Source organism: Bacteroides xylanisolvens XB1A (assembly GCF_000210075.1).
Lineage (GTDB): Bacteria > Bacteroidota > Bacteroidia > Bacteroidales > Bacteroidaceae > Bacteroides > Bacteroides xylanisolvens.
This window is the reverse complement of record NC_021017.1, coordinates 2,284,074-2,341,744: the sequence shown is the minus strand read 5'-3', so window position 1 is coordinate 2,341,744 and position 57,671 is coordinate 2,284,074. Positions and strand designations below refer to the sequence as shown.

The following is a 57,671-nucleotide window of genomic DNA, read 5'->3' as shown; positions in this document are numbered from 1 at the left end:
TGCCGCTTTGCTGGCGTATATGAATTCTTCAGATTTTAAACCGTCCACTTCATTGTCGGTAGAATCGTTTAAGAATCTGTTTGAGACAGGTGTTCGGAAAGAGGGAATAAAAGTGCTGGATAATATCTCTTACGAATAAGTGAAGAGTAAGGAGAAAATCGTATCAATAAAGGCAAAAAAATGACAGAAGTGCTTGAATGCTATACGGAAAGAAATAGAAAAAAAGCAGACTTTACGATATTATTGTCCTTTTGTACGCAATTCGCCAATGTGAATCTGACCAGCGGCTATCTTTGCGATAGAAAGTAAAACGTATGGAGGATATTAACATTTAAATCAATACAGATAAACTCTTATAATAAAATGATGAAAAGACTAATTACATATTCGTGTATGGCGATTTTCGCTATGGGAAGCATGGCGCAGAATCAAAAGGATGAGGCTCAAATGAATCGTTTCATATCCGGTCTGATGAAAAAGATGACACTGGAAGAAAAAGTGGGGCAGTTAAGCCAATGTTCCGGTGGATTTGCCACAGGTCCTGATAATACACGTATCAGTCGGACAGAAGATATAAGTAAGGGATTGATCGGTTCTTTGCTGAATGTATCCGGTGCTGCCAATACTCGTAAATATCAGGAGGCAGCTATGAAATCACGTTTACAGATTCCTTTGCTTTTCGGATTGGATGTTATTCATGGATATAGAACAGGTTTTCCGTTGCCATTGGCAGAGGCTGCGAGTTTTGATCTGGATGCTATAGAAAGAGGATCGAGATGTGCGGCAAAGGAAGCTGCAGCAGCCGGGTTGCATTGGACGTTTGCTCCAATGGTGGATATTAGCTGGGATGCCCGGTGGGGGCGTGTGATGGAAGGGGCCGGTGAAGATCCTTATTATGGCTCGTTGGTTGCTAAGGCGCGTGTACATGGTTTACAGGGAGATGATTTATCGAAAGAGAATACTATTTTATCCTGTATTAAGCACTTTGCCGGATATGGTGCAGCTATTGCCGGAAAAGATTATAATAGTGTGGATATGTCGATGGGACAGTTTGTCAATTTCTATATGCCTCCTTACAAGGCTGGTGCAGAGGCCGGTGCTGCTACTTTCATGAGTGCGTTCAATGACTTTAATAACGAACCGTCTACCGGAAGTACTTTTCTGTTGAGGGAGCTCCTGAAGAATCAATGGGGATTTAAAGGATTTGTGGTATCCGACTGGGGATCAGTGGGAGAAATGATGAACCACCGTTATGCGAAAGATGAAAAAGAAGCTGCTTATAAAGGAATCAAGGCCGGACTGGATATGGAGATGGTAAGTGAATGCTATTCCAAGAATCTGGTGTCTCTGGTAAAAGAGGGTAAGGTATCTATCAAGCTGGTGGATGATGCTGTCAGACGTATTTTGGAACAGAAATATAAACTGGGATTATTTGATGATCCGTTCAGATACTGTGATGAAGAAAGGGAACGTACAGTGATTGGTTCACAGGAATCCCGCAAGGAAGCATGCTACGTTTCCGAACGTTCTATTGTTCTTTTGAAAAATGAAAACTCGGTGTTACCGCTTTCTTCTTCTATCAAGAAAGTTGCTTTGATTGGTGCGCTTTCCAAATCGCAGAAAGATATGTGCGGTGCATGGTCCTGTGCAGAGGTTGGTAAAGTAGTAACCTTGTATGAGGCAATGGAGAAACGAGGAGTGGACATCAACTATAACGATGGCTACGACTTGAAAACGAATAAAATTGTAAATCTGGATCAGACTTTAGCTGCTGCCCGCCAATCGGATGTGGTTATCGTTGCAATGGGAGAACAAGCTTGGGAAAGCGGTGAGATGCGTTCGAAAGGAGATATTTCTATTGCTGCCGAACAACAGCGTTTGGTTTCCGAATTGGTGAAGACTGGCAAACCGGTAGTTGTACTAATGATGTGTGGTCGTCCTGTTATTTTCAATGAAGTTCGTCGGGAGGCTCCCGCTATCTTATGTACTTGGTGGCTGGGGAGTGAAGCGGGTAATGCTATCTGTAATGTACTTTGGGGAGATTATAATCCTTCGGGTAAGCTGCCAATGACTTTTCCGCAGCATAACGGACAGATACCATTGTATTATCAATATAAGAGCACAGGACGCCCCACTGCATTGGGCGGATGGTGTGCGAAGTACATTGATATTCCTACGGAGCCTGCTTATCCGTTCGGCTACGGTTTGTCATACACTACTTTCAATTATTCGGATGTGAAACTGCTTCCGGGTGATGGAAAAGGTACTTATACACGTGTTGCTGTAACGGTTACCAATACTGGAAAATGCGAGGGCGAGGAAGTTGTTCAGTTGTATGTGCGTGATGAGGTGGCTTCTATCACTCGCCCTATCAAAGAATTGAAAGGCTTTGAAAAGATTAAGCTGAGTCCAGGTGAAAGCAAAACGGTCACCTTCGACGTAAAAGATGAACAACTAGGATTCTACAATAATCAAATGAAGTTCATTGTGGAGAAAGGAGACTTCACTTTGATGGTCGGTGGAAATAGTCGTGATTTACAAGAAATAAAATACATTCTTAACTAAGAACTAATATGAAAAACAACTGGAAAAGATGGCTCATATTTCCCGCTCTATTGCCTTTCTTCTCTTGGATGGAGGCAAAGACATTGGAGGAAAATCAGATTCGACAATCTTTGGACACCATTGAATACCGGGTATTTGTGGCTGTCGATAAGGCCGGAGTGGAGCATTGGGGAGGTAAAGAAGCTTATCAAGCGAAGCTGAATGCTTTTTTCGACCAAGTGAACGACTTCTGGAACAAAGCCGGCAATGGACGTTTCAACTACTATTTCCGTTATATACCTGATCTGCAGGTGATTTACGACTGCTCCTCCCGCCAATTGGAGAAAATCTATCAGAAGAGTGCCGGTTTTCCCAATCACGATGTACTGCTGATTATAGATTCTATTCTTGATTTTGACGATGAAGAATCGGCTAAAGGATGGTATTGCGGCGGTGGGGCGGACGATCTGAATATGGTAATTTGCCGTAGCCGTAGCAAGACGGAACATGAAGATCTGTTTGGTATCGACTATTTTCATAGAGGAGTGGCACATGAGTTCGGACATTATCGTGGGGTAACCGACTTGTATGCTGATAGAATCCGGGCAAAGAACAATCCGGTGAACCATATCGAATATGAACCTGACTCTTGTGTGATGAACAGTCATTATAAAACATATAAATGGAGCTCGTATGCAGTTCATATAATCAATCACACCGCCAAATCCAAACGTCCGAGACGTGATTTCGACGGATTCTTCAAACAAATGTTCCCCGAAAACATACAGGTATCTGTAAAAGTGAAAGGTAAAAAGCAAAAAGGGGTAAAGCTGAATCTGTATGGTTCACGTGCAAAATTCAATGACCTGATCGCTACTCCTTACCGTACTTATGAGACGGATAAGAAAGGAGAATATCTGATAACTGGTGTCCCCAACTTATATGATAGCCCCGCACCTCCTTTGCATACCGACGAATTGCCTTATAACCGCTGGTTCACTTTCTTGCTCGAAGCCGAATATAAAGGGGAAAAAAAATACGTATGGCTTCCCGAATATGAGGTGCAACAGACCTTCTTTGAGAATAAGGATACCTATCAGGTGACAATTGATTTCTAAAAAATGGTAGCGCGAATGAGATAAGAAAGGTGCTATTTAGCACTTGTTCAATGCTTTATTAGCAGGAAATTCTTCCTGTTAAGCTTCCTCCTTTATCTCTGCCAAGCGGTACTCTTATGATAAATATGTAAATAAAAAACTGTGTGAAATACAAAAAGTATTAGTTTATGAAACGTATGATGAAAAGACTTTTGCCGGTTCTAATGGCTATCGCACCTTTAACCATTTGTGCACAGAAAGTGTACGAGCTGAAAGACATTTCCGGTAAAGTGCAGGTGAATGTGATTGTGAATGATAAGAATGTGGAATACTCCGTTCTTCACGACAACGATGTGATGGTGGCTCCATCTCCTATTTTCATGAAACTAACTGATGGTACAGCTTTCGGACTCAATCCGAAAGTAAAGAAGAACAGCCGCCGTTCTGTAAATGAGACTATCTATCCTCCCATCTATAAGAAGAAATCAATCAAGGACCAGTTCAATGAACTAACCATTGACTTTAAAGGAGGATATAGCTTGGTGTTCAGAGCTTATGAAGATGGTGCAGCCTATCGTTTTGTCTCTGAACTGAAGAAGCCGTTTATGGTGGAAAGCGAGCAGGCTTCTTTCTGTTTTCCGAATGATCCGAAAGTTTTTGTAGCTTCACCGAAAGGCCGAATGAACGAGGGCAAGAAAGATCCTTTCTACAGTTCTTTCCAAAATACGTATCTGGAAACTGCCTTGTCTGCATGGGATAAGGAACAGATTGCCTTTTTACCGGTTTTGGTCGAGGGAAAGAACGGAAAAAAAATCTGTATCACTGAAGCCGATTTGATGAACTATCCGGGTATGTATGTGAAACATGGTGAGCATGGATATTCTCTGGATGGAATCTTTGCAGCTTATCCGAAAACGATAGTAGACGAAGTTCGCGGACTGAAAGGGGTAGTAAAATCTCGTGAACCTTATATTGCTAGAGTGGAGGGAAACACAGCATTTCCCTGGCGTGTCATGGTCATTGCCAAGGATGATGCAGAACTGCTTTGTAATGATATGGTATATAAACTGGCTACTCCGGCACAATTTACAGATTTTTCTTGGATTAAACCGGGTAAAGTGGCTTGGGACTGGTGGAACGACTGGAATCTCTACAACGTGGATTTCCGCGCAGGTATCAACAATGAGACTTATAAATACTATATTGACTTTGCCTCGAAATTCGGTATCGAATATGTGATATTGGATGAGGGATGGGCAGTGCCGGGTAAAGCGGATTTGTTTGAGGTGATTCCTGAAATCGATTTGAAAGAGTTGATTAGCTATGCAAAAAGCAAAAATGTAGATTTGATACTTTGGGCGGGCTATCGTGCTTTTGAAAAAGACATGGATCGTGTATGTAAGCATTATGCCGCAATGGGAATCAAAGGTTTCAAGATTGATTTTATGGACCGTGACGACCAACAAGTAGTTGAGTTTAACCGTAAAGCGGCTGAAACCGGAGCAAAATACAAATTGCTGATAGATCTCCATGGAACGTTCAAACCGACTGGTTTGCAACGTACTTATCCGAATACGATCAATTTCGAGGGTGTCCATGGACTGGAAGAAATGAAGTGGGCAGAACCGGGAACAGATCAAGTGATATATGATGTGACAGCTCCTTTTATCCGCATGGTTGCCGGACCACTTGATTATACACAGGGAGCGATGAATAACGTAATCATGAAGAACTTTCATGCTGTCTATACAGAACCGATGAGTCAGGGTACACGTTGCCGTCAGTTAGCATTGTATACTATTTTTGATTCTCCTATTAATATGCTGTGTGATGCACCTACTAATTATCTGAAAGAGGAAGAATGTACGAAGTTTATCGCTGCCATTCCTACTGTATGGAATCAGACACTTCCAATAAGCGGAAAAGTAGGCGAACATATTGTAATGGCACGTGAGAAAGACGGTATCTGGTATGTGGGTGGATTGACCGACTGGAAAGAGCGTGATGTTGAAGTCGATCTGTCTTTCTTGGGTGATGGTGAGTTCAATGCAGAAATATTTAGAGATGGTATCAATGCCGATCGTGTTGGGAAAGACTATAAGCGTGAAGTGATCCGCGTATCAGACAATAAGAAGTTGAATTTACACATGGCTCCTGGTGGTGGGTTTGTTGTGAGGATAACAAAATAATAATTGAAGATTAAGTTTTTGGTTTGAAAGAGGACATCATCCCTATGGGAGATGCCCTCTTTTTTATGAGATGAGTGTCTCGTGTTATAACTGTTACTGTGATTTATTGATAAACTTTAGAACCGGAAACTCAATCCTCCTAAGAAATTGAATCCTTCCGTAGGATAACCTAAATAATATTGATATTTCTTGTTCAGCAGGTTATGTACTTGAGCATAAACGGATACTCCTTTGAATACATTATAGCTGGCTCCGATATGCAAATCATTAATTGCGGTCATTTTTGCATATTCTTTCACTTCTTTCCGGCTGATGTAATCATAACCTAGATTTATGTTAAGAGCAGAGATCGGATGAATACGTACATTGAAAGACATTTCACTGACTGGTTTCACAGCCAACAGATATTCCTCTGTTTTGCTGTCCCAATTACGGTAAGTATATTTAGCTGATATTCCGAGGATATCTTTGTAATCGTAACTGATTTCACCGCCAAGGTAGAGATTTTCTGTATTATCTTGAGCAAAAGAAAGATAAGAACCTGAATGAATATTACTTGGGTCAAAACCTAAATAAGATAAGTCGTTCTTTAGATTCTGATAACCACCGAACACGTTGAACCAAAGTCCCGGATAAGGGCTTGCTTTGAATCCGATACTACCGTTGATTTGCTCGTAAGTATCATAAGGACGTTGTACGTATCCCAAAGTGGCAGTGGTATTTGCCTCCGGCAGTTCACCGTAAGGACAGATACTTTCTAATCTGCGGAAATCATTCAATTGCTTACCGCCGGTTGCTTTTGCATAAACAATGTAGCTATCAGAAAAAATATACTGTGCAGTGATATCGGGTGAAATACGGAAAGACTTATCAAATCCGAAAGATAAATCTACATTGGCTCCGATATGCAATTTCCAGTCATCATTATCCAGTTCGTAATATGGATTTAAAAGAAGCGTTGTGTAGTTTTTGAAGTATTCATCTCCGGTGGAAACATTCTTTGTATATCCGTTGTAGAGAAGATTGTTCATTTCCAAAGCGATAGTTATTAATTGTTGGTCGCCGATAGCTCCCGTGACATCGCCTTTAGTGCGTATGATTGTTTCCTTGATACCTGTATTGGCTTCAGATTCATTGAACATGTTGTGCTGACGTTCATACATCAACAGATTTGTTTCTGCGTTGAAACGTAGTGGTGCAGTCTCATCAGTGAAATGAATGCCCGCATGGAAGTCACCGGATGTGAATTTCTGCTTGCTGTTTACGCTTTCCGGTTGGAAGTTGAAGTTGCTCAATCTGAAATTTCCGGCAATATTTAAATCCAACTTATCAAATTGATGCGTGTAATCCACATTAGCGCGTGTGCGATAATAAAATGCATTCCATTTTTCGGAGTCTGTGAAAGGAAGCGTTAGTTTACCATCCATTCCATCCATTTGGAAACGTACATTCAATTTGTCTTTCTGCGACAGACGGAATAGATAATTGGCAAGAATATCCAAATTGCCATAATTACCATATCCGGCACGTACATATCCCGGGGTAGTGCCGGGTTGAACTTCTTTTCCGGTATAGGGGCGCATCAGGCCTGCCGGAACGGAAGTGGCCGGAAAGAATGTTGTAGCATACTCTACTTCTTTCTTGCTCACTGTCGGTTCTTCTACTTTAGGCAGGACGTTTACTTTCGAGGCGTCCATAATGTCCGGGTTATATTCTTGTTCCACAACGACTGTGCGGGTCATTGTTGTATCTTTCGGTTGGGTGGTTTGGGCTTGAAGGCAGGATGGTATTGATATAGCCAATGCGAGTCCCCCTATTATATAATGAAATCGTTTCATATTTTTCTATTTTTTTATTCTCAATTCTCAACTTTCAATTTACTAAGTCTGCTTTCAATCATGCTTTCAATATCGTCATTCCCTTGATAATTCTGTTGCAGACTTAGCAGATATTGGCGTGCGTCCAGATCTTTACCCGTAGCATGATAAACGTCGGATAGAAGGATAAAACTGCGCGCTAGCCAATAAGCATGTGGCGTACTCTGTTCTATATAGTTGAGCAACTCTTTCTCTGCAGCGGCATATTCTTTTGCGTCGTAGAGGGATTGTGCAACCTGATATTTAGCTTCGGCACCGTAAGAGTTACGTGTGTCTTTGGCCAGTTCACGATAGTCTTCCATTGCTTTCTTGTCAGCCTTTTGCTTGGTATAGGCTTTAGCACGGTAATAAAGAGCTTCATTTCTTAGCTCCGGACTAAGTTTGGCCTCTGCAAGCAAGTCGGTAGCTGCATGGATGGTTTCTATGTCATCTCGCAATAGGAAGGCGCAACGCAGAATACCCGTTTCAGCAAGTTGGCGGCGCTCTACGTTGGTTGCTTTTTCTTTCAGCATTTTGTAGCTAGCCAATGCTTCAGCCATATTTTGCTGGTTGAATTGCACTTCAGCACGCAAGATCAGTGCTTCTTCTGCAAACGGATTGTTTGGATATTCCAACAACTTACCGGAATGGAGAAGAATCATATCATAATTCTTCTGCTCGTTTCCGATCAGGCAGAGATAATAATGTGCGTTCAGGCTGAAGGCTCCTTCCGGGAAAGTTTGCAGGTATTTGTTGAGGCTTGTTTTGGCTTCTTCCATTCTGCCTCGTGCATAAATCTTTTCTGCGGCGGCATACGTAAGCGAGTCTTGTTCGTTAGCATCGAAACGGATGTGTCCTGGCATAGCATTTGCTAAAGCAGCAAATTCGTCGATGCGGTTGAGGTCTACATAAATAGATTTCAAATCACGCATGGCAAGACGTGCTTCTTCACTGCCCGGATATTTTTCAATAACCTGTTTGTAGGCTTCGATTGCTTGGTTGTAATCTCCTTTTTGGTAATATAATAATCCGATTTCGGCGGCAGCTTTCCGGCTGACCGGACTTTCAGGATATTTAGTAAGCAATTCTTTGAAAGAAGTAATGGCTTGGTTGTTGTTGTCCATCAAAACATAGGAACGCCCTTTCTCGTAAATAGCGTTTACGGCATAAGGAGAAGCAGGGTACTTTCCTACCAGACGGTTCAGCAAGGTGATCTTACCGGTATAGTCTTTCTGCAGACCGGATACAAGAGCCAGCTGATAGAAAGAATAGTCTCCGGAAGAAGTATTCATCTGTTCGGCTTGCGAATAATACTGTTTGGCTTCTTCAAAGTTACGTACATGCAGGTGGCAGTCACCAATACGATTGTATGCATCGGCAAGTGCAGTTGCATTTTCACCTTTCTCCAGTTGAATGTATTTTTGGAAGTAATTGCTTGCTTGCGTATAGTCTTTCCGGTGGAAAGCGATATATCCTAAGTTATAATTGGCAAGCGCATACATTTCGTTATTGGGTTGGGTGGTGAGTTGCAGATAAGCATTAAAATCACGTGCGGCTTCTACCATTCGGTTTAGACGGTAATAGGATTCTCCGCACCAATAGTAAGCGTCTGCCTTGGTCTGACGATTGTATTGTCCGATGGCAATGGATTGGTTCAGATATTTCAGAGCTTGTTCGAAGTCGGCGTTAGCGAAAGATTGAGTTCCCAATTGGAACAGTATCTTCTGTTTGGCTTCCAATATTTGCGCGCTTGGTTTGGCAATCCGGTCGATTGATTTCAAAGCTGCATCGTAGCTACGTGTATTCATGTAAACTTCTACCAGGTAGCTGCTGACTTTTTCAGCGTATGGAGAAGTCGGAAATTCATTCAGGAATTTCTCGAAGGCAGTAACTGATTCACCGAAAGCGGAGAAAGAAGTCTCGTGCAGGCAAAGAGCGTAATTGTAAGCTGCCTGTTCCTTGATTTGCATATTGGTATTGGAGGCGGCTGCCTGTTCAAAAGCCATGCGTGCTTTGTTTTTCTCTGCCAGTTGCAGATAAGAGAGTCCCATGTGGAGATATGCATTTTGGGTAAGGGCATCGTTGTCAGTTGTCACCTTACCTAATGTTTCGGCTGCTTTGGAGTATACTTTTGTTTGGTAGTAGGAGAGTCCCAGCATATAAAGGGCATCCCGGCGGGGAGCCGAGTGATCCTTATTCAAGTAATTGTTGAATGCTTCTACGGCTTGGTGATATTGTCCGAAATGGTAATAGGCATCTCCCAGAATACGGTACATCTCTGCAGCGTGCTCGTTGTTCGGGTAGGCTGACAGGTAGTTTTGTGCTACAATTTGTGCCTTATCATAGTTTTTGAGCTGCGTATAAATTTCGGCTATATAATAAGGGACGAGTGCTTTGTACTTCGAGTCGTCCTGTAAGGGAAGGAAACCTTTCAATGCTTCACTATAACGTTTTTGTGTATAGCGGATGTAGGAAAGATAGTAATCACAATCTTTGGCGTATTTGGGGCTGTTGGCACGCAAAGTTTCAAACCAGATGGCTGCTTCTCGTAGATTATCGGTTTTCAGATAACAGGTAGCCAGTTGGTAGGTGCAGTCGTCCCGCTCTTCATTACCTAGCAAATCAAGGTCGGCAGAGTTGAAGAGTGCCAGTGCTTCATCATATTTTCCTTCGTAGAAATAGCAGGAGGCTAACAGCGCATAAATGCGGTTAGCGTATGGAGTATCAGGATAACGGTCGAGATATTTGCGGAGGAGTTCGATGCGGTTTTTGTCTTTCAGTTCGTAAGCCGAACTGACCAGCATATACTCTGCGTCCTGAAGAAGGCTGGCTGCAGGTTTTTGTTTTACAAATGCTTTCAATGCCGGCAGAGCAGCTGCATAATTTCTTTCCTGGAAAAGTTCTTTCCCTTCTTTATAAAGGTTGTCAGTCGAAGTGAACTTATCACCTGTCTGGGCAAATCCTATAATGGGCGTGCAGCAGATGGCGGCACAAATGAGTCTAGTAATTTCTTTTTTCATAATCGGGTGTTTATGCAAAAGTACTATATATCTTTCAAAGACAATCCTTTGAAAGTTATTTTATAATCATTTAATTCTTTATGTAAAGTTTCGCTCTTCTTTTCGAGCAAAAAGATACTGGCTCGGATTTCATATCAATGCTAACTTAATGGTCATTAAATAATAATCACCACAAATATACGACGATGATTTGATAAGGCTTCTTATTTTTGGAGTGATATATTGTGGTATTTGTTTGTTGCGTGATAAGCCTATTGTTGTTTAATGGCATATAAAAGAGTCGATAATAAAACTTTTCCTTTTTTTGTAACGGTTTCTGATTTTACTAATCCGACATTTTTAGCATACCAATCTATCGAATACTCTGATTCGGAAACAAACATTATTTTTCCTTTGCTTTCTGTGTATATTTTAATGCAATCATAATTTCCTGAAGGGGTATGTATGTTATCCCTTCCCAAATACTTCCCTTTTAGAGAAGCTTTCATGTTTATGATGCCTGTTTTTTGAGAATAACTGCATGGAGGTATCTTTTCTCCTATATTGGCATTTTCTTTCAAAGGGATGCTAATTCGTCCTTCACAATGGCTGAATTTTGAATATTGTTGATATTCATGTTCCGCTTCTTTTAGTTGATTCTGGGAATACTTTGAATATATATATTTTTTCATTGATTCATTTTCAGATTTACTATCCAAAATAATATATTCAGTAATTCCTTGATTCTTATAGTAAATACGAAATTGAATGTTAGTACCATCTTTTACAGCTTGAGAATCATACAGGTCACCATGAAATACTTCTTTTATGATTAATCTATCCCCTTTATCGACTACATCCGCAATATAAGATGTGTCTTTTAACGTCTTGTTTTTCTTTAAATCTTGAGTTATATAATAAGCAGTCATTCCTTTCTGAATACGGCAATATTGTGCATGAGCGGAAAAAACGCATAAAATGAAATAAAAAAGGACTAAATATTTTCCCATAATGTTATTTTTTTATATATTTATAGCAAATTTAATAAAAAACGCAATATTATGAAAAACTTTATCTTCTTTTTTGCCATAGTCGCAATATTTTTTATGTATTCTTGTGCAAATAGTGAGATTGATAGACTGGAATCAGAAAGCGTTGAAGAAGTTCAAATGAAAGAACTTATTCAATACGTTCGTGATATTAAACCTGATATTTCTATTCCTTTAAATCCGCAAACACGCGGCTTCTGGGCTACCCTAGGTGGTTGGTTTAAGCGGATTGGAAGTGCTGATGGAGGTGGCTATAGATGGGGAAGAGATAATGGACTCAGTTTTAGTCAGAGTTTACTTGTTTCTGTATCAGCTTCATTAGTAACAGGAATTAGTGGAGGTGATGGACGAATTCAATGGAAAATAAATGGAGAATGGCAAGTTTATTCATCTTCAATAAGAGATTATCAAGAATTAGGAAATGCACATAACAAGGCTATATATGAATTGTGCCGCGATAATCCTACACTAAAATCAGGTAGTAGTATTTCTAATACGTCATTATTATCTTTAGTAGAGGCGAAAACTAAAGCTATGGGTTATAAAGATAATTTGTCTTTATTGCAGCGAGCGGAAATTATGCAAATGTTGAATAGTCTGAGCAGTACTTCAACTATGTCAGATGTTACAACTATTTTTATGAATAGATTTTCAAATTCAAGATTGGATTATCAATTTTTAGAAGAGTATATGGATGCTGTCGTTTTGTTAGAAGATAAAGATTCCGCTATTTCTTTCACCGAACAAATAATTGTAAAAATAGATTCGATGTCTGGTGTTCAGAAAAGTACATTGAAATGTATGGTTTCTACTGCATTATGCAGTATCAATCTTTGGCAACCTAAGATTTGATTTGTGAAAGAATCTATAGTTTGACTGAGGCCCACATACAAATAGTTATATTTTTAGCTATTTATATGTGGGATAGATATATTGCCGAAAGATGACTCTTTGACAGACTCTAAGAGTAGAGCTGTTTTTCCGATTCGTCGGCGTCCGGTCATTACAGTAAAGCAAGCGCTCGTTTGTGATTGCTCTTTAGCTGCATACAGTATCGCCATTTCTTTCTTTCGGTCGTAGAACTTCATATTATTGCTATCTTAATGGCGGTTAATTTAATGGCCATTAAATTAATGGTGGTTACAAAGATAACACAATATGTTGTATTTTGTTCATTTATAGTAATATAATATGATTGTTTAAGATTATGTGATAAATTACTTTGATCTATTTGGTTGAGATGAACTTCTATTTTACAAATACATCAATTGGCTACTGAAAAATGGCCCATCTTAAGAAAAGGAATATTTAAACGAGAATAAAAGGCGTAATTACTGGGAGGGATTGAGAAATATAAAAAAACGCAGAGATTTGTAGGTGCGAAATTCTTTCTTTTTGTTATAGGAGATGTTTGTCGATTAAATTGTAATGCTTTTCTTCTTTTTCACTTGTTGTGTAAACTGAAATGTGGTTAGAAACTGGCATTTTGTTGTTTGTTGCCTTTTCGATATTTGTGATGAAATAGAAGAAAAACGGTCTTAATTTTCCCTTATTTGTCTTCCTCACCGAGCAAAAGCTGCTTCGTCGGTGAGAAAGGAAGCGTCCCTCGGTGGGGAAGAACTCCTTGGTTTTAAACCAACGAATCTTTTCTTGATAGAAAAAGATGCATATTCGACTTGAATTTATACGGTATTAGCCTGTGATTTTGCATACAGTTGCATGTTTTTATGCATTTTATTCTCCAGATCATTATTTTTTTATCTGATGTTTTGGAGGAATATCTTAAAAATGGGACATAACTATAGATGAAATACTCTCAATCTATCAGGCTGATGAGATTATCTTAGCGGCATTGAGCTAGAAACAAGCTAAGTCCGCGACGGATAGAATCCAACCCAAAATCTTCCGGATGAATCTCGGAGAGAGGTAGGAAGAAAGAATCTGCTACATCATCCATGGCGGAGAAATGGCTCATGTCTTCTACGGTGCAGAGAAAAAACATATCAAGTGTGTGTACAGGAAAACCTGAATAGACATAAATATTGGGAAGTGAAAACTGGTAAATAGCTTTTTTTACCTTCAATCCGGTTTCTTCCAGCACTTCACGGGCTACGCCTTCTTCACCTGTCTCGTTCATATCGATAAATCCTCCGGGAAGGTCGAGAGTTCCCTTTGCCGGCTCTTTAGCACGCCGGCAGACAAGCAGTTCATTTTTCTCATTCAAGATGAGTGCTACTGTGGCGGCAGAAGGATTGAAATAATAGACAAAGCCGCAATCTGCACATTTTTTAGATTTCTCGTTGTTAATCTCAAAATGAGAGGAACCACATTTAGGGCAATATAAGAATTGGTCAAGAGGATGTTCCATAATCGTATATATTTTCCAGTTTTTTTGTTTATGCATGCAAAGGTATAAAATGCTTTTATTAATTTCATCTATCACCGCATAGAAATATTCGATTGGGCTTTTTTTGCAAAGGCGGGGTTTCTGCCTTTATCTTTGCATCAGAAACAAAAAACAAAACGTTGTTTCTGATGTTATAAGTCAAATCAATTAATAACAATAAAAGCAATAAAGATTATGGAACCAATTTTAAATTCTCAACTTCCTGAATTCAGCGTTCAGGCTTTTCACAACGGAGCTTTCAAGACTGTAACCAACAATGACCTGAAAGGTAAATGGGCGATTCTTTTCTTCTATCCTGCTGACTTTACTTTCGTATGTCCTACTGAATTGGTGGATATGGCTGAAAAGTACGATCAGTTCAAGGCGATGGGTGTAGAGATCTATTCGGTAAGTACTGACTCTCATTTCGTGCACAAAGCTTGGCATGATGCTTCTGAAAGTATTCGCAAGATTCAATATCCGATGTTGGCAGACCCGACTGGCGCTTTGAGCCGTGCACTGGGTGTATATATCGAAGAAGAGGGTATGGCTTATCGCGGTACATTCGTTGTCAATCCGGAAGGAAAGATTAAAGTGGTGGAACTGAATGATAACAATATTGGCCGTGATGCAAGTGAATTGCTTCGTAAGGTGGAAGCTGCACAGTTTGTAGCCAGCCATGACGGAGAAGTTTGCCCGGCTAAATGGAAGAAGGGTGAGTCTACCCTGAAACCAAGCATTGACCTGGTAGGTAAGATTTGATAGATCTTGATAATGGTGATTATGGGAGGCCGGTAACGAGAGACGCTGCCGGCCTTTCTTTTAAAAAAAATGAAAGGAAAAAGATATGTTAGAATCTGCATTAAAAGAACAACTAAAGGGTATTTTTGCTGGGCTGGAGGCAAACTTTACTTTTGATATATCCGTATCATCCAGCCACGAAAACAAAACAGAATTATTGGAGTTGCTGGGAGATGTAGCGGATTGTTCCGATCATATCACTTGCTCGGTGAATGAGGGAGAAGCATTGAAGTTTACTTTATTAAAGAATAGTGATCGTACCGGAATCACATTCCGGGGTATTCCTAACGGACATGAGTTCACGTCATTGCTTTTGGCTATCCTGAATCTGGACGGCAAAGGAAAGAACTTTCCTGATGAGGCTGTTTGCAACCGTGTGAAAGCACTGAAAGGTCCGATACATCTGACCACTTATGTTTCGTTGATTTGTACGAACTGTCCTGACGTAGTGCAGGCTCTGAATGCAATGGTCACTTTGAATCCTGCTATTACTCATGAAATGGTAGACGGCGCGCTTTATCAGGACGAAGTAGATGCACTGAAAATACAAGGAGTACCTTCTGTCTTTGCAGATGGAAAATTGCTTCATGTAGGCCGTGGTGAATTTGGCGAATTGCTTGCCAAGTTGGAAGATCAATATGGTATTGACGAAACCAAAGCGAATGCAGAGGTGAAAGAATATGATGTGATTGTAGCCGGTGGAGGACCTGCAGGAGTATCGGCAGCTATTTATTCTGCCCGTAAAGGACTCCGTGTAGCTATTGTGGCCGAGCGTATTGGCGGACAGGTGAAAGAAACGGTAGGTATTGAGAATTTAATCTCTGTTCCGGAAACGACAGGAAATGAACTTGCCGATAATCTGAAAACTCACTTGTTGCGTTATCCGGTGGATTTGCTGGAGCATCGTAAAGTAGAAAAAGTAGAAGTGGTTGGAAAACAAAAGCAGATCACTACCTCTGTTGGGGAGAAATTCCTGGCTCCGGCACTGATTATTGCAACTGGTGCAAGCTGGCGTAAACTGAATGTTCCGGGAGAAGCGGAGTATATCGGTCGTGGTGTTGCTTTCTGCCCTCATTGTGATGGGCCGTTTTATAAGGGAAAGCATGTAGCAGTAGTAGGTGGAGGAAATTCCGGCATTGAGGCAGCGATTGACTTGGCTGGTATCTGCTCCAAAGTCACTGTTTTTGAATTTATGGATGAGTTGAAAGCAGACAGTGTACTTCAAGATCGACTTAAATCATTGCCGAACGTGGAAGTGTTTGTAAGTTCACAGACTACGGAAGTGATAGGAAATGGTGATAAACTGACTGCCCTACGCATCAAAGATCGTAAAACGGAAGAAGAACGTTTGGTTGAGTTGGATGGTGTATTTGTACAGATCGGGCTTTCTGCGAATAGCAGTGTATTCCGCGACATAGTGGAAACCAACCGTTCGGGCGAAATCATGATTGATGCACATTGCCGTACGAATGTGACGGGTATCTATGCAGCTGGAGATGTTTCTACGGTTCCTTATAAGCAAATCATTATCTCTATGGGCGAAGGAGCGAAAGCTGCGCTTTCTGCATTTGACGATAGAGTGAGAGGGATTATCTGATATATTCAGATATGAAAGACACACAAACAAGACAATAAGAGGCGCAAAGGTATGAATCCATATCTTTGTGGCTTTTTATTTTTTTCTTACCTTTGGGGGAACTTAACATAACCCCCAAAAATGAAGAACATGAAAAAGATCTTTTTACTCATTTCCGTCATCCTATTTATTTTTCCAGTACAGGCTCAACATACATTGAGACTGATGACTTATAATATTAAAAATGCGAATGGCATGGATGATATTTGTAGTTTTCAACGGGTAGCCAATGTGATAAATAATGCTTCTCCTGATGTTGTGGCTATACAAGAGGTAGACAGTATGACCCGTCGGAGCGGACAGAAATATGTGCTGGGTGAGATAGCTGAACGTACGCAAATGCATGCTTGTTTTGCACCTGCTATAGAGTTTGAAGGAGGTAAATATGGAATCGGACTGTTGACAAAGCAAGTTCCGCTACGTTTACAAACTATCCCTTTACCTGGTAGAGAAGAGGCCCGCACCTTGATTCTGGCAGAATTTGAGGATTATATTTATTGTTGTACTCATCTGTCATTAGCGGAAGAAGACCGTATGAAATCTTTGGAAATAGTGAAGTCATTGATTGCTTCCTATAAAAAGCCTCTTTTTCTAGCCGGGGATATGAATGCTGAACCTGAATCCGATTTCATCAAAGAATTGCAAAAGGATTTTCAAATACTCTCCAATCCGGAAAAGCATACTTATCCTGCTCCCGATCCAAAAGAGACCATTGATTATATTGCCGCGTCAAAGCAAAACGCTACCGGATTTGCTGTCATATCTGCGAGAGTAGTTAATGAGCCAATGGCTTCCGACCATCGTCCCATACTTGTGGAATTGCGTACTGCTGAAAAGACAGACAAGATATTCCGTACTAAACCTTATTTGCAGAATCCTGTGGGTAATGGCATTACTGTGATGTGGGAAACAACCGTTCCTTCTTATTGCTGGGTGGAATATGGCACAGATACTACCCGGCTGGAACGTGCGCGTATGATTGTTGACGGTCAGGTGGTCTGCAATAACAAACTGCATAAAATACGTATAGATGGCTTGCAGCCCGGACAGAAATATTATTATCGTGTGTGTTCGCAAGAGATGTTGCTTTATCAGGCATATAAAAAGGTATTTGGAAATACAGCACAATCGACCTTCAGTGAATTTACTCTTCCTGTTGCTGATACAGAGTCTTTTACCGCTATTGTTTTTAATGATTTGCATCAACATACCAATACTTTCCGTACTCTATGTAAACAAATACAGGATGTTAAATACGATTTTGTTGTTTTCAATGGTGACTGTGTGGATGATCCTGTGGATCACGAGCAGGCAACCACATTTATCAGTGAACTGACCGAAGGAGTGTGTGGCGATCGCATACCGACTTTCTTTATGCGTGGCAATCATGAAATCCGCAATGCCTATTCTATCGGTTTGCGTGATCATTTTGATTATGTGGGAGATAAAACTTATGCCTCTTTTAACTGGGGAGACACCCGTATCGTCATGTTGGATTGTGGAGAAGATAAACCGGACGACCATTGGGTATATTATGGCTTGAACGATTTTACTCAATTGCGTAATGAACAGGTTGATTTTCTGAAAAAAGAACTGTCTGCCAAAGAATTCAAGAAAGCAAAGAAACGTGTCCTTATTCATCATATTCCGCTTTACGGTAATTATGAAAAGAATCTCTGTGCGAATCTTTGGACTAAATTATTAGAAAAAGCACCTTTCAATATCAGCCTGAACGCACATACTCATAAATACGCTTACCATCCGAAAGGGGAACTGGGTAATAATTATCCGGTTATTATTGGTGGAGGATATAAGATGGACAGTGCTACGGTGATGATTCTGGAGAAGAAGAACGATGAATTGAGGATTAAGGTGCTGAATGTAAGGGGAGAGGTTTTACTGGATATAACAGTCTAAAGTCTCTAATAATATTATAAAAAATGGAGGTGCGCCAGACTTCTAGACACACCTCCATGAATTAGTTATTTCATAAAGTGCTATTCGGAGAAATATGTATAATAGAAATTCTCTATATATCCGTCATAGTTTTTGCTTTCCTCTTTGATACAACTATTTTCGTCATATTCGAATGTGTAAGTAGCTGTACTGGATGAATGTTGCCAACCACTGCTCGTATGGCAATTAGCCGAAGCTTTTCCAAAGAGACCAGTTTCAACCAGCCAACGACTAGCTCCACTGCTTTCCGCATAGATGCAATGTGCTCCGCTCACATTAGGCACGGCAGAATAGGTCTGAACTTTAAACTGCTCTACTCCATCTGAAAATCTGGTCCATTGCATAATATTTCCATTTTCTATGGTGATGTTAGATGCAATATTGCCATTCTTTTCAACTTTGGTCATGTAGCCATTCTCATCATAAGTATATTCGTAAGTGTTGGAACCATCTACAAAAGTTGCAACATAACCTTGGTCATTTAAAGTCATGTTATATGCGTTCTTACCTGTCACTGTGATATTATTTCCATCATAAGCAAAGAGCCATTCTCTATCCAATTCTCCTTCATATAACCTGTATACACGTTTTACAGTACCATTATCATTATATTCGTAATACCATTTATCCCAGTCGTCCGCAAAAGTGGCTATTCGATAAACTGTTACTTCAGAGGTTGTTGTAAAAGTGATTTCTGCATAGTCTGAATCTTCAAAATAGATTGATCCGGTTTTTTGAGCTTTTACTTTGAATGTATAACTTTTTTCCGGCTCTAAACCTGTCAGTTGAATTGTATTTTGGTCAGTACTTTGTTCACTACCGTTGTTCAAGCTATAAATATAAGCTGTTGCGTTTCCTATGGCTTTCCATGTAATAACAGCAGAACTCTCTTTTACATCAGGAACAGTAACTTCCGGTTTATCCAGAATGTTTGTACTGGGATGATTGTCATCATCACTGCAAGCAGTCGTACCTAGTACTACTGCCAGCATGGCTAATAAGTAAAAATACTTTTTCATGTTGTTCTATTTAAGGTTAATAATTAGTTTCCGGCAACTACTATCATTCCCAAACCAACCAGGAAGAAGATAAACATCAAGGCCAGTAGTTGATTAACAGATTTCGTTGAACCTTTAAATTCTTTCCAGATAAATACTCCCCAAATAGCGGCAATAAGTGGTGCGCCTTGTCCTAGTGCATAAGATACCGCCGGACCAGCTTCTCCTGATGCGATATAGCTGAACGCGGAACCAAGTCCCCATATCGCTCCACCAAGCATTCCGCATATATGAGTTTTCGTGTTTCCTTTAAAGTATTCGGAGTAGCTGACTTTTTCTCCGACAAAAGGATATTTCATTACTAATGTGTTGAAAACAAAATTGCTTAGTAATACGCCTATTGAAAAAACAAAGATGGCAGAATAAGGAGTCATCATTCCTATAGCAGGAGAATTGAAGTTTTCTACGTCCATACCTTTCACTACGAACCTGTAGAACAAAGACATCAGTACACCGGCAATTAATGCAATGATAATTCCCTTTTTGTTGTTTTTCCTGCTTTCTTCTCCCTTTTGCATTTTTCCGGAAGCCACTCCATTGCAAATGATAGCAATAACAATGAGAGCTACACCGCCAAATAAAAGCAAAGGATTACCAGTTGGAATTCCCAGATAATTGACGATTACCCCTAATACCAATGCAATGCCAACTCCTAAAGGAAAAGCTACAGACATACCAGCCAAGGAAATAGACGCTGAAAGAAGAATGTTTGAAGCATTAAATATTACGCCCCCCAAGATAACCCAACCAATGCTGTCTCCTGATGCTTGTCCCAGATCTTCCAGGAATGAACGTCCGGTATCTCCATGACTACCCATAGTGAAGCCTAGCAAGATGGTGAACAATACCATTCCAATCACATAATCCCAATAAAAAAGTTCATAACGCCAATTTTTGGAAACTAGTTTTTGGGTATTACCCCAGGAACCCCAACAAATCATGGTTACGATGCAGAATATAACTGCCAATAAATAACTGTTTACTGTGAACATACTATTAGTATTTAATTGTTAAACATGAATTCTGTTATTTAAATATAGTATCCAATCTTCCCAATAAGTGAAAACATTGGCTTCCTTACATTTTCTTGACCGGAACTCATGTTCCAGGTCCGATTCTTTCAAAAGGATATGTATATTACTACTAAAACCATATTCTTTTGATTTGGGTAGTATCTCCATCCAGCATCTGGGATATCTTTTGTGAGAGTTGACTGCTTTTATAAAATTTTGAGCATCATTCTCGTTGCCGATGGCATTTACACAGACTATGCCGGTAAACAAATTTTCTCTCTGAATAGCTTCTATACCTTCTTTAATATTATCTCCCAAAGTGATTAAAGCCCGCATACGTTGGGAACCTCTGATGCCGGAGAGTTGCTTTTCTATATCAGAAATTGTTTCTGACAGGTCTGTGTTAGCTTTTACGAAACAAAGAACAGCAGGCCATGTTTTATTCTCATCTACCATTTGATGAAACTGACTGACGAGAACCTTTTGCTGTTGTTCGTTGATTTCTCCCTGTACATAGATAATAGGATATTTTCTTGTGCTTCCTTGAGCCTGTTCCGGATAATAGACCGTTGCATTGGCTGTTTGGATAAACGGAGTCTCATTCGGAAGACTACTCTCACTATTTCCTGACTGCTTCCCATTGAAATATTCGTTTATGAATCTGAATGCTTTGGGCAGTGCAGTATTCCAGCAGGCGAAATCATGTCCTCCTGAACGTACTTCCCATTCATGAGGTATTTGTCTTTCCAGTAATAATCGGTGCAGTTCTTCATTACTTTCGCAAAGAGTACCTTCTTTATCTCCAATATCCAGCATGATGCCAAATCCTTTTAAATCGGGATTGCGGAGGGTGGAAAGAATGTGGTAGGGTGAATGTTGCTTATAGTAACTGGTTAGGCGCTGGTTACCATTCTTTCCCACTCCTCCGAAAATCCGTCCCCATTGATTGTCCCATCCTTTTTGTGGCCCTTCTTCCATGTATTGTTTTTCTGTACGGATGGATGGCGATAACGCAACGACAGAGCCGAATAAGTGGCGGTTGCGCAAACTAACGGATAATGCTCCGAATCCTCCCATAGAGAAACCAATGATCGAGCGTCCATTAATATCCTTGCGAGTACGATAGTTGTTATCTATATATGGAACCAGTTCTTTGATAAAGAAAGTTTCATAAAGGGAACTGCCATCATAAGTGTCACTGTAATAAGACAGGTAACCGTCAGGAATAACCATAATGAAAGGTTGAATCTTTCCTTCTTTTATCATTTTATCCATTACACGGGCAACGTTGCCGTATTCGAGCCAACTGGTATAATCACCTCCTATTCCATGAAACATGTATAAGACTGGATATTCTGTTTCTGAATGTTCATAACCTTCCGGTAAGATAATGGAGTAGGAGACTTCTTGCTTTAGGGACGGACTGTAAATACTCATCCCTTCTTTTTCTATGGGAAGTGCCCAAGCTCCATCTATACCTGATAGAAATAGGATAATATATAACAGTATCTTCTTCATATTATTTCTTTATTAACTGTTCACCAATATAATAACTCATTGAATAAATACCTGTTTGGGCGGACTGTTCACTATCCAGTCCGTTTCTGACACGATATTGCACCGGAGCTTCTGCACCTCGCAATCCATTGAACAGAGTAAAGATGCTATTGTAGTTGCTGCCTTCGTCTGTTATGTCCAAATAATAGATTTTGGCACGATTCTCGGCAGAAAGGTTGATAATATCCGCGTCTTCTGCAAAGAAAAAGTTGATAGCAGGGGCATTGCCTGTTGACTGATTGTATAAGTAATTAGCTTCTGAACCGTATGTTAATCCTAATCTGAAATCTGCATTGCTTTCCGTATGAACCGTCTTTTCCACAGCATCGGTAATAGCTGAAAAATTTGTTCCATTTAGAATCATTTCTTTCACATTAAAACCTGCGATTATCATACGTTTGATTTGCATAAGAGAATCTAATGCCACTGCTACCTTCTTTGTTGTAAGATCAACATTACCTTCTCCTTTGCTGTAATAAAGAACTTTGTAAGTTAGTTCGGAATTGTAGTCATCCGGTAACCATAGTTCGATATTGGAATTACCTACTTTTATGTTTTTATTAGTAGCATGTAATTCCTCTGTGAATTTTTTCAGAGTTTCCTGCGGATAGTTTTCTCCTTTGAATGAACGTTCGATAAAAGGCAATGCCTCTTTCATGGATTCACGCCAATAACTGTCAGTGTGGGCACCGTTCCGTACACGATATTCGTGCTTGATATTTTTGTCCCGTAATAGAGTATGTAATTCACCGTTTCCTGCATATAGTCTTTCTTCATCATCACCGCAGTCTATGTAATACCGTACTGTTTGAAATGTGGAACTTGGTTTATCCTTGAAAAAGTGTAGCGGACATTGGCTTTTATAATAGCTTGTCAGCCTGCCTGTTCCTGTCTGGCCGCTTCCTCCGAAGTTGTTTCCCCATTGAAGATTCCAACCGTCTTGTGACAAAGAGATGTATTGTTCATCTGTATTTAGGGAGGGACTTAATCCTATTGATACCGAGAATGTTTCAGGATGTTGCGATGCTATACTTAATGCCCCGAAACCTCCCATAGAGAACCCGGCAACAGCTCTTTCCGTCTTACTGGTTGTTGTTCGGAACCGCTTATCAATCAGGGGTACGAGTTCATTAATGAACATATCCATATAGTTGAACTTTCCGTCATAGCGGTTACAAAAATAAGAGTTGAAACCTTCCGGCATGATGTAGATCAATGGGCGAATACTACCATTGCTGGTTTGCGCATCAGCTATGCTTTGAATATTCAGACCTGAAGGTCCCCATGAACTTTGGTTCCCTCCCCAGCCATGTAGAAGGAAAACTACTCCATATTTACCCGTACTTTCCGATAGATATTCTTGAGGCAGTAATACGGAATATTTGATTTCTTGTCCTAATATTTTGCTGTAAAAACTTTGATCGGGATTATAGCGTTTGGTAAACAGTTCCGGTGTCTCGGTCTGTTCGCCTTCGGACGGACTGTTATCATCAGACGAACATGATGACAATCCGTAGGAAAATAATAATAAGGCTAATAATAGGAGTAGTTTTCTATTCATGGCTTCTCTCTTTTATTTATAAGGATTGATTGGCTCTGCCGGTATGGATGAATAAACCACCATGTCTTTACATTGAACGGCATATTTTTCATTTGGATTAATCCATTTAATAACCAGTTTGTGAGGTCCTTCCTCTAAATCATAATTATAGAAAATGTCATACTTTCTTTTTATGTAGTCATAAGGCATTTCTATGGTTTCTACTTTCTTGCCGTCAATGTAGGCCTCCAGGATGGCGATGTAATTGTCATTACTATCTTTAACATCTTGTCTGATCATCCCCATTAAAACAACTCCCTTGCCATTGAACTCAAATGTTTTTTCTGTACCGAGATCATATTTGATAACTCTTCTTTCAGAAGGATATAAGCCTTCAAAAGAAACTTCCCATGCTACGGTTTTTGGCTTCTGAATCGTGGTATAGTATTTATCTCCTTTTATTTTTCCTCCGTTTGCTTTTAATACATCACTCAATAGTTTGAGATTAATGTCGTATACAGAACTTAAAGAGATATCTGTGTAAGGGAACTTAATATTTTCACATCTTTCGAGTGCCGGTTTCCAGTATTCGGGGATAGCCTTGTAGCCTTGTATGACTCCAAGAATTCCTGCGGCAGTTGCCGGGTTACAGTCGGAATCTTGTCCGCAACGAGTGGCTATATCCATTGTTTTGAAAAAGTCGCCGTTGCCATATAAAAGTCCCATCACGCAGTAAGCCGCATTGATAGTGGCGTCAATGTTAAATGCATTGAATACCCCTTCCGGGCAGCCAATCTCAAGAGCATGACGGTTTTCTATTTCCAGCCAGCATTTACGCCAGTCATCGGGATATTGTTTCCAATATTTAATAACGTCTATGATGCAACGGTGAAATTTACTTTGTTCGGGTATTGTTTTAAGAGCTTCCGTGATAATTGTATAAATGTCGTTATTTACATAAGCCAATGCATACATTGCTCCCATGTATACACCTCCATACCATCCGTCGCCGTAGTTCATGATATGCCCTATCTTGTCCGAAAAATTGGAGGCGATATTTACCATCCCCGGACATATCATTCCAATGAAGTCTGCTTCAATCTGGAAATCAATATCGTCAGCGTGCGGATTATTTTTCCAATGTCCGGATGCCGGTGGCATAATACCGTGTAATATGTTATATCTGGCTGCCTGGTTGGCATGCCATAATTTGTAATCTGCATTTGCAAAGGCTTTGGCAAATGATTCGGCAGGGGCATTTATCCCTTCTTTTTGCATTACTTCCAGAAAGGTAAGATCCATATATACATCATCATACAATCCCGGATCTTCTGCAAAGATGTCCTTGCAATAGTCATCATACCAGATTATTGGAGTTTTCTCATGAATGATCGCTCCTCTGTATTTAAATTCTGTAGGACCGCCATAGGTGCATCCTATGGTTTGTCCGGCCCAGCCTCCTTTAATTTTGTCGAGCAGTACCTCTTTACTTATTTCAACTGTTTTTCCATATTCTATTTGTGCCATTCCCGATATGGAAAAGGTAAATAGTAGAATGATGTTAATCAGGACTTTTTTCATCTTAACTTATTTATTAAAGTAAAATCTATCATGTTCTTTTTTCTCTGAATAATACATTATGTCGTTGATACGAATAATGTAGTCTTTTTTGCGGTTCAACCATTTCATTTTAACGTGGTGTCTTCCTTCCTTCATGAGGTATTTCCAGGCTGGTTCTACTTTGCGGTCTGTATTTCTCATGGGTAAAGCTGCTACATGGTCCAGTTCTCCGTCAATCCATATTTCCACTTTAGCAACGTAAGGGTCATTGGGCTCTGCCAATCCGAAGACCTCGGAACCGATGTGGCGTGTAGATACACGATTGATATAATCGGGAGTAATACTTCTTGTGCAGCAAATGTTGCCCCAGATAACAAATCCGTTACCATTGAAATCAAATTCAAATGTATCTGTCAGGAAGCAGTCTTTGCGTTCTCTATAGAGTGGATAGGTGTTTTCGAAATTTTGTTCTAAAGGAAGTACATCCGCCTTTTTGATTGGAATTTCTATTTCCCCACCAGATACTTTTCCACCTGTTTTGACTATGAGTTGTTTAGCTTGATCGAAACTCATTTGGTATGCTTTTGCCAACGACATATTCGTTCCTTCAAATGTAAAGTCTTCTACTTCTTTTAAAGGGTTTAACCAGAATGAAGGGATTTTATCATACCCATACATGACGCCGAGTACACCGCCGACTGTAGACGGATTACAGTCAGAATCTTGTCCGCAGCGTGTTGCAATATCGACAGAGTTGGTGAAGTCTCCTTTACCGTAGAGCATAGCTAATGCTACGAAAGCGGAATTGAGCTTGGAGTCAATATTAAAGTTTAGAAATACGCCTTTGGGACATCCTACATCACAGTTCCATTTTTCTTGCAGGAAGTACCAGCAATCTTTCCAGTTGTCCGGGTGCAAAGAATGGAAATTGATTACATCCTGAATACATTGATGGAATGTACTCTCTTCAGGTATGACAGAGATTGCGGTTTTTAAAATCGCTTCAGGACTCTTTTCATAGAAAGCGGAGCTATAAAGAGCTGCTACGAAAGCACCACCATAAAAACCATCACCGCTATTCATAATGTGGCCTACTCTGGAGGCGATATCCAATGCTTCCGGCAGCATTGCCGGAGCCATCAGACCAATGAAGTCTGCTTCGATCTGGAAATCCAGATCGTCTGCATGTGGGTTATTCAACCAATGACCGGAAGCCGGTGGCATGATACCTTGGCGGATATTATATCTACCTGCTTGGTTAGCATGGGCCAAATGATAATCAGCGAATGCAAATCTTTTGGCAAGTTCTTCTTGTGAACAATCCAGGCCAAGTTCATCAAATGCCTCAACAAACGTGCAATCGTTATAAATATCATCGAACAATCCGGGCTTCTTTTCCCACCAATATTTAACGTAACCTTCCGCCCAGGGGATCGGCTGGTAATCTTGAATATAAGTTCCCGTGAACTTAAACTCTGTAGGTGCTCCGAAAACAACACCAATGGTTTGTCCGGCCCATCCTCCTTTAATCTTATCTAAAAGTTCTTTATCAGATAACTTTAACGTTTTTACAGGCTGGGCCTGTACGTTGAGAGCAAAAAGCCCTATGATACATATCGTAATTATTTTCCTCATTTTTCTCTTCCTTTATTTCTCGTAAACTCCTAGTTCGGTAATAGATATGAATGATGATACATTCTTTGTGTATTTATGCCAGTGTTCCTGCACTTTTGCATCCATTAGTACGCGTATTCCCTTGGTTTTTACTGCCGGAAATTCCAAAACATATTGTGCAAACGGAGGTTGGAAAAATACAATATCGGTTTCGGGAAGTGCCGGAGTTGATTTGAATTTACCTACGTCATACCAATGTCCGTCATTTCCAAGATATTGAATGTTTAGAGAAGTAAACCATCCTCCGAATTCCTCCAGACAGCCCATATCTAAAACAAGCATATTGATGTTATGCTCTTCTTTCCAACCGTATCCGAAATAGTCTATTTTAGGCAGATTACTTTTGGCCGCTAATGAATAAAATACAGATCCTACGCCATCTTTGACTCCGTCATTAATTACTTCTACATTTGTTGCGTACATCGGTTTTCCAAAGGTAATCCAGCAAGAATCGAGCACCTCTTCGTTCAGTTTACGGATATTTGCGTAAATAGTATCAGCCTTGGAGGCTATATTCTTGGTTTTAACTAATAACTCAAAGTCTTTAGTGATTGAGTTCTTGTTATTTGCGCTTAATTGTAGGGTAATCGGATATTTTCCGGCTTCTGTAGGAGTTCCTGCCAGTTTACCGTTTTGGAATGTAACTCCTGCCGGAAGTTTACCTTTTACCAGTTCCCATTTGAAATCAGCATTTGTTCTGCAGGCAAATGAGTAATCGGTAGGCTGTCCGATTTCCAAGTCCGGATTCGGGCCGATACAGAATTCCATCGGGGGAATGAATTGTGCTTTAGGGTTAACATATACCATATCACCTTTCACTTTTCCTCCTTTAGAGCAAACCAGTTCGATTGCTTTGTTGTAAGTACGTTCAATCATGTCTTCAATGGAAGCATCGGGAATATCAAACCTGGTGATATTGATATACCGGTCGTTGAAGGGTTTTTCCCATCCTTCGATAGGTTTGGTCAAACTTTCGGGAAGAGACTTTGCACCGTACATTACTCCTAGAAGTCCGGAGATGGTGGCTGCCTGATTATCGCAGTCAAATCCCATTGCACAACTTAAATCCAGCGTCCGTTGGAAATCTCCTTCGCCATACAACATAGCCAAAATCCCGCATAATCCGTTCAGATTAGCATTCCAGATTGTTTTTGTCATGGCTGGCTCATCTATGTAATATTTTTTAGCCATGATTTGACGTGCTTTTACCCAATCTTTAGGATATTTGTCATATAAAGCAATCATCTCTTTTACAGCTATCGCATATCTGTCATCAGCAGGCAGTTCTTTCAAGGCTCGTGTAATCAGTTTGCGGATATCCTTGCAGAAAAAAGCGTCAGCGTACATTGCACCATATAGGACAGTGGGAGATACCGCCCACGAATCGCTTGTGATACGGGCCGCCCAATCACTTTTTCCTGCAGCATACGAAATCATTCCCGGTGCTGTATACGCCCATATCTCGTTAATCAATTGAGGGTCGATCTGATACCAGTGCGGATTCAGATTTTCGTCACCTGTGAACGGAGGGGTGAATCCAAGATGCATTAATCCGAGTGCAGCCCTATTGGCTAGCCATACACGGTCACGGATATGATACACCCATCCTTCACGCATATTGGCATAAGTAGGTTCTACGCCATATTTCTCCATTAATAGTAAGTAGATATACTCAACATCAGTATCGTCATCAGAGAATGCACCGTTATACTTCTGCAATTTATCTATATTTTTAGTGTAACCGAATGGAAATCTGGATTCCGGGGCAGGTTCATCTACAAACTTGTTCTCAAAAGGAAGTCCATATATGTTTCCTACCATTTGCCCGATCCAAGCTCCGGCTATTTTGTCTTTTAACTCTGTCTTTGAAATCTTCTGTGCAGAGATAAATAAGATGTTAGTAATTAAAACAAGTAAAAAGATGATTGGTTTTTTCATACTTATCAGGGTTGATTTGTTGGAAGGTACACTTTTCTATGTGAACCTTCCAATTGTGGTTAATAATCTTTGTTTTGAGATAATTTTGGATTTGCATTTAAAATATCCGTAGGAATTGGAAATACATTTCTAAAAGTTTCTGAACTTTGGTCAGGGTGTGCCCAATATTTTTTCAGATATTTTCCGAAACGTATCATATCTTCATGGCGCCATCCTTCCCATGCCAGTTCTCTGCCTCGTTCTGCATAAAGTTCATCAATCGTCAATTGGCTTGTAGTATATGCATCAAGACCTGCTCTTGTACGAATCTTCTTGAAGTCTGCCAGTTGGATGGCCTCACTTGTTCTGTTTTGTCGTACCAAAGCTTCTACATACATTAATACAACATCGGCATAACGGAAGATGGCAAAGTCGTTGTCCATACTAACTGTATATTCTTTTAAAGAACCATCAGTCTGGTAATGCCATTTCCAGCAGCGTGCACCATCGTATGTGCCACGTCCTCCGTTGCTATTGTAATATTTTTCTTCGGAGAAGACAGGAGTATATTCGAAACCAAGATCCTTTCCGCTTAGGTCTACTTGAGGACCGTATAACCAGCTCTGACTTCTGCGAAGATCTTGTTCTGCGTATGTTTGGAAAAAGTCTGGTTGGCAGAGAAAACCCGACCATGGGGCTGCCGGAATATTAAATGTTGCTTGTGATGCAGCTTCCAATGTCAGCGTATGCAGATAGAATGAACTACTGCTACCACTAGTATATACTCTATCATAAAGGATTACAAAGATGTTCTCCTTAGAATCTTCGTTTTTAATGTCAAAGTTAGTAGAATAGGAGTCTTCAATGCTGTAAGCACCTATATCCATAATGTCTTTACAGGCTTTCTCTGCTTTGTCATACATTGGAGTACCGAACCATGCTTCTGCATTCAGATACATTTTCGCAAGAATACAATAAGCGGCAGCTTGTGTGACCCGTCCATAATTAGTATCTGAAGGCTCCCTGTCTAGGAACTCGATATTGTCATTAATTTCTTTTTCCAGATAATTGAAAATATATTCACGACTTTTTTGTTCCGGGTATTCGGTTTCCGTGTAGTCAGTTGTGAAAGGTACGTTTCCCCAACAAGAAATGGCTTGGTAATAGTAGAAAGCACGCAGTATTTTCATTTCGGCTATAATCTTCTCTTTTCCTTCAAACTGGATAGGTGATAGTTCCGTTTCGTAAATAATTTCATTACATGCAGCAATACCATTAAATATCCAGTTCCAGCCCCTTGTTAATAATTTATTTGCAGGTGGAATTTTATTCGTCTGGATTTCTTCATAACGTCCATTACTGTACCAGGAACCACCACAAGCGGGAACAGCACATTCATCAGAAGCTTGTAAAAGTAGCGTCCATAAACTTTGTTCGGAATTGTATCCTTGTAATTTCGTATATGCCCTACCTGCATTGGCTACCAGTTCCTTCTCATTTTTAAAGAAGTCATTCATAGCTACTCCTGTATAAACAGTTTCGCTAAGATCGGTACATCCGTATAATAATATACAGATAACGAAACTTAATATTATATTTGTCTTTTTCATGGTAATCTTATTTTTTAGAATACTATATTAACTCCAAAAGTAAATTCTGTTGTACGCGGATAATAGCTCAAACTTTCCATACCGGGTTCCAGTCCGGAAAGGGCAACTTCTGGGTCGACACCAGAATAACCGGTGATACAGAATATATTCTGTGCAGTAAGAGACAATCTTAGTCTTTTTATCATTTTAGATGTGAAATCCCAAGTATATCCAAAGGTAACATTATCTAGTTTTAAATAAGAAGCATCCTCTATATATTTGGAGGAATATTTATAGGTCGTACTTGTGAAATTCGTTTGAGATAACCAGTTTGATGAGATATTTCTAAGTCCGATGCTGCTTAGATTTTCATATTCCATCGCATAGTTGTTCAGAATTTCTCCGCCGATAGATGCACGCAGTGAGAAACTCAAGTCGAATTTCTTATATCTGAAGGTATTACTCCAGCTAAGAGTGGCATCCGGATAAGCACAGCCAATTTTTTCCCATTGTTCTTCCGGTACGGAACCGTCTGCATTTTGTCCTAGCAATACATCTTTTCCATCTGTATCAGTTCCTAACCATATAGGACCATAGAAAGTACCCAATGACTGTCCTTCTATCAGACGTTGAGTGTAGCAGGCAGCACTTGTAGACCATCCCACTTTGTATGTTCCGTTAGTGAATTCATCATTGGTGAATTTCACCAATTTGTTTTTATTGTGCGAAACGGTAAGTGAGGTATTCCATGTAAAGTCCCTAGTGTTAAAAGGTGTACCGGATATCGTCAGCTCAACTCCTTCATTAGTTACTTTTCCAACATTCGTAAACAAGGTATTATATACATAAGGAGGTGTTGGCACGATGTAGTCATATAGCAAGTTTGATGTAGTCCGTTTGTAATAATCAAAAGTGAACGAGAGGTGGTTGTCAAACATTGTCATATCGACACCAACGTTGAACTCTGCTTTTTTCTCCCATTTTAGATCCGGATTTGCATTACTTGCAGGTTGATAAGTATTGATCCATTGGCCATTGTAATAGAATTTACCGGCTGTAGTCATCATCATCAAAGATTTGTAGTTTGAGAAATCCTGGTTACCGGTAACTCCGTATCCGGCTCTCAATTTTAAATCATCGATCCATTTGACATTCGAGAGGAATTTCTCTTTATTTATACGCCAACCTACGCTGACAGCCGGGAACCATCCCCACTTATTATTGTCACCGAAACGGCTGGAGCCATCACGACGTAGTGAAGCAGACAAAAGATATTTATCATCGTAGTTGTACATAAAACGTCCGAAGAATCCGATATATGTATTATCTTCTTTATTGGACGACATGCTGGCTTTGCCTTCAGTTAGATTCGTTCCTGTTCCGATGTTATGAGTCTGGTTGTCATCGAAGTCGAAACCGGAATTTGTCATGGATGCAGATGTGCTGTAAGTATACTGGTATGTATATCCGAGTAATGCCTGAATGGAATGTTTTCCGAAAATATTCGAGTAATTTAAAGTAGACTCATATTGTGTATCGTTTTCCTGATAGTTTTCAATATAGGCTTGCCCGTTTGTTCCTATTAAACTTGGATAATAATGTGTGTAGTATTCACGTGTCTCATATTGTTCCTTGTCGTATGAAACAAAGTTCTCCCATTTTAATCCTTTTATAGGCAATATGTTTAGAGTAGCACGAATATTTGCACCATAATTATCATTCTTACTTTCCATGTTCCTTTCGTTAATGATCGCTACCGGATTGTAATATTCCATTGCTTTGATACGGCTATATCCTCCGGCATCCGGATCGCTGTCGTCATAAACAGGCTCTGTTGGATTATGGGTAAATGCCTGCATAAAAGCACTTGTAGAGGAAGGGCTGTATTTGCGATGAATGATATTCAGGTTATAATCCAAATCGACCCATTTATCTAATAATGACTGGCGAATATTGGTACGTGCCATTAGCTTTTCGGAGCTATTATGCTTTTGCAAGCCATCGCTCTTTTCATAATTGAAAGAAGTGTGGTGTGAGAACTTCTCGGAACCTCCGGATATAGACAAGTTGTGCTTATGGCTGAACGGAGTTTGTGTAATTTCTTTAAACCAATCGGTATCACTGTCAAAAATATAACTTTCCAATTCTGGGCGATATTCCTTGATAACAGATTTGTATTCGCTTGCCGATAAAGGTTTTGCTCTGCGTGAAACGACTCCCACGGTGAGTTGCCCATCATAAGAAACTTCCGTTTTGCCACTTCTTGCACGTTTAGTTGTGACGATGATTACTCCATTCGTACCTCTTGTTCCATAAATAGCAGCTGCCGAACCATCTTTTAATACGTCAATTGATTCCACTTCCTGAAAATTGATATTTCTGATATCTGCACCTGCCACCCCATCAATAATAATTAATGGACCTTGGCCTGCGGAAAGCGTGTTTGTTCCGCGAAGTAATACTTCGTATTTGGCTGTCGGATCAGCACCGTTCGGGTTGATAATTTGTAATCCTGCCACTTTTCCTTGCAACATTCCCATAGCATTGGTGAATGTTCCAGGATTGAGGTCATCTTTCTTCATGCTGGTAACCGATCCTGTAAGCTCTTTCTTTGTGGTAGAGCCGTAGCCGATTACTACAACGTCATTAAGCACTTTCGAGTCTTCGCGCAGGTGTATTACAAGCTGTGTCTGATTTCCTACTTGTTGTTCAACAGTTGCATAACCTACATAAGATATAACCAATACATCAGAAGGATTCGCTTTTACATTGAAGGTTCCATCAACTCCTGTAATAGAACCATTTGTTGTACCTTTAACAAGGACACTGGCACCGATAATGGGTTCATTTGCTTCATCGAGGACTGTACCTCTTATTGCCTTCTGGGCAATAGCATCATTGCTCATCAAAGAAAATACTATTAACAACATACTTGTCAATAGACCGTGGATTGAACATTGTTTTATCATAATAACAGAATTAAGGATGATTATTGTATTTCTTTTCTCAAAGGTATAGATACTTGTGCTCCCATTCTGGTAACAGAAATAGAAGAGGCTTTACTTGCAAATATAATTGCATCTTTTAGATTTTTGCCCTCAGACAGAGCTACGCACAATCCGCCGCAGAATGTATCTCCGGCAGCGGTTGTGTCTACTGCTTCTACCTTGAAGGCTGGAATGTGGATAAACTCATTGTTTTCATAGGCGAGAGCTCCTTTGGCTCCCATCGTAATAATGACAGTTTTTATGCCTTTCGAACTAATATAACGAATCGCTTCTTTTGCCGATTCATCATCTGTAATGTGCATTCCCGAGATGATTTCAGCCTCTGTGACATTAGGAATAAGAATGTCGACATTGGCTAATAACTCGTCAGGCAGTTGTTGGGTAGGGGCAGGGGCGGGATTTAATATAACGGTAATTCCATCTTTTTTCGCCATTTTGGCTGCATAAGTGACACTCTCGATTGGAGTTTCCAACTGCATGATGACGATGGATGCCTGTTTGATGGCAGGTTCTGCATGCTGTATGTCATCAATAGATAAAGTCCCGTTGGCTCCGGAAGCAACAACAATACAGTTTTCCCCTTTTTTGTCGACATTGATAAGAGCTACTCCTGACGGTTCCTGCGGGGTAATTCCTACATAAGTAGTGTCGATCTTTTCTTTGTGAAACATTTCCAAGGTTTCATTTCCAAAAATGTCATTCCCTATTTTACATATGAAAGTGACATCTCCTCCTAGTCTTGCAGCAGCTACGGCTTGGTTAGCTCCTTTGCCGCCATGATTCATTAAGAAGTTTCCTCCCAGAATTGTTTCTCCTGGTTTTGGTAGACGGTCTGATTTGATAACCATGTCCGTATTACTACTACCTATCACTACGATTTTCTTCTTTGTGTCCATATAATGAGTATTAAGTATTAAGGCGAATTGAATCGTAAACGATGCGCAATCGTTTGTGCAAATATAGAAATTTTTTTCAAAACAAAATATTTTTCTTGCTTTTTTCTCAAATAAAATGTTATTTTTGCAAAAAACAGCCAGTAATGAAGAAAACTCTGATTGATGTATCAAAGAAAACTGGGTACTCTATCTCTACGATTTCCAGAGTGTTAAATGGGAAATCAGAGAAATATAGGATCAGCCAGTCTGCTAAGGAGGTTATTTTGCAGTCCGTTAAAGAATTGAACTATCAGCCTGATATAGTTGCGCAAAGTTTGCGCAATAACACGACATATACTATAGGCCTTCTTGTACCACACATAGATAATCCTTTTTTTGCCAATATAGCAAGTGTTGTCATCCGTGAAGCACAACGTTATAATTATACTGTCATGCTTATCGATACCCTGGAAGATCCTGTTCAGGAAAATAAAGCTATCGATTCGCTTCTATCGCGTAAAATAGACGGCATTATTTTGGTTCCAACCGGTGAAAACCCTTCTAAACTCGAGGAAATTAGTACTAGAACTCCGATTGTGCTAATTGACCGCTATTTTGAGAAGCATAATTTGCCATACGTAGCTACTGATAATTATATAGGAGCTTATCAGGCAACGAAATTATTATTAGAATCGGGGCATAGTAAGATTCTCTGTATTCAGGGGCCGGATATTTCTATAACAACTAAGGAACGTGTGCGCGGGTATCTTGATGCGCTTCGCGAAGCTGGTTATCAGGATAACGCAATGATAAGAGGAAATGAGTTCTCGATTCAGAATGGTTATATTGAGACTAAGTTGGCTCTGAACTCTACCACAAAACCTACTGCTATATTTGCGTTAAGTAGTACAATTCTTTTGGGAGCCGTCAAAGCATTAAATGAGCATAAAGTGAGAATTCCTCAAGATATGTCTATCATTTCGTTTGATGATAACTTATATCTGGACTATTTGAACCCTCCTATTACTCGTATTGCACAATCACTGGAGAATATTGGCATTATTGCTGTAAAAATGTTGATGCAGAAGATTTTGGAAGAAACTGAATTACATTCGGAGATTCTTTTGAAACCTAATATTATAAAACGGGATTCGATAAAGGTGTTAACTGATAGAAAGTAGTATTTTAGATAATAGAAAAAATCGGGCTTGAACAATGTCAAGCCCGATTTTTTACATATTAATACCGTTTCTTATGCTGCCGGATCTGGTGCTTCACCACCGCCTTCATTTCCACCTTCTCCGTTGCCTTCATTTCCATTGTCAGGCGTACTTGACACCATTGCCTTTTGACACCAACTATATGAATTTATAAGTATCAAGAGTTCTGGGCTCAGTTGTAATTCTTGGGGATTGGGGGGATTTGATTCAGGGCAATCACATCCCTAAAAATTGATTCATTCCGGTACTATTTTGAGCTAAATTCATAGTTACAAGGACTAATCTAACGCAATACAGTTTTTAGTAATTCTTCTTAGAACTATTATTTTCTTCGTTCCCTAATGAGTTTTCGTTCCACTTAAGTGGAGCGATAGTTCAACTTAAGTGGTTCTATCGTTCGACTTAAGTAGAACGAAAACTGAAGTGCAGATCTAATTATTATTTATAAAAGCCAGGAAACTAAATACAGTATTAAGACAGGTTATCTCTTACTGACTATTGGAAGCTACTGTTTAGTTCATTTCCGTACCGGAATGAATCTATTTTTAAGGGTGTGATTGCCCTGAATCAAATCCCCAAAATTTTCAGATTGAGCCGGGTTCTGGTGGAATCACTCATATGTGAGGTGGATGTTGCTCATTCTTTTTCAGGTAAAGACACTAATTTATGCATTAAATGAGAAAATACGATATCCCCCCTTTATATTTTCTTTTAAAAACGATACCTTTGAAGTGTTTTCTTTCTTTTTTATCAAGTATGGATTGATTTCCGGCAAGTTCTCCTATATTTCCCGAATTAATATTCATTAACTTATTTGCCGTAATACTTTTTAATGCCTCTTGTGTATTAGCTAATAGATATTGAACTATTAACTTTAAAGACTAATATTATGGAAAAAGATTCTCCTTTTTCATCCACCGGCAGAAGGTGTATTGTAACCCTAATGTGCATATTTGTCACTGCTTTTGTTTATGCACAACAGCAAAAAATATCGGTTAGTATCAAAGAGCTTCCTCTTAAAGAGGCTATCAGTCAGATAGCAGAGAAGGCATTGATGAATGTAGCCTATAGCAAAGAATTTGTGGATACGAGTAGGAAAGTGTCATTGGAGGTAAAAGACACAGATGTAAGCAAAGCACTAACTCTTTTGCTAAAAGGGACTAACATTGGGTTCCGTTTCCTGGATGACAGTATTTTATTTTATAATAAAGAATATCAAAATAAAACTGAACCTGTTGATTCGCAAGGAGAGAAAAAGGAACTGTATGTGAAAGGTAAAGTTACTGACGAGAATGCGGAACCGATCATCGGAGCCACCGTATCGGTAAAAGGCTCGACTACAGGTACAATCACCGATATCAATGGTCAGTATTCCATCAAGGTACCCTATGGAAGTACACTTCGGTACTCATACGTCGGCTACCGTGAAGAAAGCGTCATAGCGAAAGCAACGGCAGTAAACGTAGTGATGAAAGAGAATGCTGTCAGCCTAGAAGATGTAGTAGTTGTAGGTTATGGCGTGCAAAAGAAAGTGAATGTAACAGGTGCCGTATCTATGGTTAAAGCGGAGGCTATTGAGAACAGGCCTATAACTAACGTAACTACGGGGCTGCAAGGATTGTTGCCTGGAGTTAGTATCGTTTCTTCTTCGGGGCAGCCGGGTGCTGTGCCCAGCATCAACATTCGTGGTACGGGAACTATTAACAGTAGTACAGCACCTTTGATCTTGATTGATGGAGTAGCCGGGGGAGACATCAACTTATTGAATCCTTCGGACATCGAAAGCGTATCCGTACTGAAAGATGCCGCCTCATCAGCTATTTATGGGGCACGTGCCGCTAACGGTGTTATTCTTGTAACGACTAAAAAGGGAGAAAAGAAAGAGCGTGTAGTATTTCAATATAACGGATATGCCGGATTCCAGACTCCCACAGCATTGCCCGAACTTGTTAACGGAAGGGAATACATGGAACTCTCCAACGAAGCCATGAGTGCTGCCGGATTTTCCAAGCCCTATACGCAAGAGGCTTTCGATAAATATGATTCGGGACTGTATCCCAACGAATATTCCAATACTGACTGGATTGACGAAATATACAAAAGCCGGGCTTTTCAAACGGGGCATAATGTGAGTGCACGGGGTGGAAGCGAGAAAACCGGATTTTTTATGTCGTATGGTTTTCTGGATCAGGATGGACTGGTTGTAGGTGACGGATATAGTTCCAAAAGACATAATGCGCGTATCAGTGTAAACACGGAGGTGTATGATCGTCTGAAACTGACCGGACAGATGAGCTATGTCGATTTCTATAAAAAGGACTTAGGTTATAGCGGCACATCAGGAGTATTCCGCCTGTCACAGCGTATGTCTCCGTTACTTCCCGTCATGTGGCAAATTCCTGACGAGAATGGCCGAATGGTGGATAGTGAGAACTGGTCGTACGGTTCGGTGCGTAACCCCTTGCAAGTAGCCTATGAGTCGGGAATGGAAGAACGGAAAACACGTGTGCTCAATGGTATTTTCAATGCAGATCTCAAAATTATAGACGGACTGAACGTAGGTATGCAGTACTCTGCAAATATATATACCCGCCAGGTGGATGAGTTTAACCCGAAGATGTTGTCTTATTACTCGGACGGTAGCCCGTTGAAAGCAAATGAAGATGCCAAGGACTATATCTCACAAAGCCATCTCGACGTTATGACCCAAACGTTGCAATTCACAATGAACTTTAATAGGACCATAGGACGCCACGAGTTGGGAGCATTGATGGGATTTTCGCAAGAGTGGGAAAACAGAAGCACACTGGGTGCTACGCGTGATAATGTGATGGTTGAGGATATTCACGTTATTAGTGCCGGAATGATTAATTTTATGAATAGCGGAACAAAAGACGAGTGGGCTTTGCGTTCTTACTTTGGTCGTGTCAACTATGCTTTTGACGGTAAATACCTGTTTGAAGCTAACCTGCGTGCCGATGGAACTTCAAGATTTGCCAAGGGCAATCGTTGGGGATATTTTCCATCGTTTTCGGCAGGATGGAACTTTTCACGTGAAAAATTTATGGAGTTCGCTACTTCGGTATTGAGCTCGGGCAAGCTGCGTGCTTCCTGGGGTGAGTTGGGAAATCAAAACATTCCCGGTAATTACTACCCCTACTTGTCACCTATCATAACCGAAGAGTCTTATCCTATCGGAGCTTCTAATACACCTGTTATGGGACTTTGGCAAAACAAAATCGGTAATCCCGACATCAAGTGGGAAACCATCCGCATGCTTAATTTCGGGGTAGACCTTAGTTTTTTGAACAATAGACTGAATGTGGACTTTGATTGGTATAAGAAAGAAAATATTGATGCATTGGTTCGTCCCGATGTTCCGGCTATTGTCGGGGTTTCCAGTAGTAACGTAGGTTATGTCAATCTTGGTAAGATTGATGTCAAAGGATGGGAACTTAATCTGTCATGGCGTGATAAGATCGGAAGTGTAAATTACAATCTCGGGTTCAATCTGTCGGACGCCCGTAATAAGATTACCGATTTGGGTGGAACTCCGGAGTCGCTGACCAGTACGGCTTCCGGTTCGTATCGTCGGGTAGGTGATCCGATAGGTGCTTTCTATGGTTATCTGACTGATGGGCTGGCGCAAGTGTATGACTTCGAATCGGTGAATACAACTACAGGTAAGTACCAGAAACCAAAATTTCCTCTTGTTGCATCACAAAACGGCATTGTACAGCCCGGAGATATTAAGTATCGGGACATCAGTGGTCCTGACGGCGCTCCCGACGGGGTAATTGATGACTACGACAAAGTGGTGTTTGGCGAGAAAGAGCCCCATTACACCTATGCAATCAAGGGTGGTTTGGAATGGAAAGGCATTGATTTCAGTTTCTATTTGCAAGGCGTAGGCAAAGTTGCCGGTTACCTTGAGGATGAGGCTCGACATGCGTTTATCAATGACTACTCAATTCCTAAAAAAGAGCATCTTGACAGATGGACGCCTATGAATCCAAATGCTTCTTATCCCAGACTTTATCAGTCGCAGGAGCACAACAGGCTCTTCAGTGATTACTGGAAAGAGGATGCATCGTACTTGCGCCTGAAGAATATTCAGATAGGTTATCGTTTTCCTGCCCGGATGGTGGCACCTCTTGGCATTAATAGTCTTAGAGTATATGCTTCGGCAGATAACTTGTTTACTAAAACCGATTACTTCGGAGCTTATGACCCTGAAGTGAGGACCACCAGCGGAGATGTCTATCCGCAAGTAAAAACCTATGTTTTTGGATTATCAATAACATTCTAACCTATTAAACGACTATAAAGATGAAATACTCAAAATACTTTTTAATCATTGCTTTCTTTGGTATAGTTACCTCATGTAGTGATTTTCTGGATAGAACGAACCCTAACGAGCCGGACAATGTAACATTCTGGGTGAATGAAGATCAGCTTAAAAATGCCTTGCCTCCCTGTTACGAAGCTTTACAAAAAGACTATCTCGTGAATTGGAGTGAATCGACGGCCGAAACTGTCATGTGGGGGAATATTACTAGTGGACTAAGTAAGGTTTCGGGAGGCAAGCACTCTTATACTGACGGCTTCCCCTTCACTACCTATTGGACAGGAGCGTATAGCTATATTTATCGCTGCAATAATTTTCTGGACAACTATAATAAAGCGCAGGTAGCTCAAAATAAGAAGGACGTTTATGCCGCAGAAGTAAAAACCATCCGGGCGCTTATGTACTTTTACCTCACGACATTTTGGGGTGATGTACCTTGGGTAGGAGAAGTCATCCAGCCCGAAGATGCATATATCGAACGTACTCCCAGAGAGAAAGTCATCGACCAGCTCGTCGAGGATTTGAAATGGGCGGCGGAGCGTATGCCTGAAGAAAGGTATACGGGCGATAAACTGGGAAGACTCGACCGTTGGGGCGCTTTAGCCATATTGGCACGTATTGCCTTGCAAAACGAAAGGTGGGAACTGGCTGCAAAAACGAGTGAGTATATCATCGAAAACAGTCCCTATGGCCTGTATGAATATGAAAAGCTATTTCATCACGAAGGAGATGTCGAGAATGATCCGAAAAATATCGAAGCCATCGTATATAGCCTTTTTGTACCTGAAATCCGTACACAAAGTCTGCCCAATGAAACTTGCAGTCCGACAGACTATATACGCCTCAATCCAACGAAGTCATTAGTGGATGCTTATCTGTGTACAGACGGTAAACCGGCAAAAACCGGATTGGAATATTATAAAAAGACCGGTGTGCAGACCTCATCGTTATACAAGTCGCCTGAAGAGCATTATGTGGATTATTTCCAGAACAGAGATCCTAGAATGAAGATGACTTTATATGCTCCGGGTGACAAATGGCCGGGAGGAGATGACGGTGATCCTGATACGGATAAGGCCAACGAGATATTTAATCTGCCTCGTTTTGCTTCATTGCAAGATAATAACCGTGTGGGGGCAAATAGCCGTACAGGTTTCTATCTGAAAAAGTATAACGATATTGATTTGGCCGGTTCGAGTGTGGGTGGGCATGGGAATCTCAATGTCATCCGCTTTGCCGAAATCTTGCTGATTTATGCCGAAGCCACTTTCGAACTACAAGGCAAGAAACTGACACAAACACAGATTGATTACTCCATCAACAGGCTTAGAGATCGTGTGAATATGCATCGTATGAACCTTGACGAACTTGGCGCATGGGGGATGGATCTCGAAACCGAATTGAGAAGAGAACGTCGCATTGAGTTGGCAGGTGAAGGAACAAGATACGCCGATGTGATGCGCTGGCGTGAAGGCGAACTTCGCTTTGGACGTGCCATCACCGGTCCCAGCCTGAAAGTTTGTATGAATGATTTGGGCGCCAACCCGTATCCCGATACCGGAGTAGATGAGTTTGGTGATGTTATCTACGAAAAGTCTACCGCGGAAGGCGGAGCACGCTACTTCGACGCAACGAAACATTATTTGTGGCCCGTGCCTAATCCCGAGCGTCAGAAGAATCCTCTGTTAGGACAAAATCCGGGCTGGGAAAAGTAATCATAAAAAAATAGAAACCATGTATTCAATGAAGAAATATTTATTATTGTTTTTATGCCTGACTTTGGGCGTTGCCTATGCGCAAGATACTCTACGGGTGCGGGTAATGACCTATAATTTAAGATTTGGCGAACTGGCATCTTTAGAGGAACTTGCTCATCACATCAAATCCTTCAAACCTGATTTTGTGGCGCTTCAGGAAGTGGATAGCAAAACAGACCGTAAGCGTACCCCGCATCAGAAGGGGAAGGATTTTATATCCGAACTTGCCTATCATACAGGGATGTTTGGGCTTTACGGAAAAACGATTGACTATTCTACCGGTTATTACGGTATTGGGATGTTAAGTAAATATCCATATATTTCTGTCCAAAAGATAATGCTGCCCCATCCGGTCAAAGAGCATGAGAGGCGGGCCATGCTGGAGGGATTATTCGAAATGGGTAATGATACCATTGTTTTTACCTCTACGCATCTGGACGTCAACTCTCAAGAAACACGGGCGGAGCAAATAAAATTTATTACCGGGCATTTCAAAAATTATAAATATCCTGTAATTTTGGGAGGTGATTTCAACGCGCGTCATTACTCGGAGGCAATACGTGGTATGGATAGCTGGTTTGCTGCAAGCAACGATGATTTTGGAATGCCGGCATGGAAACCTGTGATTAAGATCGATTACTTGTTTGCTTACCCGCAAAAAGGATGGCGTGTGATTAGTACACAAACTGTTCAGTCGCTTTTGTCAGACCATTTACCGATTATTACGGAACTGGAATATGTGAAAGAAGCATCGAAGAAAAAATATTGATACTCACTTATAACATTTATGATTTTCTATGATACATACAATAATCAAGTATTTATTGATTTCAACAACGCTTTTTTTCTGCTCATGCCACAAGCCTAAGACGGATATTATCACCCCCGCCAAACAGTTAATAGAACGTCAGATTGGGGAAAGAGCACAGTCTATCCACTTTGAATATATCGAACCATCCGACGGTAAAGATATATTCGAAGTGATAGCAAGCGACGGCCGGCTTACCCTAAGGGGAAGTAGCTCCGTTGCTATCTGTTACGCTTTTCATACGTACATGAAAGAGGCCTGCAAGAGTATGAAAACATGGAGCGGTGAACATATAACGTCGGTGATGCCGTGGCCCGATTATGAATTGTATGAACAAGTGTCCCCTTATGAGTTGCGCTATTTCCTTAATGTTTGTACATTCGGCTACACTACTCCTTACTGGGACTGGGAGCGTTGGGAAAAGGAAATTGACAGGATGGCTCTTTATGGTGTAAATATGCCCTTGGCTACCGTGGCCAGCGAAGCCATTGCGGAACGGGTATGGCTGCGTATGGGATTGAACAAAGAAGAAATCCGTGAGTTTTTCACTGCCCCTGCACACCTTCCCTGGCATCGCATGGGCAATTTGAACAAGTGGGACGGTCCCTTATCTGATGCATGGCAACAGAACCAAATCGCTTTGCAGCATCAAATCCTGACCCGTATGCGCGAGTTGGGTATGCAGCCCATAGCGCCTGCGTTTGCAGGTTTCGTGCCGGAAGGATTTGTGCAGAAACATCCCGACACACAATTCCGGCACATGCGGTGGGGTGGTTTTGATGAAGAGTACAACGCCTATGTATTGCCACCGGATTCACCTTTTTTCGAAGAGATAGGCAAACTGTTTGTCGAAGAGTGGGAAAAAGAGTTTGGAGAAAATACGTATTATCTCTCGGATAGTTTTAATGAGATGGAGCTGCCTATCGATAAGGAAGATAAAGAAGCGAAATATAAGTTATTGGCCGAGTATGGAGAAACGATCTATAAATCAATTGCAGCCGGAAACCCGGATGCCGTTTGGGTTACACAGGGATGGACATTCGGATATCAACATTCATTCTGGGATAAAGAATCGCTTAAAGCCTTGTTAAGCAATGTACCTGATGATAAAATGATTATCATTGATTTGGGCAATGATTATCCGAAATGGGTATGGAGCACCGAACAAACATGGAAAGTACATGATGGATTTTACGGAAAGAAATGGATATTCAGCTATGTACCCAACTTTGGCGGGAAAAACACCATGACAGGAGACTTGGACATGTATGCTAGTTCCTCGGTCAAAGCATTACGTGCCGCAAATAAAGGTAACTTGATTGGGTTCGGTTCTGCCCCTGAAGGACTCGAAAACAATGAGGTTGTTTACGAACTGTTAGCCGATATGGGATGGTCATCAGATAGTATCGACCTGGACGATTGGATGAAGATATACTGCGAGGCCCGTTATGGAGGATATCCCGATGCCATGGAGGAAGCTTGGAAACTTTTTCGGAAAACAGCATATAGTTCTTTATATTCATACCCCCGTTTTACCTGGCAAACCGTAATACCCGATCAACGGCGGATCAGTAAAATCGACCTTAGTGATGATTACTTGCAGGCTATACGTTTGTATGCTAGTTGCGCTGACGAACTGAAAAGCTCTGAATTATACAGAAACGACCTCATAGAGTTTGTTTCGTATTATGTAGCGGCTAAAGCTGAAAATTTTTATAAGCAGGCCTTGAAAGATGATTCGGAGAATCGTGTTCTCGCAGCGCAACGTAATCTGCAACAAACTGTTGATTTGTTGATGGACGTTGACAGGCTGTTGGCCTCTCATCCTTTATATCGATTAGAAGAATGGGTGGAACTTGCGCGCAATAGCGGAACAACTCTTCAGGAAAAAGATGCTTATGAAGCAAATGCCAAACGCTTGATTACAAGTTGGGGTGGTATTCAGGAAGATTATGCTGCCCGTTTCTGGAGCGGGCTGATTAAAGACTACTATATCCCTCGTATACAGCTCTATTTCACAAAAGACCGGAATAAAATCCGAGAATGGGAGGAGCAATGGATCACATCTCCCTGGAGCAACAGTACGACTCCGTTTGATGATCCGGTCGAGGCTGCATTGAGTTTAATAGAGAAAACAAATAAGTGATAGCTTTTATGAAAAAGATTGTATTGGCATTCGACTCGTTTAAAGGTTCGGTCGGTTCTTTTGAGATAGCAAAAGCTGCCGAAAAAGCGATTCAGGAGGAATTACCCGACTGTCAGATTATACGTTTCCCCATAGCTGATGGCGGCGAAGGGACTACAGAAGCTCTATGCTCTGCCCTTCATGCTCAAACGGTGTCATGTCGGGTGCATGATCCATTCATGAAGCCAATTGAAGTATCGTATGGCATCGTAAACAATGGTGCGATGGCTATTATCGAAATGGCCTCGGCCTGCGGTCTGCCATTGATTGATTCAAATCGAAGAAATCCCATGAAGACTACGACTTATGGAGTTGGAGAAATGGTTGCTGACGCATTAAAACGCGGGTGTCGGGAATTCATTATCGGGATCGGCGGAAGTGCTACGAATGATGCGGGAATAGGTATGCTGAAGGCTTTAGGTGCACGCTTTTTAGATAGCGGAAACGGTGAGTTGGAGCCTGTCGGCGAAAATCTGATAAAAGTTCATCAAATAGATATTTCCCAATTAAATCCGGCATTGAAGGAAAGTCATTTTACGATCGCCTGTGATGTTAGTAATCCATTTTTTGGAGAAGAGGGTGCGGCCTATGTATATGCTCCCCAAAAAGGGGCAAATAGTTTGCAAGTGATAGAGTTGGACAATGGGTTGCGGCATTATGTACAGGTGATAAAGGAATATACAAATATGGATATATCACAGCTTCCCGGTGCTGGAGCAGCCGGAGGAATGGGAGGCGGCTTACTTCCGTTTTTGAATGCAGAATTGCAATCCGGAATAGAAGTTATATTGAAAACGCTTCGTTTCGAGGAGGTCGTCCGACAGGCAGACCTGATACTGACCGGAGAGGGGAAGCTGGATCACCAGACTTGTATGGGAAAAGCGCTGGACGGAATCTTACGTGTCGGTGAGAGATGTCAGGTTCCGGTGATAGCGTTGGGGGGAGCGGTCGAAGCCACCGAAGCGCTTAATAGGATGGGGTTTACTGCCGTACTGCCTATTCAACCTTTTCCGGTAACACTTGAAGAGGCGATGCAACCGGAGTTTACGAAAGAAAACATAGAGAGAACGGTGCGACAGGTGGTGAGAATCATAAAACAATTTACTAAATAATACTCAATGACAGCGATAGGCGCATTAATCGGGCTTTCATTATCCATACTGTTAATCATAAGAAAGCTTTCTCCGATATACAGTCTGATTATCGGAGCGATAGTCGGAGGGTTGTTGGGAGGACTATCTTTAAATGAGACCGTAACGGTGATGACCGAAGGAGTGAAAGAGGTCACCCCGGCGGTATTGCGGATTCTGACAGCCGGAGTCTTGTCAGGCATATTAATACAAACCGGAGCTACCACGGTCATCTCCAATGCGATTATAAACAAAATGGGTGAAAAACGGGTATTTATGGCATTGGCACTCGCAACGATGTTGCTTTGTACGGTAGGCGTCTTTATTGATGTGGCTGTGATAACCGTTGCGCCGGTGGCTCTTTCGATAGGCAAGCGTCTAAACCTGTCTCCATCTGTGTTACTTATTGCTATGATCGGGGGAGGTAAATGTGGAAATATCATATCACCTAACCCGAACACCATTATAGCAGCCGGAAATTTTAATGCAGATCTATCGGCTGTAATGTTTGCCAATATTTTACCGGCAGTGATCGGTTTGTTTTTCACTGTTTTTGTTATTGTCCGTCTGATGCCTCAAACAGTGAAAAACAAAAAAACGATGATGCAAACAGAGGATAAAGAGGAAGAGAGAAATTTGCCCTCGTTAAGAACCAGTCTGATTGCTCCTGTTGTTACGATTGTTTTATTGGCATTACGTCCTGCGGCAGGAATCAATATTGATCCTTTGATAGCTTTGCCGGTAGGTGGTTTATGTGGTGCTATCTGTATGAAACAATGGAAAAATATTCTTCCGAGTATAGAATATGGACTGCAAAAGATGTCTGTGGTAGCTATTCTGTTGATAGGAACCGGAACTATTGCCGGTATCATAAAGAACTCTTCTTTGAAAGATTGGATTCTTACAGGATTGGATCATGCTCATATGAGTGATGCATTGATTGCTCCTATATCAGGCGCGTTGATGTCGGCGGCTACCGCATCGACAACAGCCGGAGCGACACTGGCTTCTTCTTCGTTCGCTGAAACGATATTGGCTATAGGCATTTCTGCGGTTTGGGGAGCGGCTATGATTAATTCCGGAGCTACAGTTCTTGACCATTTGCCACATGGTTCGTTCTTTCATGCGACAGGAGGCGTATGCGAACTCAATTTTAAGGAACGTCTGAAGCTGATACCTTATGAATCGCTTATAGGGATAGTGTTAGCTGCCGGAACGACTATTTTATATATAATAAGTAATTAAAAGAATCAAATATTATGAATCCGAACAAACGGTTACTTTCGCTTGATGTACTTCGGGGTATTACTGTTGCCGGGATGATCTTGGTCAACAATACAGGAAAGTGCGGGTATAACTTTGCCGCTTTTGCACATGCCAAGTGGGATGGCTTTTCGCCGGCCGATCTGGTATTTCCGATGTTTATGTTCCTGATGGGTATTTCGACCTACATCTCTTTGTGTAAGTATGACTTCCAGTGTCGACCGGCCATTACGAAAATCATAAAAAGAAGTCTCTTATTAATATTTATAGGTCTGGTTATGGAGTGGTTCATTACATCAATCGATAGTGGTAACTATTTTGATTTGAGTCAGCTCCGGTTGATGGGAGTTATGCAACGGCTTGGGATTTGTTATGGTATTACAGCCTTATTGGCCGTAGCAATACCGCATAAGCGTTTTATGCCATTAGCTATTATCTTGCTGATTGTCTACTTTATTTTTCAGTTATTTGGAAACGGATTTGAAAAGAGTGCGGATAATATCGTCGGGATGATTGATTCGGCTATTTTAGGGGCTAACCACATGTATCTTCAGGGCCGCCAGTTTGTCGATCCCGAGGGGATACTTAGTACGATTCCCGCTGTGTCTCAAGTAATGATCGGTTTTGTTTGCGGAAAGATAATCATCGATATTAAAGATAATGACCGCCGGATGCTGAATCTATTCCTTATAGGTACCACGCTGTTGTTTGCCGGCTATTTGTTAAGCTATGCCTGTCCTTTGAATAAACGTTTGTGGTCTCCTTCGTTTGTTTTGCTTACTTGTGGGATTGCGGCATTGTCATTGGCATTGCTACTTTATATCATTGATGTGAAGCAGAATAAAAAGTGGTTTTCGTTTTTTGAAGCATTTGGAGCGAATCCGCTTGTAATTTATGTGTTTAGTTGCATAGCCGGAGGATTGCTTGTGCATTGGCATATCCATACGGCTGTATTCAATAATTTGCTTAACCCGTTATTCGGAAATTACTTCGGTTCATTTATGTACGGTGTATTTTTCCTCTTGTTCAATGGGCTGTTGGGATATATTTTGTTAAAAAGAAAAATCTATATAAAATTATAAATCAGAATGAAAAGAAAAAGTGTATACACGTGTCTGGTTATGCTGCTTATGTCGTTGGCTCTTCAGGCTAAAGACAAAGACGTAGCTGTTGCGGAAGCATTATTGAAACGTTTGCTGCCGTCATACATCGAGAGTTTTCAGTTTCAAAAATTAAAAGGAGAGAAAGACTGCTTTACGATAGAGTCCGTAAAAGATAAAATTGTAATCGGTGGAAACAACGCCAATTCAATGGCGATGGGACTGAACCATTACTTGAAATATTACTGTCTCACTACAGTGTCATGGTATGCGGATATAGCCGTTGAAATTCCTGAAGAATTGCCGATGGTTGGTGAGAAGGTCGTTTCGGAAGCGAGAGTGGATACTCGCTTTTTCCTGAATTACTGCACGTATGGTTACACGATGCCTTGGTGGCAATGGAAAGAATGGGAGCGCTTTATTGACTGGATGGCCCTTAATGGTATAAATATGCCTTTGGCAATTACCGGACAAGAAGCTGTGTGGTATAAAGTCTGGTCGAAAATGGGAATGTCGGACATCGAAATACGCTCTTACTTCACGGGACCACCGTATCTGCCCTGGCATCGGATGGCTAACATAGATCGTTGGAACGGTCCGTTGCCGATGGAATGGCTGGAACACCAGGTAAGCTTGCAGAAAAAAATACTCGCACGTGAGCGTGAATTGAATATGAAGCCCGTATTACCAGCCTTCGCCGGACATGTACCTGCCGATTTAAAACGGATCTATCCCGAGGCCGATATTCAACATTTGGGCAAATGGGCCGGCTTTGCTGATGCATACCGTTGTAACTTTTTGAACCCTAACGATGCTTTGTTTGCGAAAATTCAGAAACTATTTCTTGATGAACAAAAAAAACTTTTCGGAACCGATCATATTTATGGTTTAGATCCTTTCAACGAGGTTGACCCGCCCAGTTTCGAACCCGAATATTTGCGGAAGATAGCTTCGGATATGTACGCTACATTGACGGCTGCCGATCCCAAAGCCCAATGGATGCAAATGACGTGGATGTTTTATTTTGATAAAGATAAATGGACTTCCGAGCGAATGAAGGCTTTGCTGACAGGAGTGCCACAGAATAAAATGATATTACTTGATTATCATTGTGAAAATGTTGAATTATGGAAAAGAACAGAGCATTTTCATAATCAGCCCTATATTTGGTGTTATCTGGGCAATTTCGGTGGAAACACGACTTTGACAGGTAACGTCAAAGAAAGTGGCGCACGACTTGAGAATGCTCTCATTAACGGTGGAGGCAACCTTAAAGGAATCGGCTCTACGCTGGAAGGATTGGATGTGATGCAATTTCCCTACGAATACATTCTTGAGAAAGCATGGAACCTGAATGTAGATGATAATAAATGGATTGAATGTCTGGCTGACAGACATGTGGGATGTGTGTCGCAGTCTGTGCGCGATGCTTGGAAACGATTATTCAATGACATTTATGTACAGGTGCCGCGCACATTGGGTACTTTACCCGGGTATCGCCCTGCATTGAATAAGAACAGTGAAAAACGGACAAGTAATGTGTATAGCAATGTTGAACTACTAGAGGTCTGGAGAAAACTGAATGAGGCACCTTCTGACCGGAGAGATGCTTTTCGCCTGGATTTGATTACTGTAGGCAGACAGGTGCTTGGAAACTACTTTCTTGATGTGAAAATGGAGTTTGACAGGATGGTTGAAGCTAAAGACCATCAGGCTTTGAAAGCTTGCGGCGAAAAAATGAAGGAGATATTGAATGATTTGGATAAGCTGAATGCCTTTCATCCTTATTGTTCGCTGGATAAATGGATTGATGATGCGCGGAAGATGGGAGATTCTCCCCAGTTGAAAGACTATTATGAAAAGAATGCTCGCAACTTGATTACTACTTGGGGTGGAAGCCTGAACGATTATGCCAGTCGTTCGTGGGCAGGACTGATAAGTGATTATTATGCAAAGCGCTGGGAGGTGTATATCGATACATTTATCAAAGCAGTTGGGGAAGATGTAGAGGTGGATCAGAAGCAACTTGAAGATGAATTAAAAGAAATAGAAGAAGGTTGGGTAAATGCAACTGATCGGAAGGATGTTCGAAAAGATGTTCATTCAACAACTGACGGATTATTATCATTCTCCACTTTTTTGTTCAGCAAATATCAAAGACTGGTGAAATAAATAAGAGACCTGTTTCATTTGTTGCTCGCGAATCATGCTATATCAGAAAGAATTAATATATTTGAAAGTAAGGACTTGATATAATAAGCTTTTTATTTTCATATTTAAAATGATTAAGATGTCCCAGAAATACTCACAGGATGAAGCCCAAGCTTTGGTTAAGGCTCTGAAAGAGGGGAACCAGCTGGCATTTAGTATTGTGTACAAGACGTATGCGGCGCAGACCTTTTCTTTGGCATTTAAATATTTGCTGAATAAAGAATTGGCTGAAGATGCTGTGCAGAACTTATTCTTAAAACTCTGGCTGAAAAAAGAAGAAATCGACGAGACAAAACCTATAAACAGATACCTTTTTACAATGTTGAAGAACGATCTGCTCAATACGTTGAGAGACTCAAAGAAAAATATCTATTTACTTGAGGATTGCCTTTCAATGGTTTTGGAATTGGAAGACAATTCTCAAAACGAAAACCTTAAACAAGAACAAATGAACATCATACAGCAAGCTCTTGAGCAACTTTCGCCACAACGCCGCAAGGTTTTTGAAATGAAAGTTTCGGGAAAATACTCCAATCAGGAAATAGCCGATAAACTTAATCTTTCGATCAATACAATTAAATTTCAATATAGCCAATCTTTGAAGCAGATTCGCGCGACAGTGGGAGAGCTTAGCCTATTGTTGCTTTATTGTATGATGTAGTTTTATCTCTTTTTGCTGAAATGGAACGTTCTTTTGAATTAACACGGTTTAACGTAGTCTGTATAATACTTTTTTGTAACAGTGTGTATTACTAATAGATATTGAAATATGAAATCAAAAAAGAAACATACAAGTCAGGACCTTGAAATAGTTGACGGCATCGGGAAATATATGGATGACGACATTCAGAGGATAATAGAAGGCAAACAGCTCGAATTGGGCGACAGAGAATTGCCTCCTTTTGATGAATATCGCATTTATAAGAATATTCAGGAAGCCGTGATGCGGGAAGAAAAACGAAAGAACAGGAGAATAAGGATGCCATTGTTCTTTAAGTGGACGGTAGCCTGTGCAATTGTTTTGCTTGTGATAGGTGTAGGATATAATTTCTATCAAAGTCATAGTGAGGCAAACCTTGTTTATCGGGAGGTCTGTGCTGTAAGGGGTGAAAAGCTACTCGTATTACTTCCTGATGGTAGCCGGGTGTGGTTAAATGCCGATTCTAAATTGACTTATCCGGAACAGTTTGCAAAATACAACAGGAATGTTACGCTGGAAGGAGAGGCTTATTTTGAGATAGCAGAAAACAAGAAATCCCCTTTTCTGGTACTTGCCGAGAATGTGAAAATACAAGTGACGGGAACGTGTTTCAATGTAAAAGCATACGCTTCGGATAAGGTAATCAAAACTACACTCGACGAAGGAAGTATAAATATCGGGCATGTGCAAAGCCGCAGGCCTATGCAGCAAATGCTTCCCGGACAAACTGCAGTTTATGAAAAAAGGAGTAATGTAATAAAAATAAAAACTGATAGATATCACGATGATGCTTCGAGTTGGAAGAGCAACCGGCTTATTTTCAGAAATGCATCATTGAAAGAGGTGCTTACAACACTCTCGCGGCATTTTGATATAGAGATTACAGTTAAAAACGAAAAGATTGCTTCGTTTACGTACGACTTTGTTTGTAAAGGGAACGACCTGAACTATGTGTTGGAAGTGATGCAATCCATAACACCGGTTAGCTTTAAAAAAATATCAGAATATACATATACCGTTGAATAAGTAAACTTAATCTAATAACAAAAACAAATTTATGAAAGCACTTTTAAAGCCCATTGTATGGGTATGCCTTTTCTTCTTTGCGTATCAAAGTACGTATGCGCAGGCTCTTAAAATAATGAGCTATAATTGCCGGATGTCCGGGGAAATGACCGGTTACTCGGTGAAGGAGTATGCTGTATTTATCAGGAAATACAATCCGGATGTTGTAATGTTGCAAGAGATAGATTACAACACAAAAAGGAACAAAAATCAGGATTTCACCACTCAACTGGCTGCGGAGTTGGGATTGTTTTCCGTATTCGGGAAAGCGATGGATACTGGTGGTGGAGAATATGGAGTAGCTATCCTTTCAAAATATCCTTTTGTTTATATCAATAACAAAACTTTTGAAGGGATAGACGGAGCCAAAGAACCCCGGACGCTATTATATGTAGATATTCAGGAGCCGGGAACTTCAGACGTAATCAGGATAGGAACGACTCACTTGGATCATTCGACAGACCTGATAAGGAGCGCAATGGCCGAACAGATTAATGAGCGGATTGGTACGGGAGATACCCCGACACTGCTGGGGGGAGATTTTAATGCCCGGACCGACTCTAATGTGATTTGTGAGGTAATGAAGAACTGGCAGAGAATCTGTGATGATACATTCACCTATCCCGCAGATCAGCCGACAATCAAGATTGATTATATATTCGGACTTCCACAGAATAAGTGGAAAGTGAAGTCGTTTAAAGTTTTATCTAATCCGGAAGTATCTGACCACAGAGCTTTGTTTGCTGAAGTTGAATTTGTAAAATGAATGAAATATGAAATCAAACTATCTATATCTGCTATTTATATGTATCATCTCTTGCCTGTTCGTTTCGTGTAGTGATGAGGATAACAAGGGAGAAGAAATTCCGGAATGGAACCGGTTCAGAACAACTAACGTATTGGTTTATGCGCACTTGTCAGAGCAAAATTTATTTAGCTCTTGTAGTTATAAAGAGGTGGCGTCATCTATCAGAAACACTGTTCATGCAGTGGCATTGTTGGACAGGACGAACGCTGTCTATGGGCAAACTGCAATCATAAATACGGGTACGGAGACTGCTAGAGAGAGCAAGAAAGTGCCGGTGTTTGTACCTGTCAGCTATAGTAACGGAGAGAAAAAGATAATCGGCAGTACTGTGCTTTTTCCTTCTACTATTTCCGAAATGACACAATATGTAGTAAAAAACGATTGCAGATATCTTGAAACAAAAACAGAAGCAGTGAACGGAATAGATATGCTCTTCTGTTCTGTATCATTAAATAGTGAAGACCTTATAGCTCCGGCTGTCGACGTTTTCAAGAAAAAGGTAAACGAACAGACGGTTCTGGTAGGCACTGTTAAACGTGCGTTATTGCCTAATCTTGAGTCGGCAATTACTTCTAACTTAACTTCTGATACCTATTCTTTCGTAGAAGTGGAAAATAGAAATAGAGACTCCGAGTATTGTATATTTGTCCTGACTTCACATAAATGGGCTTTTAGGGGGGTAACCGAAACAAGTGTAAGCGGAGATTTACATTGTTTTCAATTACAAATCGAATCTTTAAAATAAAAAATGAACGGTCATGAAGCAATATATCAAAAATATAATGATCCTGATACTTGCCCTTCCATGGGGTTTGTTGTTGACAAATTGTAGTGATAGTAAGTCTGATTATTCGGACGACAACGCGTATCCGCCACCTACTGTAGAACTCACTTCTCCTTCCGAGATAGATGTGGTGGAGTATAACTCGACGGTGACTGTATCTGCCAGAAGTTTCTCTGCTGTGGGTATACACAGTATATATGCTACCTTGTTGAAGATGGATGAGAATGGAGAATATGAAGAGATAAACGCGACTGAACGTCAACGTTTAAAGATAGATACTCTGCAAACTGATATGACACTTGAATTTGACTTGAATGTCAAGGTCAACACGCGTGAAGCAGCCGGGATACTGGTAACATCAACGGACGTTTTGACAAAAACGGCACAAAAGGTAATACCTATTAAAAAGATAACCAAACTTCCATCCCAGATATTCACCGAACCATCAGATTTCCCTGTTTTAGTACCCGATGAAGAGGTTTCTCTCTCTGTAGTGATTCGTTCTGCTGTGGGCATTAAGTCTATAAAACATACGTTGTGTAATAAAGTACTGGGTGACCTGAAGGAATATACGACTATTCCGGTATCAGGCAATCCGTTGGAAATGGAGTTTATTTTGAAAACTGTCGTAGATAATAAAGATACTGGTGGAATTAAGATTGTGGTGGAAGATATAGAAGGGTTGAAAGAGGAAAAGATTATCAATATCGAAGGTCTTGAGGGTGTTGACAATAATGTTGCGCTTGTTTTCAGCGATATCGAAATGGCACCCGAATGGGAACATTCAACAGAACCGGATCAACCTTATATTTTCTCCATAGAGGGAATAATGATACGGGGTGTGCAGAAACATGTATTAAGCTTGAAGGAAATTAAAGGATATGGCTCAAAGGCAAATAGCGTAGACTTTGCTTTCATCAATATATGGAGAAATCCGAGCTTTGTTGCCGTTAAAAACAGAGGTTTCTCTTATGTCAGTGCGTCAAGAATTAATGGAGGGCCGATAGGGAGAGCTTATGATGTGAATGACTGGATCAAACCGGCAGGTGTTGCTACCAACAAAACGTTGTTTACTCTTATACCTGATGATAAGGTTACTGATCTTGGTATTGATGTGATGATGGCGAACGCGGCTTCGGACGTCAAGACTTTTGAGGCGTTGAATGTATTGGAAAGTATAGCTAAAGGAGGTGCCGATATGTTAATGCAAAGAGTCAATGCGTCTGATGGATATCCGAATGATCCTTGTAGTTTGCAGATAAAAGACGGTTCTTATATTGCCTTTGTTACTGCGGCGGGCAAATACGGTGTCATTCATGTTATTGAAGCCGCAAACGATATGGATGCATTAGTTGCCGGAGGATGTAAAATAGCTACTCCTACAGGAGTGGTAGGAAGCCAGGGGCCAGCCTATTCGGGAGCTGGCATAACCGGACTCACTTATGACGGTGTGGCATTACTCTATGGACGTACCTGTAAGTTGAAAAATTGTGGTTCAGAAGTAATGTTGTTATAAATTAAGGAATAAAGGACAATACATTTATATTTTGATGTAAAAGTAAAGAAAGGTCGGCTCATAAAAGAAAATGAGTCGGCCTTGTTTTTAGATGTCTTTTTAAATATTGGTTATAATAGTTTTGATGTTATCTCATTAATTTGCGTATCAAACACGAAAATATTATTTTCCTTTATGCTTTTTGCCGGAAAAGCTATAACTTCGAAGCACTTTTTAATTTGAATAATAAATGTTAGATTTGAAGCAGCTTACAACTGATGTATGCCGGATTGCTACCGAAGTTGGATATTTTTTGAAAGAAGAACGAAAGAACTTCCGTCGTGAGCGTGTGGTGGAAAAACATGCACACGATTATGTGTCTTATGTGGATAAAGAATCTGAAGTGCGAGTGGTGAAAGCCCTTACTGCTTTATTGCCTGAAGCGGGATTCATTACAGAAGAAGGCTCTGCCACTTATCAGGATGAACCCTACTGTTGGGTGATTGACCCCTTGGATGGAACCACGAATTATATTCATGATGAGGCTCCTTATTGTGTGTCCATCGCTTTACGTAGCCGTATCGAACTTCTTTTAGGTGTCGTTTATGAAGTTTGCCGGGATGAATGTTTTTATGCTTGGAAAGGCGGAAAAGCGTTTATGAATGGTGAAGAAATTCATGTGTCGAACGTTGAGGACATCAAAGATGCATTTGTCATTACAGAATTACCTTATAATCATCTGCAATATAAACAGACTGCTCTTCATCTCATCGATCAGCTTTATGGGGTAGTGGGCGGTATTCGGATGAATGGCTCGGCTGCTGCCGCAATCTGCTATGTGGCTATTGGGCGTTTTGATGCTTGGATGGAAGCATTTCTCGGAAAATGGGATTATTCTGCGGCAGCACTGATTGTTCAGGAAGCGGGAGGAAAGGTGACTGACTTTTATGGTGAAGATCATTTCATAGAAGGACATCATATTATTGCAACGAATGGAAATCTTCATCCTGTCTTTCAGAAACTCCTGTCAGAAGTCCCTCCATTGAATATGTAGTTGCAATATGTAGTTGCTATTGCAGTTTTAAATCTCTATTATTATGAAACACACATTTCTTATCAAAGACTGGCTTAGTTCTTTCTTATCTTTGCTATTTCCCCGTTGCTGCGTTGTTTGTGGCCGGCCGTTAGCAAAGGGTGAAGAATGTATCTGTACAGAATGTAATATCAATCTACCCCGTACTAATTATCATCTTCGAAAAGATAATCCGGTAGAGCGGCTCTTCTGGGGACAAATCCCTTTGGAACGGGCTACTTCTTTTTTCTTTTATGAGAAAGGAAGCGACTTCCGGTTGATTCTTCATAGGTTGAAATATGGTGGACAAAAGGAAATAGGTGCAATTATGGGGCGGTATATGGCTGCCGAACTTTTGTCTTCCAATTTTTTTCAGGGAATTGATGTGATAATCCCCATACCGCTTCATAAGAAAAAACAGCAAATCCGTGGTTATAATCAGAGTGAGTGGATTGCTCGTGGTATTGCTGCTGTAACAGGAATCCCCATCGATACAGAATCAATATTACGTAAGAAAAATACGGAAACGCAAACGCGTAAATCTGTGTTTGAACGTCGGGATAATGTGGAAGGTATCTTTGAACTTCAGCATCCCGAAACACTTGCAGGGAAACACATACTGATAGTTGACGATGTGTTGACTACTGGTTCTACTACTCTGGCATGTGCTTCCTGTCTGGTAGATGTGGAGGATATACGGATTAGTATATTGACGTTGGCAATGGTGGAATAAATATGTATATCAGTACCCTAATTCATTATAGGTATTCAACGAAAATGAAAATAATCTGTGTGAATCTGTGTAATCCGTGGTGAACTCTAAATTAGCATTTAGCTTGTTTCGGTACGGAAATAACCAAAAATACTGTCGCTGACAATAACTCGTCAATATGCAGCTTTTATCTCTTTCTCTTGCTTATATTATTTTTTCAATTGCCTAACGAATTATCGTTTGACAACTGTTGAACGAACGCTTGACAGATGTTGAACTATCGCTTAACAATTGTCAAACGAAAACTCCTTAGGCAATGAAATAACTATTAATAGGTAAACGTTCGCTTAAAAATAACTAATAAAATCATTAGTGGTAATTGATTCCAAACGGTACGGTTATAAATTTATTCCATATCATTATATTTTAGACACGATAAGATTATCATTGAAATATATTTCAACATATACATTCCTACGATAGAAGTGTCAAAAATAAAAGAGACGAACAATTTCCTTAATTTAAGTTTAGGACTTTATCAGTCGATTCGTTTCTCGGTGTCGAAAAGGTTGTTTCTCGGTGAGAAACGGGCCGTTGGTTTTAAAGGAAATTATAGAATTGTAACCGGTTGGATACCAGTGGTTTATAAAGTAGTGCTATCTATCAGAAATACATAGGAGTTTTATTGACATTTTTTGCAACACTGTTT

Annotated in this window: 37 protein-coding genes and 2 pseudogenes (1 of these 39 only partly in view); 24 read left to right on the top strand and 15 right to left on the bottom strand. The window is 40.6% G+C overall.

Annotated features, from left to right (window positions below; translation table 11 throughout):
- The 4 genes from BXY_RS09545 to BXY_RS09530 all read left to right on the top strand — a co-directional run.
- On the top strand, positions 1-139 hold part of the coding region annotated (locus BXY_RS09545) for a sugar-binding domain-containing protein (protein WP_208946797.1) (this coding region is incomplete at its 5' end). 2,686 nt of the annotated region lie to the left of the window's left edge; 139 of 2,825 annotated nt are visible.
- A 224-nt stretch (positions 140-363) separates the two neighbouring features.
- Positions 364-2,565, top strand: a complete 2,202-nt coding sequence (locus BXY_RS09540; protein ID WP_004323102.1) for a glycoside hydrolase family 3 N-terminal domain-containing protein — start codon at positions 364-366, stop codon at positions 2,563-2,565.
- Positions 2,566-2,573: 8 nt separating this feature from the next.
- Entirely contained in the window at positions 2,574-3,662 is a 1,089-nt protein-coding gene (locus BXY_RS09535; protein WP_004315090.1) for a hypothetical protein, read from the top strand.
- A gap of 167 nt (positions 3,663-3,829) precedes the next feature.
- Positions 3,830-5,830: a glycoside hydrolase family 97 protein gene (locus BXY_RS09530; protein ID WP_015531762.1), complete on the top strand. Its 2,001-nt coding sequence runs from the start codon at positions 3,830-3,832 to the stop codon at positions 5,828-5,830.
- Positions 5,831-5,946: 116 nt separating this feature from the next.
- On the opposite strand, the gene BXY_RS09525 is transcribed toward BXY_RS09530, so the two are convergent.
- The 3 genes from BXY_RS09525 to BXY_RS09515 form a co-directional block, all read right to left on the bottom strand.
- The gene (locus BXY_RS09525; RefSeq protein WP_008642557.1) at positions 5,947-7,668 is read right to left on the bottom strand and encodes a TonB-dependent receptor; all 1,722 of its coding nucleotides are present in this window, start codon (positions 7,666-7,668) and stop codon (positions 5,947-5,949) included.
- 20 nt (positions 7,669-7,688) lie between these two features.
- Positions 7,689-10,706: a tetratricopeptide repeat protein gene (locus tag BXY_RS09520; RefSeq protein ID WP_008642558.1), complete on the bottom strand. Its 3,018-nt coding sequence runs from the start codon at positions 10,704-10,706 to the stop codon at positions 7,689-7,691.
- A 251-nt stretch (positions 10,707-10,957) separates the two neighbouring features.
- Positions 10,958-11,695: a TapB family protein gene (locus BXY_RS09515; RefSeq protein ID WP_008642559.1), complete on the bottom strand. Its 738-nt coding sequence runs from the start codon at positions 11,693-11,695 to the stop codon at positions 10,958-10,960.
- 51 nt (positions 11,696-11,746) lie between these two features.
- On the opposite strand from BXY_RS09515, the gene BXY_RS09510 reads away from it, so the two are divergent.
- The gene (locus BXY_RS09510; protein WP_008642560.1) at positions 11,747-12,586 is read left to right on the top strand and encodes a hypothetical protein; all 840 of its coding nucleotides are present in this window, start codon (positions 11,747-11,749) and stop codon (positions 12,584-12,586) included.
- A gap of 86 nt (positions 12,587-12,672) precedes the next feature.
- On the opposite strand, the pseudogene BXY_RS09505 reads toward BXY_RS09510, so the two are convergent.
- Both BXY_RS09505 and BXY_RS09500 read right to left on the bottom strand, forming a co-directional pair.
- A pseudogene (locus BXY_RS09505) lies at positions 12,673-12,822 on the bottom strand (ATPase); the annotation flags it as partial.
- A 755-nt stretch (positions 12,823-13,577) separates the two neighbouring features.
- Complete coding sequence (locus tag BXY_RS09500) at positions 13,578-14,102, bottom strand: NUDIX hydrolase (RefSeq protein WP_008770568.1); 525 nt, start codon at positions 14,100-14,102, stop codon at positions 13,578-13,580.
- Between the two features lie 213 nt (positions 14,103-14,315).
- Between BXY_RS09500 and ahpC the strand changes: the two genes are divergently transcribed.
- The 3 genes from ahpC (at position 14,316) to BXY_RS09485 (ending at position 18,474) form a co-directional block, all read left to right on the top strand.
- Positions 14,316-14,882 carry an alkyl hydroperoxide reductase subunit C gene (gene ahpC, locus BXY_RS09495; RefSeq protein ID WP_004307892.1) on the top strand — a complete coding sequence of 189 codons (567 nt, stop codon included), beginning with the start codon at positions 14,316-14,318 and terminating at the stop codon, positions 14,880-14,882.
- Between the two features lie 85 nt (positions 14,883-14,967).
- The gene (ahpF, locus tag BXY_RS09490; protein WP_015531760.1) at positions 14,968-16,518 is read left to right on the top strand and encodes an alkyl hydroperoxide reductase subunit F; all 1,551 of its coding nucleotides are present in this window, start codon (positions 14,968-14,970) and stop codon (positions 16,516-16,518) included.
- 129 nt (positions 16,519-16,647) lie between these two features.
- The gene (locus BXY_RS09485; RefSeq protein WP_192918998.1) at positions 16,648-18,474 is read left to right on the top strand and encodes an endonuclease/exonuclease/phosphatase family protein; all 1,827 of its coding nucleotides are present in this window, start codon (positions 16,648-16,650) and stop codon (positions 18,472-18,474) included.
- A gap of 80 nt (positions 18,475-18,554) precedes the next feature.
- Here BXY_RS09485 and BXY_RS09480 read toward each other — a convergent pair whose 3' ends face one another.
- The 10 genes from BXY_RS09480 to rbsK are packed head-to-tail and all read right to left on the bottom strand — an operon-like array spanning position 18,555 to position 34,325.
- On the bottom strand, positions 18,555-19,532 hold the full coding sequence (locus tag BXY_RS09480; RefSeq protein ID WP_004296463.1) for a fibronectin type III domain-containing protein: 978 nt from the start codon (positions 19,530-19,532) through the stop codon (positions 18,555-18,557).
- A 23-nt stretch (positions 19,533-19,555) separates the two neighbouring features.
- Positions 19,556-20,563, bottom strand: a complete 1,008-nt coding sequence (locus tag BXY_RS09475) for a GRP family sugar transporter (RefSeq protein WP_008642584.1) — start codon at positions 20,561-20,563, stop codon at positions 19,556-19,558.
- Between the two features lie 18 nt (positions 20,564-20,581).
- Positions 20,582-22,102, bottom strand: coding sequence for an alpha/beta hydrolase-fold protein (locus BXY_RS09470; protein WP_015531758.1), 1,521 nt, complete (start codon positions 22,100-22,102; stop codon positions 20,582-20,584).
- A gap of 1 nt (position 22,103) precedes the next feature.
- Positions 22,104-23,702 (bottom strand): alpha/beta hydrolase, encoded by a 1,599-nt coding sequence (locus BXY_RS09465; protein WP_134993419.1) that lies wholly within the window; start codon positions 23,700-23,702, stop codon positions 22,104-22,106.
- A 12-nt stretch (positions 23,703-23,714) separates the two neighbouring features.
- Complete coding sequence (locus BXY_RS09460) at positions 23,715-25,262, bottom strand: ADP-ribosylglycohydrolase family protein (protein WP_015531757.1); 1,548 nt, start codon at positions 25,260-25,262, stop codon at positions 23,715-23,717.
- Between the two features lie 6 nt (positions 25,263-25,268).
- Positions 25,269-26,876, bottom strand: coding sequence for an ADP-ribosylglycohydrolase family protein (locus BXY_RS09455; RefSeq protein ID WP_015531756.1), 1,608 nt, complete (start codon positions 26,874-26,876; stop codon positions 25,269-25,271).
- Between the two features lie 12 nt (positions 26,877-26,888).
- Positions 26,889-28,853 (bottom strand): ADP-ribosylglycohydrolase family protein, encoded by a 1,965-nt coding sequence (locus BXY_RS09450; RefSeq protein WP_015531755.1) that lies wholly within the window; start codon positions 28,851-28,853, stop codon positions 26,889-26,891.
- A 59-nt stretch (positions 28,854-28,912) separates the two neighbouring features.
- Positions 28,913-30,442 (bottom strand): RagB/SusD family nutrient uptake outer membrane protein, encoded by a 1,530-nt coding sequence (locus BXY_RS09445; protein ID WP_015531754.1) that lies wholly within the window; start codon positions 30,440-30,442, stop codon positions 28,913-28,915.
- Between the two features lie 14 nt (positions 30,443-30,456).
- Positions 30,457-33,390 (bottom strand): SusC/RagA family TonB-linked outer membrane protein, encoded by a 2,934-nt coding sequence (locus BXY_RS09440; RefSeq protein WP_208946796.1) that lies wholly within the window; start codon positions 33,388-33,390, stop codon positions 30,457-30,459.
- A 20-nt stretch (positions 33,391-33,410) separates the two neighbouring features.
- Positions 33,411-34,325 carry a ribokinase gene (gene rbsK / locus BXY_RS09435; protein WP_008642596.1) on the bottom strand — a complete coding sequence of 305 codons (915 nt, stop codon included), beginning with the start codon at positions 34,323-34,325 and terminating at the stop codon, positions 33,411-33,413.
- A gap of 143 nt (positions 34,326-34,468) precedes the next feature.
- Between rbsK and BXY_RS09430 the strand changes: the two genes are divergently transcribed.
- The 16 genes and pseudogenes from BXY_RS09430 to BXY_RS09350 all read left to right on the top strand — a co-directional run bounded on the left by BXY_RS09430 (position 34,469) and on the right by BXY_RS09350 (position 56,983).
- Positions 34,469-35,485, top strand: coding sequence for a LacI family DNA-binding transcriptional regulator (locus tag BXY_RS09430; RefSeq protein ID WP_008642597.1), 1,017 nt, complete (start codon positions 34,469-34,471; stop codon positions 35,483-35,485).
- Between the two features lie 928 nt (positions 35,486-36,413).
- Positions 36,414-39,833 (top strand): TonB-dependent receptor, encoded by a 3,420-nt coding sequence (locus BXY_RS09420; protein ID WP_008642598.1) that lies wholly within the window; start codon positions 36,414-36,416, stop codon positions 39,831-39,833.
- A 20-nt stretch (positions 39,834-39,853) separates the two neighbouring features.
- On the top strand, positions 39,854-41,587 hold the full coding sequence (locus tag BXY_RS09415; RefSeq protein ID WP_008642600.1) for a RagB/SusD family nutrient uptake outer membrane protein: 1,734 nt from the start codon (positions 39,854-39,856) through the stop codon (positions 41,585-41,587).
- Positions 41,588-41,606: 19 nt separating this feature from the next.
- Positions 41,607-42,398 carry an endonuclease/exonuclease/phosphatase family protein gene (locus BXY_RS09410; protein ID WP_004310723.1) on the top strand — a complete coding sequence of 264 codons (792 nt, stop codon included), beginning with the start codon at positions 41,607-41,609 and terminating at the stop codon, positions 42,396-42,398.
- Between the two features lie 28 nt (positions 42,399-42,426).
- Positions 42,427-44,583, top strand: coding sequence for an alpha-N-acetylglucosaminidase (locus BXY_RS09405; protein ID WP_015531751.1), 2,157 nt, complete (start codon positions 42,427-42,429; stop codon positions 44,581-44,583).
- Positions 44,584-44,591: 8 nt separating this feature from the next.
- Positions 44,592-45,734, top strand: coding sequence for a glycerate kinase family protein (locus tag BXY_RS09400; protein WP_015531750.1), 1,143 nt, complete (start codon positions 44,592-44,594; stop codon positions 45,732-45,734).
- Between the two features lie 6 nt (positions 45,735-45,740).
- Positions 45,741-46,997, top strand: coding sequence for a GntP family permease (locus BXY_RS09395; RefSeq protein WP_015531749.1), 1,257 nt, complete (start codon positions 45,741-45,743; stop codon positions 46,995-46,997).
- A 14-nt stretch (positions 46,998-47,011) separates the two neighbouring features.
- Entirely contained in the window at positions 47,012-48,097 is a 1,086-nt protein-coding gene (locus BXY_RS09390) for an acyltransferase family protein (RefSeq protein WP_008642604.1), read from the top strand.
- Between the two features lie 6 nt (positions 48,098-48,103).
- Positions 48,104-50,287 (top strand): alpha-N-acetylglucosaminidase, encoded by a 2,184-nt coding sequence (locus BXY_RS09385; protein ID WP_203462426.1) that lies wholly within the window; start codon positions 48,104-48,106, stop codon positions 50,285-50,287.
- 118 nt (positions 50,288-50,405) lie between these two features.
- Positions 50,406-50,987 carry an RNA polymerase sigma factor gene (locus BXY_RS09380; RefSeq protein WP_004317492.1) on the top strand — a complete coding sequence of 194 codons (582 nt, stop codon included), beginning with the start codon at positions 50,406-50,408 and terminating at the stop codon, positions 50,985-50,987.
- Positions 50,988-51,095: 108 nt separating this feature from the next.
- Positions 51,096-52,052 carry a FecR family protein gene (locus BXY_RS09375; RefSeq protein WP_008642606.1) on the top strand — a complete coding sequence of 319 codons (957 nt, stop codon included), beginning with the start codon at positions 51,096-51,098 and terminating at the stop codon, positions 52,050-52,052.
- Between the two features lie 31 nt (positions 52,053-52,083).
- The gene (locus BXY_RS09370; protein WP_004296439.1) at positions 52,084-52,857 is read left to right on the top strand and encodes an endonuclease/exonuclease/phosphatase family protein; all 774 of its coding nucleotides are present in this window, start codon (positions 52,084-52,086) and stop codon (positions 52,855-52,857) included.
- A gap of 7 nt (positions 52,858-52,864) precedes the next feature.
- Positions 52,865-53,644 carry a hypothetical protein gene (locus tag BXY_RS09365; RefSeq protein WP_009038942.1) on the top strand — a complete coding sequence of 260 codons (780 nt, stop codon included), beginning with the start codon at positions 52,865-52,867 and terminating at the stop codon, positions 53,642-53,644.
- 13 nt (positions 53,645-53,657) lie between these two features.
- Positions 53,658-55,188 (top strand): annotated as a pseudogene (locus BXY_RS09360) (hypothetical protein).
- 240 nt (positions 55,189-55,428) lie between these two features.
- A complete protein-coding gene (locus BXY_RS09355; protein WP_015531746.1) occupies positions 55,429-56,232 on the top strand; it encodes an inositol monophosphatase family protein in 804 nt (267 codons plus the stop codon).
- Between the two features lie 43 nt (positions 56,233-56,275).
- Positions 56,276-56,983 (top strand): ComF family protein, encoded by a 708-nt coding sequence (locus tag BXY_RS09350; protein WP_008642613.1) that lies wholly within the window; start codon positions 56,276-56,278, stop codon positions 56,981-56,983.
- The last annotated feature ends 688 nt before the right edge of the window (positions 56,984-57,671 follow it).

Excerpts from the sequence above, each read along its gene's own strand:
- BXY_RS09405 (WP_015531751.1), top strand. The coding sequence starts at position 42,427 with ATGATACATACAATAATCAAGTATTTATTGATTTCAACAACGCTTTTT.
- BXY_RS09465 (WP_134993419.1), bottom strand. The coding sequence starts at position 23,702 with ATGAATAGAAAACTACTCCTATTATTAGCCTTATTATTATTTTCCTAC.
- ahpF (WP_015531760.1), top strand. The coding sequence starts at position 14,968 with ATGTTAGAATCTGCATTAAAAGAACAACTAAAGGGTATTTTTGCTGGG.
- BXY_RS09510 (WP_008642560.1), top strand. The coding sequence starts at position 11,747 with ATGAAAAACTTTATCTTCTTTTTTGCCATAGTCGCAATATTTTTTATG.
- BXY_RS09390 (WP_008642604.1), top strand. The coding sequence starts at position 47,012 with ATGAATCCGAACAAACGGTTACTTTCGCTTGATGTACTTCGGGGTATT.
- BXY_RS09415 (WP_008642600.1), top strand. The coding sequence starts at position 39,854 with ATGAAATACTCAAAATACTTTTTAATCATTGCTTTCTTTGGTATAGTT.
- BXY_RS09525 (WP_008642557.1), bottom strand. The coding sequence starts at position 7,668 with ATGAAACGATTTCATTATATAATAGGGGGACTCGCATTGGCTATATCA.
- BXY_RS09520 (WP_008642558.1), bottom strand. The coding sequence starts at position 10,706 with ATGAAAAAAGAAATTACTAGACTCATTTGTGCCGCCATCTGCTGCACG.
- BXY_RS09530 (WP_015531762.1), top strand. The coding sequence starts at position 3,830 with ATGAAACGTATGATGAAAAGACTTTTGCCGGTTCTAATGGCTATCGCA.
- BXY_RS09450 (WP_015531755.1), bottom strand. The coding sequence starts at position 28,853 with ATGAAAAAACCAATCATCTTTTTACTTGTTTTAATTACTAACATCTTA.
- BXY_RS09500 (WP_008770568.1), bottom strand. The coding sequence starts at position 14,102 with ATGGAACATCCTCTTGACCAATTCTTATATTGCCCTAAATGTGGTTCC.
- BXY_RS09445 (WP_015531754.1), bottom strand. The coding sequence starts at position 30,442 with ATGAAAAAGACAAATATAATATTAAGTTTCGTTATCTGTATATTATTA.
- BXY_RS09515 (WP_008642559.1), bottom strand. The coding sequence starts at position 11,695 with ATGGGAAAATATTTAGTCCTTTTTTATTTCATTTTATGCGTTTTTTCC.
- BXY_RS09350 (WP_008642613.1), top strand. The coding sequence starts at position 56,276 with ATGAAACACACATTTCTTATCAAAGACTGGCTTAGTTCTTTCTTATCT.
- BXY_RS09455 (WP_015531756.1), bottom strand. The coding sequence starts at position 26,876 with ATGAGGAAAATAATTACGATATGTATCATAGGGCTTTTTGCTCTCAAC.
- rbsK (WP_008642596.1), bottom strand. The coding sequence starts at position 34,325 with ATGGACACAAAGAAGAAAATCGTAGTGATAGGTAGTAGTAATACGGAC.
- BXY_RS09475 (WP_008642584.1), bottom strand. The coding sequence starts at position 20,563 with ATGTTCACAGTAAACAGTTATTTATTGGCAGTTATATTCTGCATCGTA.
- BXY_RS09460 (WP_015531757.1), bottom strand. The coding sequence starts at position 25,262 with ATGAAAAAAGTCCTGATTAACATCATTCTACTATTTACCTTTTCCATA.
- BXY_RS09380 (WP_004317492.1), top strand. The coding sequence starts at position 50,406 with ATGTCCCAGAAATACTCACAGGATGAAGCCCAAGCTTTGGTTAAGGCT.
- BXY_RS09370 (WP_004296439.1), top strand. The coding sequence starts at position 52,084 with ATGAAAGCACTTTTAAAGCCCATTGTATGGGTATGCCTTTTCTTCTTT.
- BXY_RS09485 (WP_192918998.1), top strand. The coding sequence starts at position 16,648 with ATGAAAAAGATCTTTTTACTCATTTCCGTCATCCTATTTATTTTTCCA.
- BXY_RS09440 (WP_208946796.1), bottom strand. The coding sequence starts at position 33,390 with ATGATAAAACAATGTTCAATCCACGGTCTATTGACAAGTATGTTGTTA.
- BXY_RS09480 (WP_004296463.1), bottom strand. The coding sequence starts at position 19,532 with ATGAAAAAGTATTTTTACTTATTAGCCATGCTGGCAGTAGTACTAGGT.
- BXY_RS09535 (WP_004315090.1), top strand. The coding sequence starts at position 2,574 with ATGAAAAACAACTGGAAAAGATGGCTCATATTTCCCGCTCTATTGCCT.
- ahpC (WP_004307892.1), top strand. The coding sequence starts at position 14,316 with ATGGAACCAATTTTAAATTCTCAACTTCCTGAATTCAGCGTTCAGGCT.
- BXY_RS09365 (WP_009038942.1), top strand. The coding sequence starts at position 52,865 with ATGAAATCAAACTATCTATATCTGCTATTTATATGTATCATCTCTTGC.
- BXY_RS09385 (WP_203462426.1), top strand. The coding sequence starts at position 48,104 with ATGAAAAGAAAAAGTGTATACACGTGTCTGGTTATGCTGCTTATGTCG.
- BXY_RS09540 (WP_004323102.1), top strand. The coding sequence starts at position 364 with ATGATGAAAAGACTAATTACATATTCGTGTATGGCGATTTTCGCTATG.
- BXY_RS09375 (WP_008642606.1), top strand. The coding sequence starts at position 51,096 with ATGAAATCAAAAAAGAAACATACAAGTCAGGACCTTGAAATAGTTGAC.
- BXY_RS09410 (WP_004310723.1), top strand. The coding sequence starts at position 41,607 with ATGTATTCAATGAAGAAATATTTATTATTGTTTTTATGCCTGACTTTG.
- BXY_RS09420 (WP_008642598.1), top strand. The coding sequence starts at position 36,414 with ATGGAAAAAGATTCTCCTTTTTCATCCACCGGCAGAAGGTGTATTGTA.
- BXY_RS09430 (WP_008642597.1), top strand. The coding sequence starts at position 34,469 with ATGAAGAAAACTCTGATTGATGTATCAAAGAAAACTGGGTACTCTATC.
- BXY_RS09395 (WP_015531749.1), top strand. The coding sequence starts at position 45,741 with ATGACAGCGATAGGCGCATTAATCGGGCTTTCATTATCCATACTGTTA.
- BXY_RS09355 (WP_015531746.1), top strand. The coding sequence starts at position 55,429 with ATGTTAGATTTGAAGCAGCTTACAACTGATGTATGCCGGATTGCTACC.
- BXY_RS09470 (WP_015531758.1), bottom strand. The coding sequence starts at position 22,102 with ATGAAGAAGATACTGTTATATATTATCCTATTTCTATCAGGTATAGAT.
- BXY_RS09400 (WP_015531750.1), top strand. The coding sequence starts at position 44,592 with ATGAAAAAGATTGTATTGGCATTCGACTCGTTTAAAGGTTCGGTCGGT.